57 protein-coding genes, 1 tRNA gene and 1 riboswitch are annotated in these 57,333 nt (G+C 54.2%); of the genes, 35 read left to right on the top strand and 23 right to left on the bottom strand.

Features of this window, described 5'->3' with window-relative positions:
• The first annotated feature begins 634 nt into the window (after positions 1–634).
• Positions 635–1,228, top strand: a complete 594-nt coding sequence (locus QQ91_RS05775; protein ID WP_166280986.1) for an NADPH-dependent FMN reductase — start codon at positions 635–637, stop codon at positions 1,226–1,228.
• 55 nt (positions 1,229–1,283) lie between these two features.
• Here the strand turns inward: QQ91_RS05775 and QQ91_RS05770 are convergent, their stop codons facing one another.
• The 4 genes from QQ91_RS05770 to sufB form a co-directional block, all read right to left on the bottom strand.
• The gene (locus tag QQ91_RS05770; protein WP_166280984.1) at positions 1,284–2,546 is read right to left on the bottom strand and encodes a SufS family cysteine desulfurase; all 1,263 of its coding nucleotides are present in this window, start codon (positions 2,544–2,546) and stop codon (positions 1,284–1,286) included.
• A 39-nt stretch (positions 2,547–2,585) separates the two neighbouring features.
• Positions 2,586–3,908, bottom strand: coding sequence for a Fe-S cluster assembly protein SufD (gene sufD / locus QQ91_RS05765; protein ID WP_166280982.1), 1,323 nt, complete (start codon positions 3,906–3,908; stop codon positions 2,586–2,588).
• Positions 3,905–4,699, bottom strand: a complete 795-nt coding sequence (sufC, locus tag QQ91_RS05760) for a Fe-S cluster assembly ATPase SufC (RefSeq protein ID WP_166280980.1) — start codon at positions 4,697–4,699, stop codon at positions 3,905–3,907. The genes sufD and sufC overlap by 4 nt, the downstream gene beginning before the upstream one ends.
• 88 nt (positions 4,700–4,787) lie before the next feature.
• A complete protein-coding gene (sufB, locus tag QQ91_RS05755) occupies positions 4,788–6,224 on the bottom strand; it encodes a Fe-S cluster assembly protein SufB (RefSeq protein WP_166280978.1) in 1,437 nt (478 codons plus the stop codon).
• 129 nt (positions 6,225–6,353) lie between these two features.
• On the opposite strand from sufB, the gene sufR reads away from it, so the two are divergent.
• Positions 6,354–7,022, top strand: a complete 669-nt coding sequence (gene sufR, locus QQ91_RS05750; protein WP_201277343.1) for an iron-sulfur cluster biosynthesis transcriptional regulator SufR — start codon at positions 6,354–6,356, stop codon at positions 7,020–7,022.
• A 115-nt stretch (positions 7,023–7,137) separates the two neighbouring features.
• Here sufR and QQ91_RS05745 read toward each other — a convergent pair whose 3' ends face one another.
• From QQ91_RS05745 to QQ91_RS05725, 5 genes are all read right to left on the bottom strand, one after another.
• Positions 7,138–7,806 carry a hypothetical protein gene (locus QQ91_RS05745; protein ID WP_166280974.1) on the bottom strand — a complete coding sequence of 223 codons (669 nt, stop codon included), beginning with the start codon at positions 7,804–7,806 and terminating at the stop codon, positions 7,138–7,140.
• Between the two features lie 56 nt (positions 7,807–7,862).
• Complete coding sequence (locus QQ91_RS05740; protein WP_201277342.1) at positions 7,863–8,210, bottom strand: hypothetical protein; 348 nt, start codon at positions 8,208–8,210, stop codon at positions 7,863–7,865.
• 9 nt (positions 8,211–8,219) lie between these two features.
• Positions 8,220–8,627 carry a hypothetical protein gene (locus QQ91_RS05735; protein ID WP_166280970.1) on the bottom strand — a complete coding sequence of 136 codons (408 nt, stop codon included), beginning with the start codon at positions 8,625–8,627 and terminating at the stop codon, positions 8,220–8,222.
• 91 nt (positions 8,628–8,718) lie between these two features.
• The gene (locus QQ91_RS05730) at positions 8,719–9,501 is read right to left on the bottom strand and encodes a hypothetical protein (RefSeq protein WP_201277341.1); all 783 of its coding nucleotides are present in this window, start codon (positions 9,499–9,501) and stop codon (positions 8,719–8,721) included.
• A gap of 314 nt (positions 9,502–9,815) precedes the next feature.
• Positions 9,816–10,241 carry a hypothetical protein gene (locus QQ91_RS05725; RefSeq protein WP_166280968.1) on the bottom strand — a complete coding sequence of 142 codons (426 nt, stop codon included), beginning with the start codon at positions 10,239–10,241 and terminating at the stop codon, positions 9,816–9,818.
• A gap of 455 nt (positions 10,242–10,696) precedes the next feature.
• Between QQ91_RS05725 and QQ91_RS05720 the strand changes: the two genes are divergently transcribed.
• The 5 genes from QQ91_RS05720 (at position 10,697) to QQ91_RS05700 (ending at position 14,958) form a co-directional block, all read left to right on the top strand.
• Positions 10,697–11,086 carry an NDH complex assembly factor CRR9 gene (locus QQ91_RS05720; protein ID WP_166280966.1) on the top strand — a complete coding sequence of 130 codons (390 nt, stop codon included), beginning with the start codon at positions 10,697–10,699 and terminating at the stop codon, positions 11,084–11,086.
• Between the two features lie 108 nt (positions 11,087–11,194).
• On the top strand, positions 11,195–12,376 hold the full coding sequence (locus tag QQ91_RS05715) for an RtcB family protein (protein ID WP_166280964.1): 1,182 nt from the start codon (positions 11,195–11,197) through the stop codon (positions 12,374–12,376).
• 96 nt (positions 12,377–12,472) lie between these two features.
• Entirely contained in the window at positions 12,473–12,796 is a 324-nt protein-coding gene (locus tag QQ91_RS05710; RefSeq protein WP_166280962.1) for a phasin family protein, read from the top strand.
• 132 nt (positions 12,797–12,928) lie between these two features.
• Complete coding sequence (locus tag QQ91_RS05705) at positions 12,929–13,462, top strand: FKBP-type peptidyl-prolyl cis-trans isomerase (RefSeq protein ID WP_166280960.1); 534 nt, start codon at positions 12,929–12,931, stop codon at positions 13,460–13,462.
• Positions 13,463–13,629: 167 nt separating this feature from the next.
• Positions 13,630–14,958 (top strand): PhoH family protein, encoded by a 1,329-nt coding sequence (locus tag QQ91_RS05700; protein WP_166280958.1) that lies wholly within the window; start codon positions 13,630–13,632, stop codon positions 14,956–14,958.
• A 23-nt stretch (positions 14,959–14,981) separates the two neighbouring features.
• Here QQ91_RS05700 and QQ91_RS05695 read toward each other — a convergent pair whose 3' ends face one another.
• The 3 genes from QQ91_RS05695 to QQ91_RS05685 form a co-directional block, all read right to left on the bottom strand.
• Complete coding sequence (locus tag QQ91_RS05695) at positions 14,982–16,739, bottom strand: ribonuclease J (RefSeq protein WP_166280956.1); 1,758 nt, start codon at positions 16,737–16,739, stop codon at positions 14,982–14,984.
• A gap of 160 nt (positions 16,740–16,899) precedes the next feature.
• Positions 16,900–17,754: a 4-hydroxy-tetrahydrodipicolinate synthase gene (dapA, locus tag QQ91_RS05690; protein ID WP_201277340.1), complete on the bottom strand. Its 855-nt coding sequence runs from the start codon at positions 17,752–17,754 to the stop codon at positions 16,900–16,902.
• Positions 17,755–17,926: 172 nt separating this feature from the next.
• Positions 17,927–18,967, bottom strand: coding sequence for an aspartate-semialdehyde dehydrogenase (locus tag QQ91_RS05685; protein ID WP_166280952.1), 1,041 nt, complete (start codon positions 18,965–18,967; stop codon positions 17,927–17,929).
• A 500-nt stretch (positions 18,968–19,467) separates the two neighbouring features.
• Here QQ91_RS05685 and tig point away from each other — a divergent pair, with 500 nt between their 5' ends.
• From tig to QQ91_RS05665, 4 genes are all read left to right on the top strand, one after another.
• A complete protein-coding gene (tig, locus tag QQ91_RS05680; protein WP_166280948.1) occupies positions 19,468–21,063 on the top strand; it encodes a trigger factor in 1,596 nt (531 codons plus the stop codon).
• Positions 21,064–21,436: 373 nt separating this feature from the next.
• Positions 21,437–22,069, top strand: a complete 633-nt coding sequence (gene clpP / locus QQ91_RS05675; RefSeq protein WP_349306856.1) for an ATP-dependent Clp endopeptidase proteolytic subunit ClpP — start codon at positions 21,437–21,439, stop codon at positions 22,067–22,069.
• Positions 22,070–22,078: 9 nt separating this feature from the next.
• Positions 22,079–23,422 carry an ATP-dependent protease ATP-binding subunit ClpX gene (gene clpX, locus QQ91_RS05670; RefSeq protein WP_166280944.1) on the top strand — a complete coding sequence of 448 codons (1,344 nt, stop codon included), beginning with the start codon at positions 22,079–22,081 and terminating at the stop codon, positions 23,420–23,422.
• Positions 23,423–23,549: 127 nt separating this feature from the next.
• Complete coding sequence (locus QQ91_RS05665; RefSeq protein ID WP_166280942.1) at positions 23,550–24,407, top strand: alpha/beta fold hydrolase; 858 nt, start codon at positions 23,550–23,552, stop codon at positions 24,405–24,407.
• Positions 24,408–24,475: 68 nt separating this feature from the next.
• Here QQ91_RS05665 and QQ91_RS05660 read toward each other — a convergent pair whose 3' ends face one another.
• The 5 genes from QQ91_RS05660 to QQ91_RS05640 form a co-directional block, all read right to left on the bottom strand.
• Positions 24,476–26,158, bottom strand: coding sequence for an ATP-binding protein (locus tag QQ91_RS05660; protein WP_166280940.1), 1,683 nt, complete (start codon positions 26,156–26,158; stop codon positions 24,476–24,478).
• 50 nt (positions 26,159–26,208) lie between these two features.
• Complete coding sequence (locus tag QQ91_RS05655) at positions 26,209–26,931, bottom strand: tetratricopeptide repeat protein (RefSeq protein ID WP_166280938.1); 723 nt, start codon at positions 26,929–26,931, stop codon at positions 26,209–26,211.
• Positions 26,932–27,088: 157 nt separating this feature from the next.
• Complete coding sequence (locus tag QQ91_RS05650) at positions 27,089–27,775, bottom strand: J domain-containing protein (RefSeq protein ID WP_166280936.1); 687 nt, start codon at positions 27,773–27,775, stop codon at positions 27,089–27,091.
• A 111-nt stretch (positions 27,776–27,886) separates the two neighbouring features.
• Positions 27,887–29,551: a phospholipase D-like domain-containing protein gene (locus QQ91_RS05645; RefSeq protein ID WP_250833268.1), complete on the bottom strand. Its 1,665-nt coding sequence runs from the start codon at positions 29,549–29,551 to the stop codon at positions 27,887–27,889.
• 192 nt (positions 29,552–29,743) lie between these two features.
• On the bottom strand, positions 29,744–30,691 hold the full coding sequence (locus tag QQ91_RS05640) for a lipid-binding SYLF domain-containing protein (RefSeq protein WP_166280932.1): 948 nt from the start codon (positions 30,689–30,691) through the stop codon (positions 29,744–29,746).
• 275 nt (positions 30,692–30,966) lie between these two features.
• Positions 30,967–31,134, top strand: a riboswitch (cobalamin riboswitch).
• A 31-nt stretch (positions 31,135–31,165) separates the two neighbouring features.
• Between QQ91_RS05640 and QQ91_RS05635 the strand changes: the two genes are divergently transcribed.
• From QQ91_RS05635 to rimM, 5 genes are all read left to right on the top strand, one after another.
• On the top strand, positions 31,166–31,858 hold the full coding sequence (locus QQ91_RS05635; protein ID WP_166280930.1) for a HupE/UreJ family protein: 693 nt from the start codon (positions 31,166–31,168) through the stop codon (positions 31,856–31,858).
• A gap of 175 nt (positions 31,859–32,033) precedes the next feature.
• Entirely contained in the window at positions 32,034–33,464 is a 1,431-nt protein-coding gene (locus QQ91_RS05630; protein ID WP_166280928.1) for a serine/threonine protein kinase, read from the top strand.
• Between the two features lie 244 nt (positions 33,465–33,708).
• Complete coding sequence (locus tag QQ91_RS05625; RefSeq protein WP_166280926.1) at positions 33,709–34,206, top strand: FHA domain-containing protein; 498 nt, start codon at positions 33,709–33,711, stop codon at positions 34,204–34,206.
• A 54-nt stretch (positions 34,207–34,260) separates the two neighbouring features.
• On the top strand, positions 34,261–35,556 hold the full coding sequence (locus QQ91_RS05620; protein WP_166280924.1) for a valine--pyruvate transaminase: 1,296 nt from the start codon (positions 34,261–34,263) through the stop codon (positions 35,554–35,556).
• A 185-nt stretch (positions 35,557–35,741) separates the two neighbouring features.
• On the top strand, positions 35,742–36,281 hold the full coding sequence (gene rimM, locus QQ91_RS05615; protein WP_166280922.1) for a ribosome maturation factor RimM: 540 nt from the start codon (positions 35,742–35,744) through the stop codon (positions 36,279–36,281).
• Positions 36,282–36,309: 28 nt separating this feature from the next.
• Here the strand turns inward: rimM and QQ91_RS05610 are convergent, their stop codons facing one another.
• Positions 36,310–36,681 (bottom strand): hypothetical protein, encoded by a 372-nt coding sequence (locus QQ91_RS05610; protein WP_166280920.1) that lies wholly within the window; start codon positions 36,679–36,681, stop codon positions 36,310–36,312.
• Positions 36,682–36,768: 87 nt separating this feature from the next.
• Positions 36,769–38,169 carry a recombinase family protein gene (locus QQ91_RS05605; protein WP_166280918.1) on the bottom strand — a complete coding sequence of 467 codons (1,401 nt, stop codon included), beginning with the start codon at positions 38,167–38,169 and terminating at the stop codon, positions 36,769–36,771.
• Between the two features lie 190 nt (positions 38,170–38,359).
• Here QQ91_RS05605 and QQ91_RS05600 point away from each other — a divergent pair.
• The 3 genes from QQ91_RS05600 (at position 38,360) to QQ91_RS05590 (ending at position 41,014) form a co-directional block, all read left to right on the top strand.
• Positions 38,360–38,431 (top strand) — tRNA-Lys (locus QQ91_RS05600).
• Between the two features lie 272 nt (positions 38,432–38,703).
• Positions 38,704–39,783 carry a class II fructose-bisphosphate aldolase gene (gene fba, locus QQ91_RS05595; RefSeq protein ID WP_166280916.1) on the top strand — a complete coding sequence of 360 codons (1,080 nt, stop codon included), beginning with the start codon at positions 38,704–38,706 and terminating at the stop codon, positions 39,781–39,783.
• Between the two features lie 280 nt (positions 39,784–40,063).
• On the top strand, positions 40,064–41,014 hold the full coding sequence (locus QQ91_RS05590) for a class I SAM-dependent methyltransferase (protein ID WP_166280914.1): 951 nt from the start codon (positions 40,064–40,066) through the stop codon (positions 41,012–41,014).
• 76 nt (positions 41,015–41,090) lie between these two features.
• Here the strand turns inward: QQ91_RS05590 and QQ91_RS05585 are convergent, their stop codons facing one another.
• From QQ91_RS05585 to QQ91_RS05575, 3 genes are all read right to left on the bottom strand, one after another.
• Complete coding sequence (locus QQ91_RS05585) at positions 41,091–41,672, bottom strand: hypothetical protein (protein WP_166280912.1); 582 nt, start codon at positions 41,670–41,672, stop codon at positions 41,091–41,093.
• Between the two features lie 179 nt (positions 41,673–41,851).
• Positions 41,852–42,328, bottom strand: coding sequence for a Tic20 family protein (locus QQ91_RS05580; protein ID WP_166280910.1), 477 nt, complete (start codon positions 42,326–42,328; stop codon positions 41,852–41,854).
• Positions 42,329–42,447: 119 nt separating this feature from the next.
• Positions 42,448–42,663: a hypothetical protein gene (locus QQ91_RS05575; protein WP_166280908.1), complete on the bottom strand. Its 216-nt coding sequence runs from the start codon at positions 42,661–42,663 to the stop codon at positions 42,448–42,450.
• 153 nt (positions 42,664–42,816) lie between these two features.
• Here QQ91_RS05575 and glyA point away from each other — a divergent pair, with 153 nt between their 5' ends.
• From glyA to aroQ, 5 genes are all read left to right on the top strand, one after another.
• Positions 42,817–44,100, top strand: coding sequence for a serine hydroxymethyltransferase (gene glyA, locus QQ91_RS05570; protein ID WP_250833267.1), 1,284 nt, complete (start codon positions 42,817–42,819; stop codon positions 44,098–44,100).
• 216 nt (positions 44,101–44,316) lie between these two features.
• Positions 44,317–45,399, top strand: coding sequence for a glycosyltransferase family 4 protein (locus QQ91_RS05565; protein WP_166280904.1), 1,083 nt, complete (start codon positions 44,317–44,319; stop codon positions 45,397–45,399).
• A 16-nt stretch (positions 45,400–45,415) separates the two neighbouring features.
• Complete coding sequence (locus tag QQ91_RS05560; RefSeq protein ID WP_166280902.1) at positions 45,416–46,732, top strand: competence/damage-inducible protein A; 1,317 nt, start codon at positions 45,416–45,418, stop codon at positions 46,730–46,732.
• Between the two features lie 171 nt (positions 46,733–46,903).
• Positions 46,904–47,038, top strand: coding sequence for a hypothetical protein (locus QQ91_RS21600; RefSeq protein ID WP_284707158.1), 135 nt, complete (start codon positions 46,904–46,906; stop codon positions 47,036–47,038).
• A gap of 29 nt (positions 47,039–47,067) precedes the next feature.
• Positions 47,068–47,526, top strand: coding sequence for a type II 3-dehydroquinate dehydratase (gene aroQ / locus QQ91_RS05555; protein WP_166280997.1), 459 nt, complete (start codon positions 47,068–47,070; stop codon positions 47,524–47,526).
• A 35-nt stretch (positions 47,527–47,561) separates the two neighbouring features.
• On the opposite strand, the gene QQ91_RS05550 is transcribed toward aroQ, so the two are convergent.
• On the bottom strand, positions 47,562–48,257 hold the full coding sequence (locus tag QQ91_RS05550; protein WP_166280900.1) for a ComF family protein: 696 nt from the start codon (positions 48,255–48,257) through the stop codon (positions 47,562–47,564).
• 124 nt (positions 48,258–48,381) lie between these two features.
• Here QQ91_RS05550 and QQ91_RS05545 point away from each other — a divergent pair, with 124 nt between their 5' ends.
• From QQ91_RS05545 to psb30, 11 genes are all read left to right on the top strand, one after another.
• Positions 48,382–48,708: an MgPME-cyclase complex family protein gene (locus tag QQ91_RS05545; protein ID WP_166280898.1), complete on the top strand. Its 327-nt coding sequence runs from the start codon at positions 48,382–48,384 to the stop codon at positions 48,706–48,708.
• A gap of 368 nt (positions 48,709–49,076) precedes the next feature.
• Complete coding sequence (locus tag QQ91_RS05540) at positions 49,077–50,894, top strand: iron uptake porin (protein WP_236096084.1); 1,818 nt, start codon at positions 49,077–49,079, stop codon at positions 50,892–50,894.
• A gap of 424 nt (positions 50,895–51,318) precedes the next feature.
• Complete coding sequence (locus QQ91_RS05535; RefSeq protein ID WP_166280885.1) at positions 51,319–52,299, top strand: LysR family transcriptional regulator; 981 nt, start codon at positions 51,319–51,321, stop codon at positions 52,297–52,299.
• Positions 52,296–53,369 carry an anthranilate phosphoribosyltransferase family protein gene (locus tag QQ91_RS05530; RefSeq protein WP_166280883.1) on the top strand — a complete coding sequence of 358 codons (1,074 nt, stop codon included), beginning with the start codon at positions 52,296–52,298 and terminating at the stop codon, positions 53,367–53,369. Before QQ91_RS05535 ends, QQ91_RS05530 begins: the two co-directional genes overlap by 4 nt.
• Positions 53,370–53,395: 26 nt before the next feature.
• Positions 53,396–54,049 (top strand): molybdenum cofactor guanylyltransferase, encoded by a 654-nt coding sequence (locus QQ91_RS05525; RefSeq protein WP_236096083.1) that lies wholly within the window; start codon positions 53,396–53,398, stop codon positions 54,047–54,049.
• Between the two features lie 69 nt (positions 54,050–54,118).
• The gene (locus tag QQ91_RS05520; protein ID WP_166280881.1) at positions 54,119–54,592 is read left to right on the top strand and encodes a nitrate reductase associated protein; all 474 of its coding nucleotides are present in this window, start codon (positions 54,119–54,121) and stop codon (positions 54,590–54,592) included.
• Positions 54,589–55,299 (top strand): DnaJ domain-containing protein, encoded by a 711-nt coding sequence (locus QQ91_RS05515; RefSeq protein WP_166280879.1) that lies wholly within the window; start codon positions 54,589–54,591, stop codon positions 55,297–55,299. The genes QQ91_RS05520 and QQ91_RS05515 overlap by 4 nt, the downstream gene beginning before the upstream one ends.
• A gap of 87 nt (positions 55,300–55,386) precedes the next feature.
• Entirely contained in the window at positions 55,387–55,614 is a 228-nt protein-coding gene (locus tag QQ91_RS05510; protein WP_166280877.1) for a DNA-directed RNA polymerase subunit omega, read from the top strand.
• A gap of 11 nt (positions 55,615–55,625) precedes the next feature.
• A complete protein-coding gene (locus tag QQ91_RS05505) occupies positions 55,626–56,279 on the top strand; it encodes a hypothetical protein (RefSeq protein WP_201277339.1) in 654 nt (217 codons plus the stop codon).
• A gap of 88 nt (positions 56,280–56,367) precedes the next feature.
• The gene (locus tag QQ91_RS05500) at positions 56,368–56,730 is read left to right on the top strand and encodes a DUF1818 family protein (protein WP_166280875.1); all 363 of its coding nucleotides are present in this window, start codon (positions 56,368–56,370) and stop codon (positions 56,728–56,730) included.
• Positions 56,731–56,885: 155 nt separating this feature from the next.
• Positions 56,886–57,026 (top strand): photosystem II reaction center protein Ycf12/Psb30, encoded by a 141-nt coding sequence (gene psb30 / locus QQ91_RS05495; protein WP_201277338.1) that lies wholly within the window; start codon positions 56,886–56,888, stop codon positions 57,024–57,026.
• Positions 57,027–57,333 lie beyond the last annotated feature (307 nt).

The following is a 57,333-nucleotide window of genomic DNA, read 5'->3' as shown; positions in this document are numbered from 1 at the left end:
TGTATTCCTCTTGGTTTACCATTTTTGACTGTGGAGAGAGCACGTAATTTGTATTTAAATAAGCAACTTGCATCTAACATCCCGATCAGGGACGTTTAGCAATCAAATACCGTTTAAAATCCCTAAATATGAGTGTTAGAGCTCATTCATAAATCTAGAACTCTTTTAATCAGCCTAGAAATAGTATAAATGCACTGTACCGAGGAGTATGGACCCCAAGCGGAGATAGGTTCCTAGAATCCTTTAGCACGCCTGCCGTTCTAGCCTCCTTCCCTTCCTCAAAAATTCCCAAATTTATTGACTAGAGTAAAATAACAGCTTTTCTCAAGCATTTTAGCGTCAAAAATCATCTTATAAACCTTAAAACTTGATTAGGTAAAATATCTCTCCCTTCCAGCATGCTTGCCAATGCTTTCTGGCTCGGCAAGAAAATCCTTTGAGCCTTCTCCCGATCCTCCCGACGGAAGGTCCCCTGAGCGATCGCATCCACCCTCCCCAAAAGGCAGCAAAATCAACGCAAGCCAGAGAAACTCCACAGGTTCCCCTCATTACCGCGCACCCAATCCCCCCTCTGCCCAACCCCCAAGTCAGCGCCTGCTAAGATAAGAGCCACAGGAACGTGGAGATCCCCCCAATGGAGCCTCAAACCCCCAAAATTCTGGCCTTTGCCGGAAGCACCCGCAGCGCCTCCTTCAACCAGCAGTTAGTCAAAGCGGCAGCTGAAGCCGCAAAAGCAGCCGGGGCAGCGGTCACCTACCTCGACTTTCTCGACTACGACATGCCTTTGTACAATCAAGACCTAGAAGCCAAGGCCGGTCTACCCGCCTCAGTGGTTCAGTTCAAAGCCCTGCTGAAAGAGCATCAGGGGTTCCTCATCGCTTGCCCGGAATACAACGGCTCCCTTACCCCCCTGCTCAAAAACGCCATTGACTGGGCCTCCCGGCCCGAACCCGGAGAGCCGCCCATGGCCCTATCCTGCTTTCGCCATAAAGTCGCAGCGCTGCTGTCTGCCTCACCGGGGCAACTGGGCGGCATGCGGGGCTTGATTCATGTGCGGGCCATTTTAGAAGGGATCGGCGTCCTAGTCATCCCCGATCAAAAATCTATTCCCACGGCCCACTCAGCCTTTGATGCCCAAGGCCAGTTGCAGGATGAAGCCCAACGACTCGCCGTTCATCAGGTTGCCCAAAAACTAGTGGAAGTCACCGCCAAACTCAACGCCGCTTAGCAGAAGCGACATCCCTAACTCAAAGATGGGTTAAATATGGCTAGACTGCTCTAGACTAGCCAAAAATACTCCCAAAAAACTCCACCGCTTCCTGAAGCGATTCAATAAATTTATCAATCTCCGCCGGGGTGTTGTAAAAATACAAACTCGCCCGAGCCGTCGACTGCGCCCCGATCGCCCGATGCAAGGGCTGCGTGCAGTGATGCCCCGCCCGGATCGCCACCCCCGCCTGATCCAAAATCGTGGATAAATCGTGGGGATGCACCTCTCCCGCCGTAAACGACGCCAGCGCCGTTCGCCCTTCGCCCCGCGCATCCGGCTGCGGCCCGTACACCGTCACCTCCGGAACTTCCGCCAAGCGCTTAAACAAATAGGCCGTCAGCTCCGCCTCGTAGGCATGAATGCGATCCATGCCAATCTCCATCAGATAATCCACCGCCGCCCCCAGCGCGATCGCCTCCCCAATCGCCGGCGTCCCCGCCTCAAACTTATGGGGAATATCCGCATAGGTGGCATGGTCTAAAAACACATCCGCGATCATTTCCCCGCCCCCTAAAAACGGCGGCATGGATCGCAAAATTTGCTGCTTGCCGTACAAAAATCCAATCCCAGTCGGCCCACACATCTTATGCCCCGAAGCCACCAGCCAATCGCAGTCCATCGCCTGCACATCCAACTTCAGGTGCGGCGCACTCTGACAGGCATCAATCAGCACCTTCGCCCCATGCCGATGGGCGATCGCAATGATCTCCTCCACCGGATTAATGCAGCCCAGAGTGTTGGAGGCATGAACCACAGCCACCAGCCGGGTGCGATCGCTCACCAGCGCCTTGTACTGTTCCAGGTCAAACTCCTGAGTCTCGGTCAGGCCCACAAACTTGAGCACCGCTCCAGTGCGCTGCGCCACCATCTGCCAGGGAATCAGATTGCTGTGGTGCTCCATCACCGTCAGAATAATTTCATCCCCCGCCTGGATCTGAGTTTGCCCCCAGGCGTAGGCCACCAGGTTAATCGCTTCGCTGGCATTGCGGGTAAAAATAATCTCCTCCCGATGGGCAGCGTTGACGAAGGCCGCCACCTTGTCCCTGGCCCCTTCGTAGGCATCCGTAGCCCGACCGCTGAGGGTATGCACCCCGCGATGCACATTGGAGTTATCCCGCCGGTAATAGTGGTTCAGCGCCTCCAGCACCGCCTGGGGCTTCTGCGAGGTGGCCGCATTATCCAGATAGACCAGCGGTTGGCCGTTCACCTCCTGGTGCAGAATCGGAAAGTCGGCACGAACCTGTTGGGCAAGGGATTTTTCCTGAATCGCGATCATAGACCTGTAGGGCGGTTAAGGGACAAGGGAGGAGATAGACTAGCGAACCTGCGCCAAAATCTGCCGCAGCAAACCCTGGCGAATCGAATCCACGGGGCACTTTTGCAAGATCTCTGCGGCAAAGGCTTTGACCAGCAGATCGCAAGCGTTCTCGCGATCAAGTCCCCGGCTTTGTAAGTAGAACACTTCATCTTCTTCCAGCTGGCTGACGGTGGCCCCGTGGGCACATTTCACATCATCCGCCACAATTTCCAGCTGGGGTTTGGTATCAACCCTGGCTTTTGGCGAAAGCAACAGGTTGCGGCTGAGCTGGGCCGCATCCGTTTGCTGGGCAACCTGCGGCACAAACACCTTGCCGTTAAACACCGCCCGCGCCGCATCATCCACAATGCACTTGTGTAACTGATTCGCGGTGCAGTGGGGGGCGCTAAAGGTGAGGGTGGAATGGGTATCGGCAAGCTGACTCGCCACCGCCAGCGTTAGCCCGTCCAGCACCGTTTCGGTCTGCCCATCTAGGGTCGTCACCTCCGGGGTGTGCCGGGAAATCTGGCCGCCCACACTCAAATTCACCGCCCGGTAGCGGCTATCGCGGGCCTGGGTGACTGTGGTTTTGCCCAAGTGAAAGGCCTCGGGACTTTCCCGTTGGATGCGCGTGTGACGCAGTTCCGCATTGGCGGCGATCGCCACCTCCGTCACCGCATTGGTAAAGGTCTGGCCAGTTCCCACGGTTACGTAATCTTCAATTAGCGTGGCCACCGCCCCGGTTTCTACCTGCACCAGCACGCGGGGTACGCTCATATGCGGCTGCGCCCCGGCTGTGGTCACAAACAGCAGATGAATCGGCTCCTCAGGCACCTGATTTCTAGCCACCTTGAGCACCGCTACATCTAAGAAGGTTGCCGCGTTCAGCGCCGTAAACACCTCCCCAGCCCCCGGATGTTGCCCGATCGCAGTCAGGGCCTCGGCACTGAGATCTGCGATGGACGCAAAGGAAACTCCTGCCGGTAGGGACTGCAGCTGAGAAAGCTGAGACTCAAAGCGGCCATTCACAAACACAATCCGGGGCTCTAAGCCAGACCAGGCGATCGCCTCCAGTTGATCGGGGGTCAGCGTTGCGGCGGGCGCGGCCTGAAATTCGATCGCATAGAGGGGCGACAGATCCGTAAACCGCCAGTCTTCCGCTTTGGGGCCAGGGAGTTCCTGCTCTTGAATCAGGGTCAGCGCGCGATCGCGGATGGCCTGGAGTTCCCCAGTAGCTGACGCTGGACGCTGGGCTAACAGCTGCGCCAGATAAGCCTGCCGCTTTTGGGCAGCGGAACCCGAGGCCGCACTCACCGAGGCAGAAGACACTTGTAGACTCATGATGCTGCCCCCGCTGCCAGTTTTTCGTCCTCCAGGATCCAGTCGTATCCCTTCGACTCCAGCTCCAGCGCTAGATCTTTTCCGCCGGTGGTCAAAATCTGGCCCCGCGCCATCACATGCACATAGTCCGGCACGATGTAGTCCAGCAAGCGCTGGTAGTGGGTAATCAACAGCACCGCATTGTCCGGCCTCGTGAGCTGGTTCACGCCGTTAGCCACAATCTTCAGGGCATCAATATCTAAACCAGAGTCGGTTTCATCCAAAATCGCCAGCGCAGGCTCCAGCAGCGCCATTTGCAGAATCTCGTTCCGCTTCTTCTCGCCGCCCGAAAAGCCCTCATTCACGCTGCGATCGAGAAAGGCCGGGTCCATCTTCACCACTTCCAGGCGATCGCGCACCAAATCGTCAAAATCAAAGGCGTCCAGTTCCTCCTTGCCCTCGTGCTTTTGCTTGGCATTGTAGGCGACACGTAAAAAGTCTAGGTTGCTCACCCCGGGGATTTCCAAGGGATATTGGAAGGCCAGGAACACGCCGGCGCGCGCCCGGTCTTCCGGCTCTAAATCAAACAGGTTCTGGCCTCGATAGGTGACATGGCCCCCGGTGACCTCGTAGGCGGGATGGCCAGCCAGCACCTTGGATAGGGTACTTTTCCCCGATCCATTGGGTCCCATGATCGCGTGAATCTCTCCAGCGCGAATCTCCAGGTTGACCCCCTTCAAAATCGGATTGTCATCCACGCTCGCCGTTAAATTTTGAATCGAGAGGATGACCTCACCCGTTTCGTTCTTCACGTTTTCTCCTTACTCCAACCGTTTACAACCGTCATCTTTTCAACAAACGGGGGAAGCGCTCTCCCCCAAGCCTGCCAGCGATCGCCCCCTAGCCCACGCTGCCCTCTAGCTTCAGGCTCAACAGGCGATCAGCTTCCACCGCAAACTCCATGGGCAGCTGATTAAACACATCCTTGCAGAAACCGCTAATCATCATCGAGATGGCGTCCTCAGCGGAAATACCCCGCTGCGAGAAGTAAAAGAGCTGATCTTCGCCAATTTTTGAAGTTGAAGCCTCATGCTCCACCTTGGCGGTGTGGTTCTGCACCTGAATATAGGGGAAGGTATTGGCCTCGGCGTTGCTGCCAATCAGCATTGAGTCGCACTGGGAGTAGTTGCGCGCCCCTTCCGCCTTCGGGCTCATCCGCACCAACCCCCGGTAGCTATTCTTAGAGCGCCCAGCGGAAATCCCCTTCGAGATAATCGTGCTGCGGGTGTTCTTGCCCACATGGATCATCTTGGTGCCGGTGTCGGCCTGCTGCCGGTTGTTGGTCAGGGCCACCGAGTAAAACTCGCCCACCGAGTTATCCCCGGCCAGCACGCAGCTGGGGTACTTCCAGGTGATCGCCGACCCGGTTTCCACCTGAGTCCAGGAAATCTTGGCGTTTGTCCCGGCGCACAGCCCGCGCTTGGTCACAAAGTTATAGATGCCACCCTTGCCGTTCTCATCCCCGGCATACCAGTTTTGCACCGTGGAATATTTAATTTCAGCATCATCCAGGGCCACCAATTCCACCACCGCTGCGTGCAGCTGATTGGTGTCAAACATGGGGGCCGTACAGCCCTCTAGGTAGCTCACATAGCTGCGATCTTCCGCAATAATCAGCGTCCGCTCAAACTGACCCGATCCTTCTGTGTTAATCCGGAAATAGGTGGACAGCTCCATCGGACAGGTGACACCCTTGGGAATATACACAAAGGATCCATCACTGAACACCGCTGAGTTCAGGGCGGCAAAAAAGTTATCCCCAATGGGAACCACGCTGCCCAGATACTTTTGCACCAGATCCGGGTATTCCTGCACGGCCTCCGAAATGGAGCAAAAAATCACGCCCTCTTCGGCCAGCTGCTCCCGGAAGGTGGTGGCCACGGAAACACTGTCAAAGACCGCATCCACCGCCACATTAGAGAGTCGCTTTTGCTCAGACAGCGGAATCCCCAGCTTTTCAAAGGTTTCCAGCAGGGTTGGATCCACTTCGTCCAGGCTCTTTTTCTTTTCCTGGACCTTAGGTGCCGAATAATAGGTAATGTCTTGATAGTCGATAGGGGGATAGGACACGTGCGGCCAGTCGGGTTCCGTCATCTTCAGCCACTGGCGATAGGCCTTCAGGCGGAAGTCCAGCATAAATTCCGGCTCGTTTTTCTTGGCCGAAATTAGGCGGACCACATCCTCGCTCAGGCCCCGCGGAATGGTTTCAGTTTCAATCTCTGTCTTGAACCCGTATTTGTAGGGCTGATTGACTAAGGTTTGAACGCTTGCACTCATGACGTTTACTCTCTAAACGGGGCGCTGCGCCCCCTCCATCGGACATGTATAATAAAGCAACAATCGGGTTGCTTTTGTCATTGTAAAATACTTTAGCAACATTGATGTTGTCAAAGTCTAGGAACTTCGATGGGCAGTCCTGAATCTATGGCTAGCGCGGGGCATTCCACCAAGCAAGATATCCTGAACTATCTTTTGCGTCAGGGGCGGGCCACGGCCAACGATCTGGCCACGGCGCTGGCGGTCAGTCCCCAGGCGATTCGACGACATCTCAAGGATCTTGAAGGCGAGGGGCTCTTAGAGTTTGAGCTGGTCCAGGAGGGAATGGGACGGCCCCAGCATACCTATCGCCTCAGTAAGGCCGGACGCGATCGCCTCCCCGATCGCCACGATGAATTTGCCCTCGACCTGCTCGATACCCTGGCCGAAACCGTTGGTCCGGATCAAATGCAAACCATTTTGCGCAAGCAGTGGGAGCGCAAGGCTCTGGAGTATCAGCAGAAACTTGGCAAAGGTCCCCTAGCCGAACGGGTGGCGGAACTGGTGCAGTTGCGCAAGAACGAAGGCTACATGGCCGAATATTACCCGCAGCCCCTGGATGCCGACCCCAGTCAGGCCAAAGAGTTTATCCTCACGGAATACAATTGCGCCATTGCCCATGTGGCCGAATCCTTCCCCAAGGTGTGCGATCACGAACTGGAAATGTTTGCCCTCGCCCTAGAAGATTGCGCGGTGGAGCGCACCCACTGGATTGTGAATGGGGAGCATCGCTGCGGCTATCTAATTCAGCTGCGCTAATCTTGACTTCCCGGAAATCAGCCAGTGCCGGCCTAGGTCGGCGGCATCCAATCTGGCGAAGGGGAGGAAGCCACTGTGCAATTCCCCGCCATTCCCCTGGTTTAATCGCTCTGATTTAATAGCTCTGAAGCGGGGCCGTTAGAACGCCCAAATTAATCGGCTGGGCTTCATGGGTCCCCGGAGAACAGATGACCTTCATTGAGGTTCCCTCAAACTCAACAACCTTCACCGCCTGTCCAGGAAGAAGCCGCAGGGAGGCAATTTTCTCACGGGGCAGTTTGGTCAGCTTGCGTTCTCCCACCGCTGACACCAGTCCCAGCACGTCCTCTTCCACCACAATCAACACCCCCTCAAAAACCTCCTTGACCACCGGAACCTGCAGATCCGAGATTTGATTGCCGGTCAGGTTGTAGGACACCAACATGCCGCGAGAGAGCTGAGGGATGGTGGCCAGCTTAGGAGAAAAGGTATGGGTGGTTCTTGCGCCTTCCTCCCCATGAATCGTGACGTAATCCCCACTAATGCTATCCACCAACCCAACGTGATGGAAGCGCTTTTCTGCCGTTAGAGCCTCCACATTACTGGCAGGGGGTTGGAGACGATTGTCGGAATATTGCCCTGGGCGGGTGCCCACAGTCTCCGCTGGATTGGGCACAGCCCTGGGAGCGGGTTCAGCCGGAACCGCTGGTGCAAGCGGGATTAGCAGATGTGCCTGGGCCTTGACTGCCTGCGGCAGGATCAAAATCCCCAGGAGGGCTGGAAGGATGGTGACAACGCTTTTCATGGCTCTATACCCAGTCAAAGATACCCAGTCAAAGATCTCACCCCGCAAAGTCCGCATTAAAATTCATAGTCCGTTCCATACTCGAATACCGCAAAGGTTTCGCCTTCATACTCAAAGGACTTGGTAGCAAAGTAGTAGTCCTGGGACTTGATCAGCAAAATCGGCTGATGATAATAACCTGGAACCCTGAAGTCGCTATCAGCTGAGTAGTAGGCAAACGGGGTAAAGAAGCGATCGCCCAGGGTAAATTCAAAGGGCTGAAAAAACAGCGGCACCGCCGTCGCCGCCCCTTGAAGCATCAACGGCATCCCAGCAACACTCAGTACGCCGGCAATCAACGTGGTCAGTGGGGTATGCTTCACGAGTTGAGGGTCCTTTTGCTGCACTGATCGGCTATCGAACATCTGGACGATTCAATAATCCACCGAGAACGACTGGTTCACAGAAAATTCAGAATAGCTGTAAGTATCATAGGTTCGCTGCACCTTCGTTTCAACTTGCTTTCCCTTCTCCTGGATAAAGCTGTAACTCTCGTAGCTAAAGTTAGACTCCTCCTGGATTTGCAGCCCATCTTCCTCCGCCCTGCGACGCTCTTGAATCTGCTGATTGTCCGTGGACAGCGAAAACGAAAAGGGCCGTTCCACACTCCTCTCCCGACGCACGCGCGAGGTTTCCGCAGTCCCATGCCCCCCCACCGTAAAGGTCACCACCTGGGAAGGAAAGATCTGGGCCATCGCCATCGGTCCGTGAATCAGCATCAGCCCCACAGAAACCCCGAGGGGAAGCGCAGGACACCTTAAACAAGTACTGACATTAAACATCGTGATTATCCTGGGAAGGACCTGAACCTGTATGGCAAACCTTAGCTAGCCAACCTGTATGGCAAGCAACCAAGGTGCTAACCCCATCAACTTACCGTTGAGATCGTGAATGATACACCGGATCAGACTGACGCTGTTGCTGAGCTTGGGGACCCCCACCGCTATAGCCCGTTGATTGGGGCTGCAGGGGAGGTTGGGGGGCATAACCGGGAGTAGCGGGTGGATAGGCAACGGGCAGTTGCGATTGAGGCGGGGCGCCATATTGGGGAGCGCCATATTGGGGAGCGCTGTAGGCAGCGGATCCGGCATTTGACGGCCCCGGAGGCGGATAGGCCGCCGGATCCTCGGGGCCAGGAGCGTAGGACTGGTTCTCTGGCAGGGAAGTTGCGGGCAGAACCACTCGGGGACAGTTGACCCCCGCGACGCGCTGCAGATCTTGATAACTAATTTGAATGCCTGCCTTAGAAATTTTGGAATAATTACTAATGATCATCAGACAAGTCTCTAAGTTTGACTTGGCCAGCTGAGACTTCGCATAGTTTTGACAGGTTTCCATTCCAAAGGACTGCGTGTAGGTAAACGCTCCCCCAATACTCCCGGTGTCAAAGGGACCCACCCCATTCCCGAAAACTGAGAGCGCAATCCCGGAGGAACTACAGTCAGCCACTCCGTTTCCGACAACGCTGCGCCCCAGAGGATTGTTATTGACTTGTGTATTCACCAGAGCGCCATTCTGATTGAGATCCACCACGGGATTCGCTGTGGATTGTGCATTATTAGGCGCACTGATATTGTTGGTCGTCTGAGCATTGGCTCCGTAGGCCACTAAGCTACAGATCCCCAGAGCAGTCGGGATGGCAATCCGAATATTCATGGTTTTCACGGGTGATTTGAGCGAACTGGAATCAACTGGAACTGTCACTGTCTCCCGCGACAAGACTTTCGTGAGAAAAAACTTTCCCTGGAGCGCAGCAGATTCCACAAGAGGCTGCAATGACAGCCCAATCTTCAAGTGAGGGATAGGGGGAGATAAAGAGAGGGGGGAGGAGGTTAGAGATTGAGCCACCTCCTTTCCGGCGCTATCAACGTACAAACGTCTTCTGCACAGACCAAGGATTCAGATAGAAACCTTATATGGAGACCTTAAAAGGGAGCGGTCGCCCCCTTTTAAGGCCACACAGTCACAATCTAGAAGTCAAATCCAGAAGTCACGCGGTGGGTCTTATCAATGCCGTTGTAGTTATAGGTATCGTGAACCCGGACTTTTTCCTTGGTGCTTCCCCAGCCCGTCTCTGTGGACTTGCTCGTTGCAGAGATCTCAAAATCATCCACTTCCCGGAAGGATTGCTCTTGCCATAGGCCGTCTACATGTCCACTAGACTTTTGCTTGGTTTCAGTCCAGGTGGTTCCGTCCTTCGTGGATTTGGATACCGCGTGGCGATCAAATTTATAGTTAGTATCAATATTCACATTGGTCGTGTTGCGACCTTTGTAGATATTCCGAATACTGTAGTCATTCTCAACATAGGTGCTCCCCGCCAGAGCAGGCAGGGTCAGAGCACCGGCAAACAACGTCGAGAGAGAGGCAATTTTAACTAAACGAGCGGTATTCATATCTCACCTTGAATGATCTTTGCTTGAGTCGGACAAAAATCTCGTGCGAAAACCAGACCTGGCTCTGTATGTGATGAACCAGTTCTGACAATCCAGCAGCATTCAATGATGCCGCTAGCCTCGCCGAAATCGCGCTGTCATTAATCTTGAAAGTTAGGCCAAGCGTCACCCCGTTTTTGTCCCTCAAGGGACAAATTAGGCGTGATTGTTTCCCCCGCTAGCCTGGCTGAATGCTGTTGCGTTGCGTATCAAAATAAATTGTACACGGAAATAAATTTAACGCAAGTTTGTCATTTTGGGTACAGCTTTGTCAAAAATTTAACGGAAATTTGTTTTTTTGAGACCTGATAGGATAATCGAGACGCTAGCCACGGGTTTGCCGCCGATAAGCCCCAGGCTGTCTGCCCGAAGTGTCGTGGGCTAGGATCAAGAAAGTTGTGCTAAACGGGGTGTCTATGTCGGAGTCCCTTCCTGAATCCTTGAGTGCTCTGCTCACTGAAGCAGAATGTGCCGAAATTGATCAGTCTCTCCTGCCCACGCGCGATCGCTTTTCAGTTCGCCTGAAGCTTTACGCGGCCAGATATCTCACCGCCCTGGCGCATCGGCTCAACACAACGGTGAAGAGTCTGAGTCCAGATCAGATTTTTTCAGCCCTGCGAGAAGATCCCCAGCTCTATCACAATGGAACCCTCGAAGAACCCTTTGTGGAGTGGTTTGGAAACTTGCTGGTCGCCTCTCAATCGCCCTTAGCGACAATTGCCAACCAGGCCGAGGTGTCCATCGAACAGTTAACCCTGGCCCAAGTGCTGAACTGGCATCGACAGCAGATCAACAAAACGCCCTAAACCCCTCGGCAATGAAGCGGGCTGATCTCAATCAACGCCCAGCGCCCTGCCACCGCGCTTGACCGCTGCTCTCAACGGCGATTGTTCGACCCTCAATGACCCCGTACCATGCCTTACCAGACCTTAAATCTCGCCACCGCCAAGCCGGTTCTGTCCTGGGCTAACCATGATCTGGGGACGCAGGAAATACGCATGGCGAAAAACGTTGCCTCCCTTCCCTTTGTATATAAGCACGTTGCCCTCATGCCCGATGTTCACCTTGGCAAAGGGGCCTTAGTCGGTTCTGTGATTGCGACCCAGGACGCAGTCATTCCGGCAGCTGTGGGGGTTGACATCGGCTGCGGAATGTGTGCGATCCAAACACCATTTACAGCTGCGCAGCTTGAGGGCAAACTCAAGCAAATTCGCCAAGCGGTGGAAGCAGCGATTCCCGTCGGATTTAGCCAGAACCAGTCCATCGACAAGCCCGTCTACAATTGGCAACGATGGAAAGACTTTAAAACCCTGCATCCAGGCGTTCAATCGTTGGATCAGAAAGCCTTGGCTCAAATGGGTTCCCTGGGCGGTGGCAATCATTTTATAGAGCTGTGTCTAGATGAGGCAGAACAGGTGTGGCTGATGCTGCATTCCGGGTCACGAAACATCGGCAACATGCTGGCCCAAAACCACATTCACACGGCTAAAGCACTGGCAAAACTTATGGAGGTCTCGTTGCCAGATCCCGATCTGGCCTATTTTGTCAAGGGAACTCCAGAGTTTGCCGCCTATTGGCGAGATCTACAGTGGGCACAAGAATATGCTCGCTATAATCGGGAAGTCATGATGGCCAGATTTAAGCGAATTGTGGAATTGCACCTAGGCGGGGGCAAGCCCACCCAGCCTCGCTTTCGGGTGAACTGTCACCATAACTATGCAGAGCAGGAGATCCACGACGGGACTTCGGTGGTCATTACTCGAAAAGGAGCGGTGCGAGCGCGTCAGGATGATTATGGAATTATTCCAGGGTCAATGGGCGCCAAGTCCTTTATTGTTCAGGGAAAAGGCAACCGTGAAAGCTACTGCTCCTGTAGCCATGGGGCGGGGCGGTCTATGTCTCGTGCCCAGGCAAAGCGGCAGTTTTCAGTGGCGGATTTAGTTCAACAGACCGCAGGCGTTGAATGTCGTAAGGATGCTGGCGTCATTGACGAAATTCCTGCAGCGTACAAACCCATTGAACAGGTCATGGCCAACCAGTCCGACTTGGTCAATATCGTGGCAACCTTACATCAGGTACTGTGCATTAAGGGTTAACACCTGCAAAATTCTTCCCAAACCTGACTCGATGAATCGGGTCAGCTCGCTTAGGATAGAGAAGAATGTGACCGCCCTTTAGCACCAGCCTCCACCATGGAATCGAATAATTTACTCAAGCAGCTACTTTTAATTGGCGTTGGCACCACCACCTTTGTGGCTGATAAGCTTCGAGATGTGACTGAACAGTGGGTGCGCGAAGGACGGCTGAATCCAGAACAGGCGACGGCCTTTGTGGAAGATCTCATGCAGCAGCTTCGATCGGACCCTAGTCAGTGGGAAACTCAGATGCAGCGTCAGCTCGGCAACATGATGTACGATTTGGGGCTACCTCGCCAAGCGGAAGTGGATGAATTGAGAGGGCGCATTGATCGATTGGAACGGCAAGTGAGAGACTTAGAGAATAAGCAGTGGCGTTAGGTTTTAAAGCCGCGATCGCCGGAATGACAATCAAGATCGCCCCCTGGACCATCTTGATTTCCTGCACCGGGCGCGAGCGCCAGAAATCAGCCACCCTTTGTTTTCAGAACGAGCATATCAAGGAGTTTTATTGTGCGCAGCATTCTCGTAAGCGCCGCGGCCATTGTTGTTTTTACGTTGGTGCTAGTCGTCGCGCAACTGGTCACAGCGCCTGCTTCGGCCACGGCGGATTCTGTCCCTGAACCTCAGGCGCAGCCAGTGATGGCCGCGATGCCCAAGCCCCGCGCATCGGATCTGGCTCCTGCGGAATCGGTCAGCGACGAGGCCTACACCATCACAGAGTCGGGCCTCAAGTATCGGGATTTGAAGGAGGGCAGCGGCGAGAGTCCCTCTCCCCGGCAGTTGGTCAGCGTTCACTACACTGGCATGCTCACCAATGGCAAAAAGTTTGATAGCTCCCTCGACCGGAACGAACCCTTTACCTTTCCCATCGGCGTCGGGCGGGTCATCAAAGGCTGGGATGAAGGGGTTGAAACCATGAAGGTGGGCGGGAAACGCGAGCTGGTCATTCCGCCAGATTTAGCCTACGGATCTCGTGGAGTCCCCGGCGTCATCCCACCCAACTCAACCCTGGTTTTTGAGGTGGAGCTGCTCGATATTCTCTAGTCTCCAGGCATTAAGTCAGAATCGATCCCCTCGTCCTCCGACAAAAGGATCCCAGTAACCCTGGAAAGCTTCCCTGGCAAGGGCGCTTCCCAGGGTTTGATGATCTTGAGATTTCGCAGCGAACCTCACCAACTGTTGTATGGTGGATGGAAGCTGAGCAAATTCCTATGAAGAAAGTCTACGTCTTAGATACCAATGTCTTACTCCACGACCCAGCAGCCATGCTGCGCTTTGAGGATAATGACGTAGTTTTGCCCATCACGATTATTGAAGAGCTGGATCGATTTAAAAAGCATCCCGAAGAAATGGGCCGCAATGCCCGCCAGGTGTCCAGAACACTGGACGACCTGCGCCAGAGGGCATCATTGACCCAGAAAATCCCCCTGGACAATGGCGGCACCTTACAAGTGGCCCTTTGTCATAAGGCAACCGTGGCCCAGCTTCCACCCGGACTGGAGGGAGACAGTGGCGATAACGCGATTCTGGCAACGGCGCTAGAGCTACAGCGCCAGTGCCAATGTCCGGTGGTGTTGGTCAGTAAGGATACCAATCTCAGAATTAAAGCCGATGCTCTGGGATTAGCCGCAGAGGATTATGAAACAGACAAAATAGACTTTGATGATCTCTACACCGGTGTTCAGGACCTACTGGTTGATGCAGACTATATTCAGGCTCTATTTAAAGATGGCTCGGTCGATCTACCCCAGGCCCAGCTTCCCAACCAGGCAATCACCCTTATTGACCAGGCAAATCCTCAACATACTGCCCTCGGAACTGTCTCTAGCTCCGGAACGACCCTGACGCCGATTCCGAAATTTCCCCACAACGGCATCTCTCGGATTCATCCCCGCAATAAGGAGCAAAAGTTTGCCTTAGCTCTCTTGCTGAACGATCAAGTGCCCCTGGTCACCTTAGTCGGTCGAGCGGGCACGGGTAAAACGCTCCTGGCAATCGCCGCCGGTCTTCAAAAGGTGGCGGATGAGAAGGTGTATCATCGGCTGCTGATTGCTCGCCCCATTATTCCCATGGGAAAAGATTTAGGGTACCTACCAGGGGACATCACCGAAAAAATGACCCCCTGGATGCAGCCCCTTTACGACAATCTAGATCTCATTTTAGGAACCCAGGCTCCGACAGCCCATAAGCCAGCCCATTGGCGACGCGGCCACGAAGAACTGATGGAGCAGGGACTCCTTCAGATCGAGGCCCTCACCTACATTCGCGGCCGAAGCATCCCCCAGCAGTTTTTAATCGTGGACGAAGCCCAAAACCTGACGCCCCACGAAGTTAAAACCATTCTCACCCGAGCTGGTGAAGGCACCAAGGTGGTGCTCACGGGAGACACCGATCAAATCGATAATCCCTACGTTGATGCCGCCAGTAATGGCTTGACCTACGCCGTGGAACGGTTTAAGGCCGAACCTCTGGCGGCGCATATTACCCTGCGGCAGGGTGAGCGATCGCAGTTAGCAGAACGGGCCGTCATGCTTCTGTAGCGACGCTCTCCCCTGTACCTTGACTAGGATGCAACCTGCGCTGTACTTCGAGTGCGACGTTGGCGCACCCGCGCCTTTTTCTGGGAGGCGTTGACCGATTCGCTAGACTGCATCATCAACACCAACGTTGCTCGAGACTTGAGCTCACGACGCAAAAGCCCCTGGATCTCTCGCTCCAGATAGTCTTGTAGACCCTCCCAATCAATGGCGGATCCAGAAGCATAATGGGACCAGCGGTTGTTCAAGGCCAGTTCCAAGGTGCTTTGCACCCAGAATTGCCACTTTTCCTCGGCTACCGGCGTCACTACACCTCGCAGATGCACCTGGGGCGGATACATCAGCTTACCCTCCCCATTGATGCCCACCGCAACGGTAACAATGCCATCCTCAGCCAGTCGCTGGCGCTCTTCCAGGACATGGGCCTTCAAGACGCCAGCATTATCCATCAGCTCAATTCCGGCCGAAACCTGGCCCGCAATTTGAATGGAAGACTCAGTCAGCTCGACAATGTCACCATTTTGAATCACCACCATATTCTCTGCAGGAATTCCCATACTCTGGGCCGTCTTTGCATGGCGGACCAGCATGCGATGCTCTCCATGGACGGGCAAGAAGAACTTGGGCCGGGTTAGGCCAATCATCATTTTTTGATCCTCTTGGGATCCATGCCCAGACACGTGCAGCCCCTGCTGTCGACCGTATACGACCCGTGCCCCCTTCATCATCAAGGCATCGATCAAATTCACCACGGCAATTGTATTGCCAGGAATCGGATTAGCCGAAAAGATAACCGTATCATTCTCCCGAATCCTCACCTGGCGGTGCTCACCTCGGGCAATGCGAGACATGGCCGCCATGGGTTCCCCTTGGGACCCTGTCGATAGGATCAAAATTTTGTGGTCGGGAAGATCTCGCAGGGCATGGAGCGGCTCAAAGAGGTTATCTGGACATTTGATATAGCCCAGTTCCCGAGCATGGGCAATGACGTTGAGCATGGATCGCCCCAGGACCGATACCTTGCGACCATGCTTTTGCGCCAACTCCAGGACCATATTGACCCGATGCACTGAGGAAGCAAAGGTGGTTAGAAAAACCCGCCCTGGGGCTTCCCCAATCACGCGGTCTAAATTGGGAAACACGGATCGCTCAGCGGGCGTAAACCCTGGAACTTCAGAGTTTGTCGAGTCGCTGATCAGACAAAGCACGCCCTGTTCCCCGTGCTCGGCTAGCTTTTGGAAGTCAAAGCGCTCCCCATCCACAGGGGTATGGTCAATCTTAAAGTCGCCCGTGTGGATGACCACCCCTAAGGGAGTATGCAAAGCCACAGAGAAGCTGTCGGAAATGGAGTGAGTATTGCGAATGTATTCCACAAAAAAGTTCTCGCCCAGCCGCACAATGTCACGCGGGGCAACGGTTCGCAACTCGGTTTTTCCAGCCACTCCTGCTTCCTCCAGCTTGCGCTGTAAAAGCGCCATGGCCAGGCGAGGCCCGTAAATTACGGGAATATCAAACTGCTTCAGGTGAAACGGAATGCCACCAATGTGATCTTCATGACCATGGGTAACAATCATGCCCTTAATCTTGTGACGATTCTCGCGCAGGTAGGTCATGTCTGGAAGCACGATGTTGACGCCATGCATCCCATCGGACGGGAAGGCAAGCCCTGCATCTAGCAAAATAATTTCGTCACCGTACTCAAAAACGCAGGTGTTTTTTCCAATTTCATGAAGGCCGCCCAGGGGGATGATCTTCAAAGCTTGACTAGCTTTTTTTCGAGACATAGGTTTTCGTTCCTTTAGTTCAATTCAGTAAATCAGTTGAGTTCCAGAAATCTTTCCAACAGAGCCATGGGAGGGATTCCATCGATCTAGATCACCCTTTGAGCCTTCCACCGGTTCCGAGAAACTCCCGAGTCTCCCCTAGCAGCGGCAGATCGTTAACTCAAAGAAGATGCATTTCCTGCAAAATACGGGCCAGGTCTTCTTTTAAGGAATCAGTGGGGTTCGAGAGGGGCAGGCGAGTTCCACCCACTGACCAGCCCATGAGATTCAGCGCAGTTTTCACTGGAATGGGATTGGTGGTGGCAAATAGCCCCTTAAACAAAGGCCATAGGTCAGTGTGGATTTGGCTGGCCTCGGCTACGTTTCCGGCAAAAAAGGCCTCCACCATCGCCTTCATTTTTAAGCCCACCACATGACTGGCAACACTGACAACGCCCGATCCCCCGACGGCCAGCAGGGGCAACGTGAGACCATCGTCACCCGAATAGATTAAAAAGCTGGGGTCGGTCAGACGGCGAATGTGGCTGGCCTGATCTAAGCTACCACTGGCCTCCTTAATGGCCACCACGCTGTCCAGTTCCGCTAGCCGCGCCACGGTTTCCGGGGACATGTTTTGACCCGTGCGACCGGGAATGTTGTACAGCATGATCGGCAGGCTGGGAACGGCCTGGGCGATCGCGGCAAAATGCTCGTACAGCCCCTCCTGGGGAGGCTTGTTATAGTAGGGCACCACCAGCAGCGCTCCATCCAGACCTAGGGCGGCGGCCTTTTCCGTGGCGGCGATGGCTTCTCGGGTCGAATTTGAGCCTGTGCCCGCGATAATCTGAGCCTTACCCCCCACAGCCTGCTTCACGGCTTGAAACAGATGATATTGCTCATCCCAGGTCAGCGTTGGCGACTCTCCGGTCGTTCCGCAAATCACCAACGAGTCTGAACCGTTGGCCACCAAATGTTGCGCCAAATGCGCCGCAAGCTCATAGTCCACCTGACCTTGAGGGTCAAACGGTGTGACCATTGCAGTGATAATCCTGCCAAACTGTGTCACAGGCACCCTACTCCAGCGCGCTAACAACGAATCGAATCACAATTGACTCCAGTGATTTCAAAACAGACAAATAGAGTTCAAACCGACCCTAGCAACCCAGCCAAGCAGCTTGGAGGCAAACAGGACCCAAAAATGAGCGAACTTAGGAAGATACTGCCATTGCGGACTGCACCAAGTTTCGGTTCACGAGCAATTCGGCAATTTGGATGGCGTTTAAGGCTGCGCCCTTGCGAATTTGGTCCCCACAAATCCATAGTTCTAAACCACAGGGATGGGAAAGATCCTGGCGAATGCGTCCCACCAACACCTCATCTTTTCCGCTGGCGTCCATCGGCATCGGGAAATAGTTCTTGTCCCAATCCTCTAGCAACTTCACCCCCGGAGCCTCAGCGAGAATTTGTCGGGCGCGATCTGCCGATAGCGGCTCTGCAAACTCAAGGTTAATGGCCTCTGAATGGGCCCGGAGTACAGGCACGCGAACGCAGGTTGCACTCACCCGCAAATCTGGGGCACCAAAGATCTTACGGGTCTCATGAATCATCTTCATTTCCTCCTCACAATATCCCTGGGCATTGAGGGGGGAATTGTGGGGAAAAAGGTTGAAGGCCAGGGGATAGGGGAAGATCTCGGCGGGGGGATCTTGCTGATTTAAAATGGCCTGGGTTTGCTGCTTGAGCTCTTCCATCGCCCTGGCCCCAGCCCCGCTCGCCGATTGATAGGTAGCTGCCAGCAGACGCTGAATGGGACAGGCCTGGTGCAACGGCCAAACCGCAAGGCTCATCAAAATCGTGGTGCAGTTGGGATTGGCAATTATTCCCCTATGATCTTCCACGGCATCAGGATTCACCTCTGGGACCACAAGCGGCACGGAAGGATCCATGCGAAAGGCGCTTGAGTTGTCAATCATCACCGCGCCAGATTGCACAATTGCCTCTGCCCAAGCCTTGGAGGTGGAACCGCCCGCGGAGGCCAGCACGATATCCATGCCCTGAAAGGATTTCTCGCTCACAGCCTCAAGGGTGAAGCACTCTCCCTTGAATTCAAGCACCTGCCCCGCAGAACGAGGGGACGCAAGCAGCTTGAGATTTGAAATTGGAAAGTTACGCTCCTCTAGCAGTTGAAGCAGCTCTGCCCCCACCGCTCCGGTTGCCCCCAAGATGGCGACGCTATACGACTCTGTCAATCAACCTCCTCCTTGTCTTCAACATTTGGAATAAAACATCTGGAATAAAACAACATCTATGACAAAACAAAAACCTGAAATTTCTTTTTTTTTCAAAAGCTGGGCCAAGCCCGAAGCGACAGCTCAATATTTTTTTGAAGTGGGAGCGCCCTGGAATACCCTGAGTATAGATTGTTTCTTGAAAACATCAAGTCTTGACTCGCTAACTTTTCTCAAGTATCGGGCTCCAGGTTCCCTCAGCTCTCGTCTAGAGTAATCCCATTTTGACCGCTGTTTTGATCCTGGCGAGGCCAGGATTCAATTGAAATGGCCCTCTGAGCTTGATAAATCCTGGGCAACCGTTAGCTGACGCGCCAGTTGTCGCGCCACCGAGGGTCCGTCGAACCCAAAGGCATTCTGGAAAAAATAATTGACGCCACATTGATCAGTTATCATAGCTTATTGCGCAGTTTTAATTGCCCTCCTGACAAAAACTCACAGCAGAAATTGAGAGGAAGACATTGTCTGAGACACAAACCCTAACCGTAACCCAGAAAAAGCTCCCGGCCAGTCAACTGGGGCTTGAGATTGAGATTCCGGGAGAGCGATCGCAAAAAGCCTACGAGTCTGTGATCACCAAGCTCATGAGAACCGCACAAATTCCGGGGTTTCGGCGCGGGAAAGTCCCCCGGCAAGTAATCTTGCAACGCTTCGGGAGTGGTTATCTGAAGGCCGCCACCCTGGAAGACTTGGTTCAAAATGCGCTCCAAGAGGCCATCAAACAGGAAGACCTCACCATTCTCGGAAATCTGGAGCTGCAGTCCTCCTTTGAAGAGCTAGTCGACCAGTTTAAGCCCGGCGATAGCATTACCTTTTCCGCCAGCGCAGATATCCATCCCGAGATTTCCCTGAAGCGCCACAGTGGCTTTGAATTGAGCGTTGAGGAATCCCTGTACAATCCAGAGCGCATTAACGAAACACTGCAACAGCAGCAGTCTGCCCATGCCACCCTGGTGCCGGTAGACGATCGGCCAGCCCAAATGGATGATGTGGTCATGGTGGACTTTATCAGCGAGTTCCCAGACGATTCAGAGGCAGGGGAAGACTCGGGATCTGAAATGACGGATTTTCAGGTTGAACTCTCTGAAAGTCGTTTCTTACCGGGCTTTGTGCAGGGCGTCATTGGCATGAAAATTGATGAGCACAAAGAATTCGAGGTGGAGTTTCCCGAGGATTACTTTGAGCAAAGCCTGGCAGGACGCACCGCCACCTTCAAGGTAACGCTCAAGGATATTAAATCTAAGGAGCTCCCTGAGCTAACGGATGATTTTGCCCAGGAAATTAGCGAGTTTGAGACTCTGGATGGCCTGAAAACCTTCCTGGAGGAACAATATCAAAAAGAGGCGCAAACGGAGACGGAAAACCGTACCCACGAAGCCATCATGGATGCCCTGGTGGAAGAGCTAGAGGTGGATCTGCCTCAAACCTTGATTGAACAGGAAGTCAACGCCATGCTCAACGAAATGGCGGCCCGTTTTCAGTCCCAGGGCATGGACATCAACAAGCTATTCACCAAGGAGTCCATTCCGGGCTTTAAAGAGCGCCTTAAACCCGAGGCCGAAAAGCGAGTGAAGCGCACGCTGGCTTTGGCAGAGGTGGCCAAGCAAGAAAAACTAGAGGTGGACCTCGAAGCTCTGGAGGAAAAATTCACCGCCACCCTGAAGCAGCTAGATGAGCGCAAAATTGATCGCGATCGCCTGAGGCAGGTGTTGGCAGATGAACTGCTTGAGACCCAGGTTTTAGACTGGGTCAAGGAGCACTCCACCATTACCTGCCATCCTCCCCAGGAGTCTGCCCCAGCCGAGGCCACACCATCGGAAGCAGCCTCAGAGGAAGCAGCCTCAGAGGAACCTGCCGCACAGGAAAAATCCCCCCCCGCCAAGAAGCCCCCAAGCAAAGCGCCGAAGGCAAAGGCCGCCACCCAAGCAAAGAGTCCTAAGGCAAAGAGCGCTGAGGTAAAAAGCACCCAGGCCGAGGATTCAGAGCAGCCTGCTGCGGACGATGATCAGCCCAAAGCTTCTCCCAAAGCCTCGGCTAAGGCCAAGAAAGAATCGTAACTCCGCCGACCGGAGGGACTCGGCCGGCGGGGCTTGGGGAAGCCCCAGGGCATTCCTCAATAAAACTTTGTAAGTTCTTGGCTGTAGTCCTATCCCCCTGTTTTTAGAAACACTCCAGCCCCTCAGGGTTATAGGAATTTTGAGTGGATCAACGGTCCTTAACCGTTTTAAATCTCATGAGGCATAATGAATCAATGAGGCACTCAATCCGGGTTCTTGCGGTGAGCAATCAGGGTTCGATTCCATGCCATATGCTTTTTTAGACAACAGTCCGAGATCGACCTCTATGTTTTTTTCCCAATCTTCATTTCACCCCATATCCGCGCAGATAGCGGGTGCTACCTCCTATCCCACTGCCGAGATTCCGCGCAATATCGTGCCGATGGTTGTTGAACAATCTGGACGAGGTGAGCGTGCGTTTGACATCTACTCGCGTCTGCTGCGGGAGAGAATTGTGTTCCTGGGCGGCAGCGGATCCTCCAGTGGCGGGATTGACGATGTCATGGCCGATTCTATTGTGGCTCAAATGCTGTTTCTAGAATCCGAGGACCCTGACCAAGACATTTACCTGTATATCAATTCACCGGGCGGATCCATCACCGCAGGCTTGGCCATCTATGACACCATGCAACATATCCGTCCGGATGTGTGTACGATTTGTTTTGGGCTTGCGGCCAGTATGGGCGCATTTTTGCTCACCGCGGGAGCTAAGGGGAAGCGGATGGCCCTCCCCCATTCTCGGATCATGATCCACCAGCCCTTGGGAGGGGCTCAGGGGCAAGCGGTTGACATTGAGATTCGGGCTAAGGAAATCCTCTATCTCAAAAATCAGCTCAACCACTTAATGGCGGACCATACCGGTCAGCCCTTTGAGCGCATTGAATCGGATACAGACCGGGACTTTTTCATGTCTGCTGAAGAGGCAAAAGACTACGGTTTGATTGATCAAGTCCTTTCCCGCGAAAATCTGCCGAGCCGATCTCAGTCTATCTCTGCCGTTCAATAACCATTCGTTATGTCCAAATATGACTCCCATCTTAAGTGTTCCTTCTGCGGCAAATCCCAGGAACAGGTTCGAAAATTAATTGCCGGGCCGGGGGTCTATATTTGCGATGAATGTGTTGACCTGTGCAACGAGATTTTAGACGAGGAGCTGTTTGAAGCAGGCACTAACGTTCCCGCTCCGCAAGCGGCCCCCCGTCGAGAACCCAGCCCGGAAAAAAGACGCGCACGCAGTTCCCAGATGCATCTGAGCCAGATTCCAAAACCACGGGAAATTAAAAGCCACCTTGATGAGCATGTAATTGGCCAAGACGAGGCCAAAAAAGTCCTGTCAGTGGCGGTTTATAACCATTACAAGCGTCTGAGCCTGCTGCAATCTGGGTCCAGTGCGGAGGACGAGGAGACGATTGAGCTCCAAAAATCCAATATCCTGCTCATTGGACCCACGGGCTGCGGCAAAACCCTGTTGGCCCAGACCCTAGCTCGCATTTTAGAAGTCCCCTTTGCGGTGGCCGATGCCACCACCTTAACGGAGGCTGGCTATGTGGGTGAGGATGTTGAAAATATTCTGCTTCGACTCTTACAGGTGGCCGATTTAGATGTGGAAGAGGCGCAGCGTGGCATTATCTATATTGATGAAATTGATAAGGTGGCGCGCAAGAGCGAGAATCCATCCATTACCCGCGATGTTTCTGGCGAAGGGGTCCAGCAAGCGCTGTTGAAAATGCTGGAGGGAACCGTGGCCAATGTTCCTCCTCAAGGCGGACGCAAGCATCCCTACCAGGATTGTATCCAGATTGACACCACCAATATCCTGTTCATTTGTGGCGGCGCCTTTGTGGGATTGGATAAAACCATTGAACAGCGCACGGGGAAAAAGTCAATGGGATTTATTCACTCCGGCGACCCAAAGGCCAAGGAAAAGCAGACGGCTAACCTTTTAAAGGCGCTGGAGCCGGAGGACTTGGTCAAGTTCGGCATGATTCCAGAGTTTACGGGCCGAATCCCGGTCATGACCGTTTTAAATCCCCTGGATGAGCCGGCCCTGTGTAAAATTCTGACTGAGCCCCGTAATGCGTTGCTCAAGCAGTATCAGAAGCTGCTGCATATGGATAATGTGCAGCTAGAGTTTCATCCGGAAGCCGTTAGAGCCATTGCGCGGGAAGCCTACCGGCGCAAGACTGGAGCCAGGGCGTTACGGGCAATTGTGGAAGAAATCATGCTGGATGTGATGTATGAACTGCCATCCCGGAAGGACATGACCACCTGTGAAATCACGGCTAAAATGGTCGAGCAACGCTCAAGCGCAGACTTGCTGCTCCATCCCTCTTCCATTCCCACCCCTGAGTCTGCCTAGGGCGCACCCACAGGTTCCCACTCACGAGGAGGGTGAGCTTAACAGATTTGTCAAAGGCTGGTTTTTTTATCAGCGGATTCAAGAGATCAAGCATAACGGTGATGTTTCCCATGGGAGAGAGTTCACGATGAGCTACACCCAGGTTCGAGGGGTCAAGCACTATTACGAGTGGATCACCTCAGCCCCCAGTCCATCAGGGACGCCCAAGGAAATTATGGTGTTTCTGCATGGTTGGGGGGGCTCGGCTCGATACTGGGAGTCCGTGGCCCACCGTCTCAGTGAACGCTTTGATTGTTTGCTGTACGATCTGCGCGGGTTTGGTCGTTCCCAGGCCAGTCCGGACGTCAGCCGTCAAGCCGTCAAGCAAATTTATGATTTAGAAACCTATGCCCTGGATCTGGCTGCGTTTCTGGAGTCTCTGGGGCTAGAAAAAATTCATCTCCAGGCCCATTCCACCGGGTCCTCCATTGCGGCCCTGTTCATGAATCGCTACCCTGAGCAGGTGGAGCGAGCCATCTTAGCCTGTAACGGCATCTTTGAGTTTGAGGCCAAGGCCTTTGAACAATTTCACCGATTTGGCGAGCTTGTCATTAAATTTCGTCCGAAATGGATGCTGGCGATTCCCGGTCTTGAGCATCTATTCATGGCACGCTTTTTAGACCAGTCCATTCCGCGACCGCTCAAGGTGCAGTTCCTCGCAGATTTTGTGGATGCAGATCAGCAGGCTGCACTAGGCACAATGCTCACAGCAGTGAGTCAACAGTCGGCCCAGGCTATGCCGGCTGAGTTTGCACGCATTCATTGCCCGACCCTTTTGATTTCTGGTCAGAGCGATCGCATTATTCCTGCGCAGATGGGAGCCAGGGCAGCGGATTTAAATGAACACATTGTGCATCGGATTATTCCCAATACAGGGCATTTTCCGATGTTGGAAGCTCCAGAAGCCTATCTTCAGGAGGTCCAAGAGTTTTTGGCCCTAGCCTAAGCCAGCACTAATCCTCAGAATAATCCCCACAAGGGCGACTCATCAATCGACGACTCATCAGAGGACGATTAATCAATCGAGACCCCACGAACCTTGGCGGGCTGCTTTTTTCCTTCTAAAGGAGCCTGCTGCACCATTCTCTCGCGCTGACGGTGAACTTTAAAGTAATCTTGCCAAAGTCCTGGGGCATTGAGGGTATCCCCGCCGTGCTGGGTGACGCGCTCACGCACCTGGCACAGCACGGGTGTATTGACACACATCCCGGAAATAATAACCTGGCCCTTAGTCAAGGCGGGTAGTTCCTTGAGCAGATCGCGTCCTGCGGCCTCTACGCCGTATTTTAAGCTCTCCTGGTCCACGGGATTGACAATGCGCATGAGAAACTGGCTCATGCATTGGGAAAGCACATCTGAGTCCAATTTGCCGGGACGCTGGGTAATCAACCCTACCCCTAAGCCAAACTTCCGGCCCTCACTTAAAATGGTGCGGATTACCGCCTTACATCGGGACGGTTCATGGGCTGGGGCAAACCGATGAGCCTCTTCGAGGAGAATAAACACCGGATAGGGTAAATAGGATTCATCCTGAGGGTCAACGCGCTCCTTTTGCGTGGCCATGCGGGCAAAATTTGCCTGCCGCAGCACTGCCGCACAGATGACCTGCTGCTCCTCTTGATCAATTTCATTCATTTGCAGAACGGTGACCTGTCCGGGGGCAAACAAATCTCGGGGGGCAAGGTGCTCAAAGGGGTCAAAGTAGCTGGAATTAGCCAAGCGCTCAAGTTTCCATTCCAACGCCGCGACCGAACTGCCCTGGCGTTCATTGCCATCCTCATCCTGAACTCGATCAACTTCTTGAATGGCAAACACTAAATCATCCACGGTCCAGCGGGTATCCCCCGAAAATCGCTTTTGAAGCTGACGAAAGGCCCGACTGAGGATCGACTGCTGGCGATCGCTCATTTCCGGAAGCAGCGAGAGTACATCGTAGTAGTTTAAGGAGGAGATGCGAATCTTGACCTCATGGGGCTGCAATATCTTGACCTGGGGTTGATAGCCGTCTTCGCCCCGAAAGGCCGGATGACCGCGCAGGGCGTCCAGGGTGCCATACTCCCCGTGGGGGTCGAAAATCAGCACAGCAGCTCGGTTATAGGGGCGCAGCAATTCCTCCACCAGCACCCCTGCCGTATAGGACTTTCCGGATCCCGTACCGGCCAGAATGGCCATGTGGGTGCTGACCAGTTCCTTCACATCCAGATGAATGGGCACTGCGTTGCGATCGCGCAGCAGCAAATGGCCAACCGAAGCAGAGCCAACCTCCGTCGCCTGCTTTTTATTCAGTACTCGACCCAGCATGGCGTCCGAAGCCAGGTAAACCTTCATACCCGGTTCAGGAGGCTGGCGGGGGTTCATAAAGCCCAACACCGGATGAAAATAGCCCACCACCTCCACCGCCACTTCATAAATTTCGGGGCTGTCATACTTAAACCCCACCAAAGCAGCGATCGCGCTGGGATTAATTTCCGTATCTGCAAAAATGCGATCCGGTAGGTGGTCCACGAGTGTGCACCCGCTCACCTTGCCGAGAATTTTCAGAAGAAGGCCGGACTCCTCTGGGTTGGGAATCTGAAAGTAAACAAACTCGCCAATTTTAATGTGTTGGGTATCCGCCGTAATGAAGACATACTGATTGCCGGTATCGCCCGGCCCTTTGACCGTACCAATCACCTGAGAGACTGAGTTGTCTGCCATAGTCCGTGTTTACCCCTTTGCCCCCAAAAGTGAACGCCGATTTCCTAGCGCTAGTTTAGCGACTCTATCAGAGTTTGATAAGCCGTCATGTAGATAGGGTCAATGAGCATGGACTCTTTGAAGGCTGCTACGGCTTCGTGAACCTGGCCCTGGTAGTACTGAACCAGGCCCAGACCGTAGTAGCTAGGGGCATGATCTGGCATCAGCACCAGCGCCTTTTGAAAGGCCAAAAAAGCCTCTCCATAGCTTCTATGCTGGGCAAAGGCCACCCCTAGGCCATAGAAGGCGGTACCTAAGCGAGGCGACAGTTGGATGGCCCTCTGGTAGGATTCAATGGCGCCGGCCAGATCTCCAAGCTGATGCTGGTTGCTGGCGTAATTACAATATAAAATTGCCTGCTTGGGCGCTAGCTTTATGGCTTGAGCGTAAAACCTCTGAGCAACCGAAAACTCCCGTAGCTTGTAGTGGGCACTCCCCAGGCCATTGTAGGCGGCTAACAAGCGGGGGGACTTCTCCAGCGCCAGCTGAAAGTTTTGGATTGCCCCGGGGTAATTGCCCTGGTAATACTTACTCAGGCCACGCTTTAGCCAAACCTTCGCCCAGGCTGGATCGCCGGAAAAGAGAGGGTCAGGGAGGATCAAACTCGTAGCGACCCGAACCGCTTGCAGCCTAGCGTCTAAGGTATTCGCCAGGGACAATCCCCGCTTGATCAAATCAGCCTTGATCAGATCAGGGGCTAGGTCAGCCTGGGGACGATATTGAAGGTCGGCCATGCGTTAAGGGAGAGAGGGAGTCAGCCAGGACACAAACTTCAGAAAATGCTGGAATCATGAAAGGCTGGAATTATCATAGGACAAAGCCCTGGTTTTTTCTACGAAGGAAGGGCTCGAAGGAAGGGCTGTAACCTCAGGGTGCCGTCCGGGTGCAAACCTACCGGATCTGCTGTTTTAGACGATTCAAGCGTTGTTGAGCCTGCTGGATTTGACGATCCAGTTGTCGGGACATCTCATCTAAAAGATGACGCCCCTGCTGTTCAGCCCGCTGGATTTTGATCCAGAGGCGATACAGATCGCTGCCTTCGATGGCGTGGATCTTCTCTTCAATGGCCTGAAGACGGCTCTGACTTTGGGCAATTTGGCGCAGGGTGCGCATCAGTTCCGCAGCGGTATCATCTCCTTGAATAGACTCTGGAGACTGGTTCCAGGTTTCAAACAGGTGCTGCAGCCGCGCCAGATCACCTGCAGCGTAGGCCCGATTGACCTCCGCCATCAAGTCTTCGCGGCGAGCGCGCTCGTCGGGGTCCGTCGCCAGGTCAGGATGGATTTGCTTCGCCAGTTCCCGATACAGCTGCTTGAGTTCACCGGTGGGACGAAAGTTTTGTTCGGCCAGTAGACTGGCCTCATAGTCTAGAATTTGGGCCTCAATGCGATCAAGTTCCTGCTGGCGCATGCCCACCACTTGCAGATAATGACGTTCAAAGGCATCCAGTTCCGCTTGAAAGGTGGCTAGATCCAGCTCGCGCTCTGCCAATCTAGCCTCAAAATCTATCAGTTCAAGGCGCTTTTGCTCTAGCGCTTTCGCAGTCTCAGAAAGGTGACGAACCAGTCCTCCATCCATCGGCAGCCTCAAATTTTAGACTCTGTCTAGGATAACGAACGCCACCTGGAACTGGCTTTTTCCAAGCAAGGGTTCTGGGGCTCTGCGTCCGCAGGACAAAGCAATCTAGATCTACCAACGGACGCGATCGCGGATCTGCTGCAGGGTCTTCGGTCCAATACCGGGGACCCGGTCTAGATCTGCCAGATCGCGAAAGGGTTGAACCTGGCGGGCTGTCATAATGGCTTGGGCAGTTTTAGGACCGATGCCGGGAAGCTGCTCTAGCTCCTGCTGGGAGGCCTGGTTCAGGTTAATGAGGGTTACAGAGGGCTGGGATCTGGAAAATTGCTGATGTTCTGGCGATGCATTGGTTGGCTTGCCAGGGCTAAATCCGCATTGCTGACGGAACGCCTGCCACTGCGATTGAATCGAGGGGGGTAAGCCCAGACGAGCATTGGTGTAAAGTCGTTCAAATTCCTGCTGGTAGTGGGCTGCAACCGTGGGATGGACAATGGCAACCAGCGTCTCATCGTTGAGGCGATTGGCTGCATCGGACCAGTTATGCGATCCCATCACAACTCGGGTTTGGTCCACAACGGCAAATTTATGGTGCAGTAAATCTCCGGTCTGAAGCTTCGGGGTTCCCACCGTAGCAATGGGACGGGGCCAGGGTCGATTATCTACTTCCACCTGACAAGGGGAAGCCTGCGGAGTCCGTTGGGGCAGCGCAACACCGAGTAAATCTAGTCCTTCACTATAGGGACGAAAGGCAAAGCTGCGATCGATCAGCGCTCGCACCTTCACCCCTTGCTGATGAACGGTGGCTAGGGTGTTGGCCAGGGACTGTTCCGAAAATACAAACAGGGCCAAGTCGATGCGGGATTTTCCCTGGGTCAACTGCTGGTGAATCAAGCCATTGCTCGTCTGTTCCCAGGGTACAGTGGCCGAATCTGGAGAAAACTTCACCCAGACCTGGGCGTTTCCCACCCAGAATTGCTGCGCCGCTCGATGGGGTTTAGAGACACCAAAGCGGCTCTTTTGGGTCGGGTTGCCCCAGAGCAGTTCAAACTCGGCTTGAAAGGCTTGGGCTACCGCTGGACTTTGAATCACCAGCAGGGAATTGGCATTGCCCTGGCTGCGGGCTTGATGGAGATCACCATGGAGATCGGAGAGGGTGAAATTTGCTGAAGTCACCACCACCCGCTGGCCGTCAATCACCACAAACTTATGATGCACCAGGCCGCTGCCCTTGGACCCATCGGCAGTATCGTCCAGCCAGGGCACCTTCGCCTGCTGCAGTATGGCGAGTGCATCCCATTGATGGGCCTCGGCAGCGCTGATGCGCCGATCCTGATTGCGATCTAGCAACGCCAGGTTTTCGACATAGCGCGATCGCAGATGCTCATCCAGGGCAGCCACTTCAGCCTCAGAATAGCGGCTGTAGGGGCGGGAGTAGGTGTTTTCAAGAACCAGACGGACCTTGACTCCATGTTGGTGCCGTTCGCGGAGCGCTTGAGCAATTAAGGGCGATCGCAACTCCTGCACCGCAACCTCTACCTGGGATTGGGCCGATTGAATCTGATCTACGAGAATTTGCTCCAGGTTATCTCCCCGTCGCTGATGGTGGCGATAGGGATCACGATAACTGGCGTGGGGATTCTGGTTAAAGTACGCCTGAATCAACTGGTGCTGGGGGACAGAGGCACCGCGCTCAAACAACACAGGTTCGGCCTGCCAGCGAATCCATCCCCAAAGTCCAAGACCCAAGAGCAGGCAGGGCAGGCCAGCATAGGACACTATGCGATAAATCCAGGAGAAATCAGTGCTCCCAGACTTCCATGGGCGCAGAGTTGCCATCTTTCCCCATCAATCTTGGATATCTCTATCCTAGAGATCCTGGCTTGAACCCAGCCGGTCCTTAAGGTTTATATAAAAAAGGGGTTGGATGAGGCGATCAACCAGTCCTGTTTCCTGTTACCGGCAGGAATCTCAGAACAGCCGGAAGTTGCCATTCTCAGACTGGCTTAGCAGCTCCTTAAGATCGTTGGCCACCTTAGGAGCAGGCGCATAGGAGTCGGCAAATATTTCTCGAGGCGTCACCGCCGAACCATAGAACTGACGGTTGTGTTTTTCCACAAAGCTCAGTTCGGCTCCTTCCAGAGACACGCCGCCGTAGAGTCCGCTGCTGCGAGAGTAGACATAGATTTCGCTCTTGCTCTGCTCATGGGTCGGATCAACGGGCGATCGCTCAATAGGCCCGGCGGTCCCAGACACATTCCCGCCCAACTTAAACGATCCGGTAAAGGCCTCATAGACCATGGATCGCTTGGGAAATAGCAACACCAAATCACTGGATTTTGCCCCAAACTGTAGGCCCAAGCTGCCCGCCGTAATCTTGACAAAGGCAGGATTACTCCAGGAACCATCCTCATTTCGCAGCGACATAATGCCAGACCCACCGCGAGCACCGAAGAAAAATCCCGCTTGGACAATGTTGGGAATAATCACAATTCCTTCACTCTGCCGCAGAATCTCTGGTGGAATTTGGGTTTTGGGATCGCTCATGAACTCGGCAAAGGTGCGCATGGAGGTGGAAACCTTCTGCGCGGATTTCCGAAATCCCTTCGAGCTTGGCTTATCGACGGTTTGATACTCCTGGTTGGCCTCTGGGGGCGGATCGGCGAAGGGATCTGAATTGATCTCTAGTTCACTCTCCGCAGCTTCGAAATCATTAGATTCAAAACCATTAGATTCAAAACCATTAGTCTCAAAACCATCAAATTCGGGTGCTGGCTCAATTTCAGGAATTCCTTCATAGGTTTCCCCTGGCGCTGTGGATTCAATATCCGCTTGAGCGCGACTGATGCCGGGAACCCCTGCAATCAGCCCTGGGGTGCTACAGAGAAAAACCAGCCATACCAGTGTACGTTTCATCATTGAACCTACCTCACATCACTCACAAATTACTGCAACGGTGCACCATAGCGCTGAAGCAGCACAGAGCCGAATACACTCGGACAGCACCATCACACTCGCCCACTATTCGCCCATCTTGCCCGCTCTATCCATTGCGCGCATATCCCTGACGGCCACTCGTCAGCGGATGCAGGCACACTATACCCCAATCCCATTGGAAACGACTCCCCGACTCTAAAAAAAATTCAGATTGTCCATAGAATGCGCTCCTGATTCTGTAATAGAGTAGAAAACGCTGTTGAGATTCCGTCGGTTCCTGGGGGACAGCAGTCCCAGGACGCAAGGGGGAAAGTCCGGTGTGAGTCCGGCACTGACCCGCAACTGTGATGGGGAAGGGGAAAGAGGGGACGTCTATCACCTCCCTTACCCTGAGTCAGAATGCCCGCCGAAACGAGAAAACCAGTTTGTCATTGACGTTTACGTGCGAGGTTCACAATGTCATTTGTTATCGGATTGACGCAATGGACGGTGCAGCGCCTGCCGGGCCGCCCATCCGGCAAGCGTCCCTGGTTAACCCGGGCAGGCCTTGGACTTGGGCTGCTGAGTCTGGGGATAGGGGCACCGGCTTGGGCGCACCATCCCCTCGGAGGTCGGCTCCCGAGCACCTTCCTCGAAGGATTCCTGTCAGGCCTTGGCCATCCGGTCTTAGGACTAGATCACCTAGCCTTCGTGCTGGCCCTAGGCGTGATCGCCGCCCAATTGCAGCGGGCCATCTGGATTCCCGTGGGCTTTGCCATCGCCACCTTGATGGGAGTGGGGGGCCATCTGCTGACGCTGGATGTGCCGGGTGCTGAGTCTATTGTGGCTGGCACCCTGATTGTGCTGGGTCTGCTGTTTATTCTCAGCGATCGCCTCCAAACTCCGGGCCTGCTGGCCATTGGATCCCTGGCAGGATTATTCCATGGCTATGCTTACGGAGAGGCCATTATTGGGTCGGAAATGTCTCCTTTGCTTGCCTATTTGCTGGGCCTAACGGTAATCCAGATCGGCATGGCGCTTTTTAGCTTCGGCATTGCCAAGGTCGTCACAGCCTACGCTCAATCCCATCGACTGAAGCTGCTGCGCGGGGCTGGACTCCTCGTGGGAACCCTGGGAATTATCCTGCTGCGCCGCACCTTGATGGCTTAACAGGCAGGGCCCGAGAGTGGCTAATCCCAGCGGGGTACCGCCCTTTTGAGAGGTGCCAGAACCACCCAGAATCCGGCAATGGGGAAAATCATTGCTAGTCGATGCGACCCGCCCCTGAGATCCACCCCAAAGCTCAGTAGGATAGATAGGGGTGGTTTAAGGAAGGGAGAAGGGCTTGACCTGGACGGCCGGACAACAGATTCATCACCGTTATGAGCTGCGGCGACGCCTGGGCGATCGTCCCGGTCATCAGGTGTGGTTAGCCACGGATCAACAGCAGCAGCGCGCCGTTGTCATCAAGATCCTTGCCTTTGCGGGGCAAATCCAGTGGGACGATGTCAAACTGTTTGAGCGGGAAATTGATATTCTCAAGCAACTCAACCATCCCCAGATTCCTGCCTTCCTGGATACCTTCACCCTGGAAGCCCCTGTTTTTCAATGGTGCCTGGTTGAGGGCTATATCCATGCGCCCTCGCTGCAGGCTTTTCTGAATCGCCACAAACAGTTTGCAGACCATCAAATCTGGGAAATTGCGATTCAAATCCTGCAAATTCTTGAGATCATTCACGCCTCCAGCCCACCCATCCTGCATCGAGATATTAAACCCAGCAATATTCTCATTGATGCCCAAAAGAAAGTTTATTTAATTGACTTCGGCTCGGCCCAGCGGGGAAGGCAAGGGGGCTCCGGCGATCCGCCCACCCAGGTCGGCAGCTATGGCTACACGCCCCTGGAGCAATTTAGCGGTCAGTCCTGTCCCGCTTCGGACCTCTACGGCCTTGGGACAACGCTCATTCATCTCCTGTCTGGTCAACCTCCCACGGCCTGGATGGGAGCCGATTTTCGGATTCAGGTCCCGGCTGCACTCCCCTTGTCTGCGCCACTGCTGCGCTGGCTGCGAGGCATGACCGCGATCCAGGTCAGCGATCGCTACCCAACGGCTCATCAAGCCCACATGGCCCTCCAGCAAGCCCTGAGCAATTCTGTCCCGGCGTCTTCATCCTCTTGGTCCGCTGCGCCGGACGCCTCGACTTTGTCTTCCCCGGGTTCCCCCCGATCCGCCAACGCAGATCTCGACCGTCAACCCGAGCTTCAAATTATTGCCACAGATCTAGATCTGAAGGTGGAAGTGCCTAGTCGCTGGAGTGCTCAATCGGTATCCCGCCATGATCTGGGACTGCTGACCCTGCTGGCTCTGCTGCCAGTGGTGGGACTCCCCCTGAGCTTAATCGGTTTGCAAGCAGGGCCAGGCGCAGGGATTCTGGGCTCACTGGGGCTGAATCTGCTGGTTCTCTTGGGCAGTTGCGTCCCAGGCCTACTGCTCGGCAACAGTATGGTGCAGAACCTGATCCGAACCTCCCTCCGGGGAACGCTGGAGGGTCTTGGGGTGGAGTGGCACTTGGGCCCCTGGCTAATTCGACGCTGGCAATGGCCCTGGTCAACAATAAAGGCGGTGCAAGCAGTGCCCCAAACCCGCCATCGAGTTCAGCTCATGGCCATTGATGTAAATTTACAATCGACGCCTCTGGCACCCACGCTGTCGGCCAAGGATGGAGATTCAATTTGTCAGGCTATCGAACAGTGGCGTCTGCGCCAGGGGCGATGACGGTCCAAAGGCCGCACAGCCCGCGCCTGCGGTTCCCAGCATTTGGCTAGCGGGTGATGTATTTCTCTACCAGGGGTGCATACTAAGCTCAGATGGAGAATAGACTCGCGGTCTTTAATCTGCCATCTCCCCGACCAAGACGGTCCATGGAGCTTCTGACGACGGTCCCCTATCAATGAGCTAGGGCATGCTCTCGTCCTACGCCATGCTGAGAACATTCTGATTACCCAATCAACTTGTGTCCATGAAAGCCGCCGAACAAGAATTTCATTTCCTCATCATGCATGAGAATAATGGATATCGACCGATTCATCTGGTTTCTCCCACCTATTCCCTTGGCCGAAGCTCAAAAAACTCCATCGTTCTTCCCTCCCCTTCTATCTCCCGCCACCACGCTCTGCTCCTCCGGATGCCCAGCACAACCCAGGGTAAGTATCAGTATCGGCTGTTGGATGGCGATGCTAGCGGCAAGCTCAGCATGAACGGACTGACGGTCAATGGCCAAAAGTGCTCCATGCGTGATTTAATCTCGGGCGATCGCATTGTGTTTGGCGGAATATTTGAGGTCACCTACCAAGTAACGGTGTCCGCGGGGCTGCAGCAGTCTGGAAAAGTTCATCCCGCCGCCTATGCGGAGGATCTCTCCGAAGAAGATATGTATACAATGCTGACAGCCAACCTAGATCTCAAACAAGCTCAAAAGTTAAGGTCGCGCACTCCTGTCAACGCCGAAAATCTTTGACGATAATGCCCAGGTCTGGAGCTGGCACCTCCCGTTGTCCCTTGAGCCAAAATAATGCCCCCTAGCCTCTCTGCCTGCGGTCTCCAGATGTCAAAGCTGACTGGAGTGCGGGCCATTATGCAAGACATCATCGAAACCTTGCGCAGGCACCAAGACCGAACCTTTATTAATTTGAGTGTCGGCAATCCCGTGATTTTGCCTGAGGTGGAACAGCTATGGCGAAACAGCACCCAAACTCTCTTATCAAGTGCCGAATATGGTCAGGTGGTCTGCCGCTATGGCGCCTCCCAGGGCTATGAACCCCTGATTAGGGCGGTGCAATCAGAATTTAAACGCCTGTACAATCTTGAGCTGAGCGATCGCCAGATTTTAATTACCCCCGGCAGTCAGGCCCTGTTCTTTTTAGCCGCCAATGCCTTTGGGGGCGATACACCCACGGGTGAACTCCGGAAGATCGTTCTGCCCCTAAGCCCGGACTATACCGGGTACGGCGGGGTGAGTTTTTGTCCCGAGGCGCTGGTGGCCTACCGTCCTGCCCTGGAAACCGACCCATCCCAGCATCGATTCAAATATCGTCCTGACTTCCGGCAGCTGCAGATTGATGCCAGCACAGGCTGTGTCATTTTCTCGCGCCCCTGCAACCCCACCGGCAACGTGATCTCTAATGGAGAGACGCAAAGCATTGCGGCCCTTGCCAGGGATTACGATGTTCCTGTTTTTATTGATTCGGCCTATGGTCAGCCCTTCCCAGGGCTTCACTATACCGCCATGCAGCCTCTTTTCTTTGACCAGGCCCCCAATGTCGTGCACTGCATGAGTCTTTCAAAGGCGGGTCTGCCGGGGGAAAGACTTGGCATTGCCATTGGTGATGAACGCATTCTTCGAGTCCTGGAAGCCTTTCAAACGAACCTGTGCATCCATTCCAGTCGCTACGGCCAAGCCATTGCTGCCCAGGCCATCGCCAGCGGGGCCCTCACCACCTTGGCCGATCAGGTAATTCGACCCTACTATCAGCAAAAGATGCAGAGGTTAGAAGCGGCCCTCGATCAGCAGATGCCTCACCACATCCCCTGGTACCTGCATCGAGGCGAAGGCGCAATTTTTGGCTGGCTCTGGTTTCAAGATTTACCCCTCAGCGATGGCGATCTATACGATCAGCTTAAGCAGCACAACGTGATTGTTGTTCCAGGTCACCCCTTCTTTCCAGGCTTAACCGAACCCTGGCCCCATACACACCAATGCATTCGCCTCAGCCTCACCGCCTCCGACACAGACATCGAAACTGGGGTTGCTGCCATTGCCAAGGTGGTGACTCAAGCGTACCGTTCTCCCACGCAGATCTATACTTAAAGATCAGAACTAAAGATCAGATTTAACTCAAGCGCAGACTTAAATCACCCAAAGCAGATCAATCCGCTAGCCAGACCAACCGGCAAGCCTTGGAAGGCCCAGCGTGCAGGCACCCCGTCCTAAACACTGGCTCCCGGTTCCCCGCTGGCGGCAAAGTCTTCGGATCACTAGGAGCACAATAGGGTTTGGATAGCTGGATCGAAATTGGCAAAATTGTTGCCCCCCAAGGGCTCAGGGGAGAAGTGCGGGTCTATCCAGACTCTGACTTTCCCGAACGCTTTCTATCGCCGGGGAAACGCTGGATCCGATCTGCCGCCGCGGAGTCTCCCCGTCCCCTGAACTTAACCCAGGGGCGCCGCCTGGAATCGAAGAACTTATACGTGCTGAAATTTGCCGAAATCAACACGCGAACCGAGGCAGAGGCCCTGCGGGGCCTGCAAATTCTAGTAGAGGCGGGCGATCGCCTTCCCCTGGGGCCTGGGGAGTTTTACCTCATGGATTTAATTGGTCTGGCGGTCTTTGACCATCAGTCTCAGCAAGAAATTGGTCTCGTCACCAGTTTGATCAATGCCGGGAACGACCTGCTCGAGATTCAGCTGTGCACCCCAACCTCACCCAAGGTGCTAGTCCCCTTCGTCACCGAGTTCTTTCCAGTGATCAACCTGCCGGAGGGACGCCTGGAGATTGATCCTGTCCCCGGTCTTTTGCCCGAGGGTATTGGATGAAATGGCGCAGCGAACATGGCGCCGGCCCCTAGGAGTAGCCGAGATAGGTTTTACTTAAAAATTTAGCAATGCGCCGGAGGGGCGATGGATTTTGGTCCGGCATCGGAGCCCCCATCTGCTTCTCGAAGGCTTGAGGGGTCATGGCGCCCGATTGCACCTTTTCAAAGGCTTCAATCACCTGAGTTAGCTCCGCAATTGAAAAGGTAAAGCCCTGCGTAGCGGCAAATTCAGTCACGAGCGCCCCTCGCTCTCCTTTGAGGGCCGCCGATTCCTCTGCATCCAGGGCAGCCACACTGCTAATGTCTCCATCTCCAACCCCAAGCAGAGTTTCAAGCTGGAGACGAATTTTTTCATTCGCCGCCGTTACGCGCATAAATTCCACGACTGATTGAGTTGCCATAGTTGCTCTGATTCACCACTTAAGCGAATTCTATCGCCAATGTCTCAAAACGCACTGCAATTTCAAACACAGTTTAGGTTTCCGGGCCTACGGTTCTGGACGCTGGGCCGGTTGAAACACAAACTCTAGCTGCACCTCCCAGGACGCAGACCTGCGGTGGATGTAGATTGCCCGCAAAAACTCACGCAAATAAAAGCGGCGCTCGGATTCAGAGAGGTCTAACCAAAATTCCGGCAGCGCGATCGCCTGGGAGGTTTCCAATAAATTCACAGGCGGCAGTGCCGCGATCTGCTGCTCAAGCTCAGCCATTTCAGTTTTGAGGGTCAAGGTACGCTGTTGGGCTGTGGCCTCATCCAAAATATCCGTGGTTTCCAGCTCAGCCACCTGTCCAAGAAGCCAACGCTTCCTCTCCATATCCTGCTGAAGCTGCGCCTTGCGATCATCCAGGGCGGGAATTTGCAGGGTTTGCACAGCCTCCGGGAGCTGCTGACAAATTTGGGCAATGGTGTGCTCGAGAACTTGCCCATAGCTGAGGGCTGAGCATTTGGGTTGGCGCTCACAGCCCTGGGGCTGCAGGTAGAGATAGGTCTTGGCTTTTCTGGGCTGGGTCACCCGTGACACCGTTAACCGTGAGCCACATTCGGCGCAGTAAACTAGCCCCGCCAGCGATCGCGGCGCGCTGGCCGAGCGGGCTGGAAGAAAATGATTACGACGCAAAATTCGATCCACCTGGGCCGCTTGTAATCCACTAAGCAGGGGCGGATGAGTATTGGCCAGAATCTGTCCGGTCCGATATTGCAAATGTCCTCGATACACCGGATGGGTGAGCCAGCGCTGCCCCGTGGAGGCAGAAATCCGTTTGCCCCAGGACTGGCACAGGAATCGGACTGCTCCGCGCAACGATCCGTAGAGCAGAAAATGCTCGTAAAACGCCTTCACAATCGGCGCAGTCCGGCGATCAATCAGATAGCGCTGCTTTCCGCGCCGATAGCCAAAGGGAGGCTTACCGGGAGGCGGCCGCCCTTGAAGTCGATTACGATGGTGACCCAACTGCAGCTTTTTCTGGTGCTCTCCCTGCCGACAGTGCATCCCCAGGCAAAAATAGTCTGAGGACGAGAGGGGCACCAGGCTCAGCGGATCAGGCCCCTGATTTAAAGAGGCCATCTGGGGGGCATAAAGCTGAAGGTCCTTGACAGGCTCGGGGGTTTTAGGCAGCACCAAAGGCTTGACCTGAAGCGCTTGCAGGCGATCCAAAACCTGAAGCACCTCCACCTCCGTTTTGGCCAGATCGCCTAAATCCGCCAGCAAAAGATAGTCGGGGGGGTGCCCTTGGCAACGCTGAAATAGCGCCCCCAAGGCAGGGCGATGGGGCTCATTGTCGGCATACTGGTCCTGAATCAGGGGCAAAAAGGGCAACGCCACCGGAGGCCATGGATATTCAGGGTCAGTCCCAGAATTGTCGGCATAGCGATAAGACCAAATTTGCATGGACAGTTCATGGACTATGGTCACTGACAGGAGTCAATTACAGGGACAGTCATCAATCAATCCCTGTCCTAGACCATAGCAAGGGAAACCACCAAGCGGGCAAGGACTCGATGAAAACTTTCTCGATCTCCTAGGCGCAGCGCCCCCGCCATGCTATAGTTGTAAACCGTGCTGGTCAAAGCACTTTAGTGGGTCGCTAACTCAACGGTAGAGTACTCGGCTTTTAACCGATTAGTTCTGGGTTCGAATCCCAGGCGACCCATAAATTCAGGAAAAATCTAGACCGTCTTCTCAGCGCATGGGGCTCACTTCATGGCGCTCACGGGGGGTGGGGCTTCCAGCTTTCCCCTGTAGGTCCCCTGAGGAGGGTCGGGCATAGGCAAAACAAATCAACCCACGGGGTTAAGATTTGGATTTTCTCCCCAGAGCGATCGTGTGGGACCGACTGAACGGGGTAAGATGTCTTAAGATTGGCGTAACAATTTACGAACCTAAACAGTACTTTTACGGAACGAAACATCCTAGGAGGATTATATGGCGCTCGTCCCAATGCGTTTGTTGCTTGATCACGCAGCAGAAAACGGCTATGGAATTCCCGCATATAACGTCAACAACATGGAGCAGATCCAGGCAATCATGCGGGCTGCCGAAGAGACAGATAGTCCAGTGATTCTGCAAGCCTCCCGCGGTGCTCGTAACTATGCAGGGGAAAACTTCCTCCGACACCTCGTATTGGCAGCGGTTGAAACCTATCCTCATATTCCCATCGTGATGCACCAAGATCACGGGAACTCCCCAGCCACCTGCTACTCTGCCATCAAAAATGGGTTCACCAGCGTGATGATGGATGGCTCTTTAGAAGCAGATGCCAAAACCCCTGCCAGCTTTGAATACAACGTATCTGTTACGGCTGAGGTGGTCAAAGTTGCCCATGCCATTGGCGCCAGCGTTGAAGGCGAACTAGGGTGCTTGGGATCTTTAGAAACGGGTCAAGGAGAAGCTGAGGACGGTCACGGGTTTGAAGGTAAGCTCGATAAGGATATGCTCCTGACCGATCCGGAAGAGGCAGCCCAGTTTGTGGAAGCCACTCAAGTGGATGCTCTGGCCGTTGCCATTGGCACCAGCCACGGTGCCTATAAGTTCACCCGCAAGCCCACGGGAGAAATCTTGGCCATTAGTCGAATTGAGGAAATCCACCGTCGTCTCCCTAACACCCACCTGGTGATGCACGGATCGTCCTCTGTGCCCCAGGACTTGATTGAGCTTATTAACGAGTATGGGGGAGCCATTCCCGAAACCTACGGGGTTCCCATCGAAGAAATTCAGAAGGGGATTAAGAGTGGCGTTCGAAAGGTCAACATCGACACGGACAACCGTCTTGCCATTACAGCGGCGGTTCGGGAAGCGCTCCAAAAAGCGCCTAAGGAATTTGACCCCCGTCATTTCCTGAAGCCTTCCATTACCTATATGCAAAAGGTTTGCGCCGAGCGCTATGACGCCTTTGGCACGGCTGGAAATGCCAGCAAGATTAAGCAAATGTCTCTGGAAGACTATGCGGCCAAGTATGCGAAGGGCGAATTAAACGCAGTGGCAAAAGCCGCAGCCACAGTCTAACTCGCCGCTGGAGGCCCACCCGAGGGGTTACCCTCGGCCTCCTCTGCGGTTGAAATGCGTTCGCAGTCATGCTAATCGGCAGGGTGAAACATTGGAAACACCCTGCTTTTTGTTGGGGACCGTTCAGCATAAAATATGGGCTAAGTGTCCTGCCAGAATTGGAGGTAAGATGCTGGATGCTTGTGGATCACCGCTCCGGAGGTGTAAGGAGGCACCCAGACGCACCTAGCCCCCCCGGTGGGACCCAAACTTTACGCCATTGACCAAGGTTAACCTTTCCATGGAAACATCCCTAAAACCTAAATGGGCCGGAGAGGACTGGCTATCGCAATGGGTGAACCGCTTAATTGCTACCCAGCCCCTCTACGCTTTAATGAAACAGCAGGCCAGGCAGGTGCTCATCAAAACCGCAGAGAAAAAGGGGGTTCCCTGGCGTCAGTCCTATGAACAGCTATCGCAATCAACGGTTCGTACCCTGCTGCCTCATCTCGAAAATTCTCAAATTGACTACCCAGACTATTACCTGAAGCCCTTTCATGCCTACGACGCGGGCAATCTCTGCTGGCAAGCGGCCTTTGAAGCAGAATCGGCAACCTATGCCATGGCCTTAAGAATATGGCCCCAGGAAGATTTAACCTGGCAGGCGGCACAACAGCGCCTGCGAGACAGTTTTCATCAGTGTTTGCATAAGTTCGGCCCTAGTCAGGTGGAACAGATCTTGGACCTGGGCTGCTCTGTGGGGCTTTCGACGCGATCGCTCCACCAATTTTATCAGCAGCGCCAGGGCGGAGGCGTTACCACGCGCGGTCTGGATCTTTCCCCCTACATGCTGGCGGTCGCCCAGCACCAAGATCAGCACCATGAGATTGCAGATTGGATCCATGCCCAAGCCGAACAGAGCGGACTGGCCGATCAATCTATTGACGTGGTGACGCTCCAGTTTGTGCTTCACGAGCTGCCTCAACAAGCGGCCCGCGATATCTTTCAGGAGGCCTATCGCATCTTAAGACCAGGGGGATGCCTGGCGATTGTCGATAACGACCCGCAGTCTCCCGTGATTCAAGGCCTGCCGCCGGTCCTGTTTACACTCATGAAAAGTACCGAGCCCTGGAGCGATGAATACTACACCTTTGAGGTGGAAGCAGCGCTGGCAGCGGCAGGATTTGAACAAATTTCCAAGACCGCTAGCGATCCGCGCCATCGCACCCTCATCGGCCTGCGAGGCTCATAAAAAAACAAGTAAAAAAGCAGGATGATGCTTCCATCCTGCCTCAACTCCGTCGTGAAGCTTGATGCGCGGTTCGGCTCTACCAGAGACCTGGCACCGTTGGCGCCGGGATCGGCGGTTCTGGTGCCACCACCGGTGGCGGCGCCACTGGCGGCGGCGATGGCACCACTGGCGCAACGGTCACCTGAGGTTCATACACCACAACCTTTAAAATCTCGCCGGGTCGAAGTTTATAGGTTTCTAGTCGATACAGACGCTGACAGCGGGAGGGGTAATCCTTGGGGGTGATGGCCACGCGATCGCCAAAGCCAAAGGTCTTCCGACCCTCTCGATCCAGGATAAAGCTGCGAGTTTCTCCGTTGTCTAGCTCAATCTTTACAGTGTAGCTATCAATCCCGCGAATCGTACCAGTTTCAAGACGAGTCGTATCCACAAGAACGGCATCGCCGGGCTGAAGCTGTAGTGAGGAGAGCCAATCTGGCTCAACAGAATAGGTCTGCGAACCTTCGGTCGGGGTGTTTACCACAACGCTAGATTCCGACACAGCGCTCACGGTCCCCTCAATCTTTTTGCCTCCTTCTAAATTGTCGCTGGCCCAACTGGGCAGGATAAAGACTGTGCTCATGCACAGCCCAGCCAAGACCATCAGTGAATGTCGCATGGAACTATGAACCTCCAATTGCGTGGCTGGATGGATTGATGCGGATTGCTTCACCAATGAGGAGAGTGTCACCCGCAGGGGTGACCGAAGCATTATGACTTAAAAAACAAAAATCCCCGATTTTTTTGGAGTTTTTTAAGAACCAGGGTTCGCCATTGTCCTGGTTTATCGCTCCTGGTTTATCGCACCTGGGAATAGACCGCCTCTGAAATGGTTGGCAGCTCGGTATAGAGGCCGCGCATAGACTGCACCACGGCATAGACAAAAATTCCCAGGACACCCAAGAAAATCGTGCTGTTGAAAACCCGCACCATGAGTCCGAATACCTCCACGTTCGGCAGCAGCCCTAAAATCAGCTGGGCCAGGAACAGCACAATGGTCAACAGCAATGCCTGCATGGTGTTAAAGCGCACAAAATGAGAAATCCGCTCGTTACGCACCACCAGCAAAAACAGGCCCAGAAAAATCACCAAGCCCGCAAAGGGAATCGTGTAGATCAGCAGCAGCGGCAGCAGCAGCGGCTCCAGCACAACCGAGAGGGCGGGGAAGACGGTGAGAACCGAAGCCCTAAAGGGCAGGGCATGAAAGAGAACCAGCAGGTAGGGCAAAGAGGCAAAAATGCGATCGCTCGGGGTTGTGGTGCCGCGCCAAGTCATGAAACACTCCAGAGATTATGGTTGGGGTCAGGGGGGAAGAGAGAAAATCGGGGGATCAATGGGGATCAATACAGCTCAGGAACCATCCAGCATCGGTCAAAACCGCCCAGGGAAAACGCCTAGGAAATCTGAGCAACGCGAAATCCCATCTGGCATCGATACTGAAGACAAGAATCTGTACGCTTCTTGGCGTCGGAGGCCTCCCTGGGCACCTGCTGTCCACAGCAAAGATGGCCATTTTGCCATCGCGGATGCCCTCGCTGATCGGCCAACAGACAGCCTTGACAGACGGTGTCTGTGGACAAGACCTGGTTCTTTGTAAGAATAACGAGCACTAGACCCCCCTTAAGGCTGATACAGGGATCACGACAATTCTATCAAGGTCCCAGGGGGAGTGGCCCTTTCCTTGAGTTTTTTATCCATCAGCAGAGATTGCTATAATGATTTGTCTGCTTTGTTACCCGCTTGTTACCAGAAAGGACAGCCCCGTGTCACGAAATAGCCTAGAACTTCTGGCCGCTACGGATTCGGCCATCGCGATCGCCCTCCAAAAGGAGCTATTGCGTCAGCGCCAGCATTTAGAACTGATTGCCAGTGAAAATTTTGCCTCCCCTGCGGTCATGGCGGCCCAGGGATCCGTACTAACCAACAAATATGCGGAGGGACTCCCCGGAAAGCGGTATTACGGTGGCTGCGAGTTCATCGATGAAGTAGAGCAGCTGGCCATTGATCGGGCCAAGGCGTTATTTGGAGCCGCTCACGCCAATGTCCAGCCCCATTCCGGTGCCCAGGCAAATTTTGCAGTTTTTCTGACCCTCCTCCAGCCTGGGGACACCATTATGGGCATGGACCTGTCCCACGGGGGACATCTGACCCACGGATCACCGGTGAATGTTTCTGGCAAGTGGTTCAAAGTCGTGCAGTATGGGGTAGACCCGCAGACCGAGCAGCTCAACTTTGAGTCTATTCGCACTCTGGCCTTGGAGCACAAGCCCAAGTTAATCATTTGCGGCTACTCCGCCTATCCGCGAACCATTGACTTTGAAAAATTCCGGGCAATTGCCGATGAGGTCGGCGCCTACCTGATGGCAGATATTGCCCACATTGCCGGGCTCGTGGCAGCCGGACTGCATCCAAATCCGGTCCCCCTGTGTGACGTTGTCACCACCACCACCCACAAAACCCTGCGCGGTCCTCGGGGTGGATTGATTCTAACCAGGGACCCCGATCTGGGCAAGAAGCTGGATAAATCCGTCTTCCCTGGCAGTCAGGGGGGTCCCCTTGAGCATGTGATTGCCGCCAAGGCAGTGGCCTTTGGCGAGGCGCTCCAGGATAGTTTCAAAGACTACAGCGCCAGCGTCATTGCCAACGCCCAAGCCATGGCAGCCCAGCTGCAAAAGCGAGGCTTTAAGATTGTCTCGGGCGGCACAGATAACCATCTGCTGCTGGTGGATCTGCGCTCAATTGGGATGACCGGGAAAAAGGCAGACCAGCTGCTGAGTCAGGTGAACATCACCGCCAATAAAAATACCGTTCCCTTTGATCCGGAATCTCCCTTTGTGACCAGTGGGCTACGCCTAGGGTCTCCGGCTCTGACCACCCGGGGCATGAGAACCGCAGAATTTACGGAAATCGCCGACATTATTGCGGACTGTCTCCTCAATCCCGACGACGAGGCCCAGCTTGACCAGTGTCGAACCCGCGTGGCAGCACTCTGCAATCGATTTCCACTCTATTCCCATTTGCCGCAGCTTGAACCAGCGATTGCCTAGCCTGGGCTCCATTGCAGCAGGCCGCTGGCGGTCTTGGGTCGACGAGGGGCAGAGAATACCCAGAACCCTCCTGGGAAAAAATTCCGCAGCCCCCAGGAGTCCGGCATTTTTTCTGGTAACAATGACTTGGCCAACGCATCTGGACAAACCCCAGCACACAATTGGCTATAGTAAACTTGCCTAGATCCATGCCTTCCTCGTTCACCCGCATTGTCTATGCCTTATCATCTGGTTGCCTTTTTGATCGCAGTTTTGGTTGTTCTCTGGACAACTCCGCTGGTTAACAAAGCGGGCTTAAGGGTGGGATTGGTTGATCTGCCCAATGCGCGAAAAGTGCACCAGCGTCCCATGGTGCGTCTGGGAGGCATTGCAATTTTCACAGGCTATATCTGTGCCTTGACCATTGTTGGGGTATCAGGAGCCTTTGATTCTCTACCCGTTTCCGCTCAATATGAGCTGTGGGGCGTGGTGTTTGGCGGGGTCGGTTTCTTCATTATTGGCTTGCTGGACGACGTCTTTACCCTCTCGCCATTTCTGCGACTGGCCCTCCAAGCGATAGTGGCGTCCCTGGCCTGGGGGGCTGGGGTACGCATTGACTTTTTTACGCTCCCTTATCTGGGCGTTATTCAGTTGGGCTGGCTGAGCCTTCCCGTGACGATGCTGTGGCTGGTGGGTATGACCAACGCCATTAACTTTATGGATGGCCTCGATGGATTAGCCGCCGGAATTTCCGGAATTGCCGCCGTGGTCCTTTTAATCGTCAGTCTGTGGATTTATCAGCCCATTTCAGCGCTCCTGGCAGCAGCGCTGGCTGGTGCTTCTCTGGGTTTTTTGCGCTACAACTTCAATCCGGCCCAGATCTTTATGGGAGATGGCGGGGCCTATTTTATGGGGTTCACCCTTGCGGGCATCAGTATTGTGGGACTGGTCAAAACCGTCACCACAGTGGCCGTCATTCTGCCCTTTATTATTCTGGCCATTCCGATCCTGGACACCTCCACGGTGATCGTAGACCGGATATTACGGGGAAAGTCACCCTTTGTCGCCGATAAACGGCATTTACACCATCGCTTACTCAGTGCTGGACTGTCTCAGCGGCTGAGCGTCCTATTTATTTATGCCCTTGCCCTTTGGGTGGGCAGCGTTGCCCTCGTCCTTGCTAAGATTCCAGCGGGGAAGGCCTACGTGTTGGGGGCCACATTGCTACTGGGGTTTGCCATTGTCAGTTTAGTCCAGCAAGCTTGGAAAACCAGGTCTGATCCTCAGCAATCGCAACAGCCAGCGAACTCGAAGGACTAAGGGCAGGAAACGAACCATGGGGATCGGTCAAAGTGCAGAAATTATTGCCGTTGGGTCAGAACTCCTCCTCGGTGAGATCCTAAACTCCAACGCCCAGTTTTTAGCTCATGAGCTGGCAGCCCTGGGCATTCCCCACCACTTTCAAAGCGTTGTGGGAGATAACCAGAGCCGCATTCACTCGGTCCTAGAAACGGCGATCGCCCGCGCTAACCTGCTGATTTTTACCGGCGGGCTGGGTCCAACCCCCGATGATCTGACCCTGGCGGCGATCGCAGAGTTCTTCAACGTGCCGCTGGTGGAACACCCCGATATCTGGGCCGATATCCAGGCTAAGTTCGCCCAGCGCCAGATCATTCCAAGTGAGAACAACCGCAAGCAGGCCTTTTTGCCCGAAGGTGCCCAGCCGCTGCCCAACCCCATTGGCAGCGCGCCTGGCATCCTCTGGGCTGTGTCGGACTCGATAACCGTGATTACCTTTCCGGGCGTGCCCCGTGAGCTGCGGCGGATGTGGGAAGAAACAGCAGTGCCTTACCTGCGACAGCAGGGATGGTGCCAAGGGCCGCTCTACCGCCGAATTCTCCGATTTTGGGGAATTACAGAATCGGCCCTAGCGGAAAAAGTTCAGGATTTACTTTACCTTTCAAACCCAACCGTTGCTCCCTACGCCAGTCGCGGCGTGATCCGCCTACGCCTAGCGGCTCAGGCCAACAGCCCCGCGGAAGCCGAGGCCATCATCGGTCCGGTGGAGCAGGAGATTCGACAACGCTGCGGTTTAGATTACTTTGGGCGCGATGATCAAACCTTGGCTACCGTGGTGGGAGACTTGCTGCGATCCCAAGGGCAAACGCTTTCGGTGGCGGAATCCTGTAGCGGCGGGGGCATCGGGTACCGCCTCACCTCAACCTCCGGCAGTTCTGATTATTTTCTGGGAGGTGTCATCGCCTACCACAACGCCATTAAGATTCATCAATTGGGAGTCAGTCCCGTCACCTTAGCCCAGGAGGGGGCCGTTAGCGCTGAGGTTGCCAAGCAGATGGCGCAGGGAATCCAACAGCGCTTTCAGACAGACTGGGGCGTCAGCATGACCGGGATCGCCGGTCCCACGGGCGGAACAGCAACTAAACCCGTGGGGTTAATCTACATTGGCATCGCGGCCCCTTCAGGACAGGTGAGCACCTATGAATTTCGGGGATCAGCACAGCGGGGACGAGAATGGATTAGAGATATCAGCATCTCTAGCGCCCTGGATTATTTACGGCGGACCATGATGATTCAGTCCCCAGAATTGATCCAACGGGAGATCCTTCCAGGGGGCAGGAACAATGGCAATTAGGAACAATGGTAATTGGGACCTCTCCTTCGCCGTCGGAAGTCAACGCAGGGTTCCCCTTTTCTAGAAAACTGTGCTAGTTTGAAGTTAAGTATTCTTAACTTCTAAGATTGCTTGTAGACAACGTGCAGCGGTTGCTGCTGTACGGAGAAGCGATAAGGAGCAACTCACCGAATGGATTACCTCGAAAAAGCACTGGAAGCTTTAGAAGATTTAGTCCGCAGGCTGATTGATTGGCTCTCCGAGCCTGAGGGTGAGCCTGAACTGGAGCCTATCCCCATTCCCGTTCGCGATCGGCAGTATCGATAAGTCGGCAGAGCACCAAGGTGGAACAGCCCATCTTGAGGATATTAGCGCTCCATGGTCCAAATCTAAACCTTCTGGGAACGCGTGAGCCAAACATCTATGGCTCGTTGACCTTAGACGCTGTTAACCAACGCCTAGTGGAGTTGGGTCATCGTTTGAATGCAATCGTAGAGGCCCAGCAATTTAATGGCGAAGGAGAACTGGTAGCGGCGATTCACCAGGCAGATCAAACCCAAGATGGGGTCGTTTTAAACGCAGCCGCCTACACCCACACCAGCATCGCGCTGAGGGACGCCATTGCCGCAGTCCGGATTCCAGTGGTGGAGGTGCACCTGAGCAACGTGCATCAGCGTGAATCCTTTCGTCATCATTCCTACATTGCTCCTGTGGTGATGGGTCAAATTTGTGGCTTTGGTGCTGCCAGCTACGAACTAGGGTTACGGGCTCTAGTGGATCATTTACGCCATCCACCTCCAAGCCGTCAGGGCTAGGGCAGGCGGCCTGGATGCCTTCAGGAGATGGGCTTTTATTCAGGAGCCAGAGAACCCGCTTCTACGACTTTTGCCACCACCAGTCGTCCTGCAACGTGGAACCCTTTTTGGCTCAGCGCTATCGTCGCAGACTTCATTGTGGCTCCGGTGGTGTAGATATCATCCACCAGCAAAATGGGAAGAGCACGATGGGTCGTGGCGAGGGAAGAACCCAGGGCAAAAGCATAGCGAAGATTTTCAAAGCGATCTGAGGGAGATAAGGAAAATTGTGGCTGGGTGGCCTTGACTCGCTGCAGACCCGCAGGATTAAAGCGCAGGCCGGTATTACGGCAGAACCGATCTGCGATGAGAGCAGCCTGGTTATACCCCCGGTCTTGGAGCCGCTGAGGATGTAGTGGGATGGGAATGACTTGATAGCCATGCCGCTGGGGCTGAATCTGCAGCCATTGATCGCCAAGCCAGTCCCCAAAGGTTTGGGCAATGACTTGCTGATTTTGATACTTTAACTGGGCGATCGCTCGCCGCAGCGTGCCGTGATAGTGGCCCCAGGCCATCAGGCGAGACTGGGGATCCCAGAAATTGCTGTGGCACTCAAGAAGCTGTCGGTAGCAGTCAGGACAGAAGCTACCGTGAGCTTTGCGGGTGCAAAGGGAACAAGTCTGCCAGAGCAGTGGCCGCGTCAGGGTGCGCAGCAAAGAAGCAACCCCTGGCCAGCTAAATCGATCGCGCATGGCAGCAGACTTCCAAGATCAGACCTATCCTATCAGATTCAAGCTGGGTCAGATTCAAGCTGGGGGAGTTGGAAGCCATTCCCCCCCTTGATAAGATTAGGTAAGCCTGTGAATATTGTCTCCCATGCAAACCTACCACTACGTTTTAGCCAGCTCAAAATTTTTGCTTGAAGAAGAGCCACTTCATGAAGTCATTGAAGAGCGCCATCGCTACTACCAAGAAAAAAATAAAGACATAGACTTTTGGCTCGTTGAGCAGCCAGCCTTTGTGGAAATCCCTGAATTGGCAGGGGTTAAAAAGCAATGTCCCCAACCCTGCACCGCCGTCATCTCGACCAATCAGCAATTCATTCAATGGCTCAAGTTACGCCTGGAATACGTTTATGTCGGTCAGTTTGAGGCACCCAGCGACACCGTGCCCGACCCCATTGCCTCACTCACCTCAGCCTAGGAAAATCCCTGCCCTAGGCCAAGGGCCTCGATGAGGCCCAGGTCCAATTGTTGACGATAACAGCAAACTCGGGCATTCTCTCTTGGATCACCGGGGAGCCTCAGGGAACTGGACTGGGCTTGAGGACAGCGTAGTATTGAACCCTGGATCGCCCCCGCGATCCCCCCAACCCTAACAGTTCACAGGGGTCTGGACTCAAATGCAACTCTCTCATGCAGATGATTGACATTTTGCATAGGGGGATTTTTTTTGTCTTAATGACTACAGTCCCGAGCCATTGAGACCGATAGGTTTGTAACCGTTCATAAAGCTGGTTTATTCGCAACGGTGCTGACCAGTGTGAGTCCCTTGTGTGAGGAGTTTGATCCATGAATTTTTTGCCGCTCCGTGTAGCGCTTGGCTCCACGGCCGTGCTTGCCAGTTTCATTGCGCACCGAGCCGTGGCCTACGAGCCGCTGTCTCCGGCCCCTGAGCAGTCTCCCCCGGAAATATCTGCTCCCCTTGAAGCGAACCCAAGCAAACGCCTTGATGCTTCAGTGTCTGCACAGTTCCAGGGTAAAGGCCCCCAGCCTAGACAAGCGACGTTCCCCGTTGACCTGGCCGAAGGTTCTGATTCTCTGGACATGCAGCCCCTACGCACCAGTTCGCAGGAATCCTATCATTTAACGCCCCTTCTGCCCTCGGAACAGGACCACAGCGCGGCTCAGGTCACCTCAGTGTCCCAACTTTCTGATGTCCAGCCCACCGATTGGGCATTTCAGGCCGTTCAGTCCCTGGTGGAACGCTACGGCTGCGTCGCCGGGTATCCCGATGGCACTTTTCGGGGCAATCGTGCAGCGACGCGCTATGAATTAGCGGCTCTGGTCAATGCTTGTTTAGATAACATTAGCGATCAGTTTGCCACCAAAGAAGATTTGGAGCAGTTGCGGGCCCTTCAGGAAGAGTTTGCGGCAGAGTTGGCAACACTGCGGGGCCGCGTAGATGGGTTAGAAGCACGCACGGCCACCTTAGAAGCCCAGCAGTTTTCCACCACCACCAAACTCAACGGGGAAGCCATTATGGCCCTCAGTGGTTTTTTGGAGAGTTTCAATGGCCAAGATGAGCGCATCCGGTTTACCGGCAGGGCCAGGCTGAATTTTCTCACGAGCTTTACCGGAAAAGATCTTCTTTATACCCGTTTTCAGGCCTCCAACCAACCGATTAACTTTAGCAACACGAACGCTGCGCCATTTACGGACACCACCGGCACTGCCATGACCCGCTTATCCTGGGACACCGGCAACACCAATCAAGAGGTTATTTTGGATCGCCTCAGCTACAAATTTCCGGTGGGCGACAAGCTAACGGTTACCGCCTTTGGAAATAATGCGTTCCACCATTACTATGCCACGACCACGAACCCTTACTATGAAGGCGGGGGCGGCGGAAAAGGCGCTGTGTCCTTCTTTGCTGAGCGCAACCCTATCTTTCGCAATGGGACAGTCGGCGTTGGCAATGTAACCGGGATTGGCACCCAATACGACATCAGTGATGACCTGCGCTTGGACATCGGATATCTGGCAGGCCGCACTCAGTTTGCCACCGCCACCACCTTAGCCAACGGCGAAGACCAAAACGGTCTGTTTGGGGGAACCTGGGGACTGTTGGGCCAACTCAGCTACAAGCCCTTTACTGGAAGCCAGATTGCGCTGACCTATCTGCGCAATCACGCCCCGGATGGGAATATTCGTTCTGGGGTGGGCAGCACCTTTGCGCAAATTCCCTTTGTAGACGGCAATGGAATAGCCCAAGCCTTCAGCGCCGACTCCTTTGGGTTAGAAGCCACCTTTCGAGTTGCCAAAGGTTTTGCCATTGGCGGCTGGGCCGGCTACACCAGGGCAAACCAGGCCAACTCGACTAATGATGCCGAGATCCTGAATGCAGCGATCAACTTAACCGCCTTTGATATCGGCAAAGAGGGGTCACAGCTTGGCTTGATTGTGGGTATGCCGCCTAAAAACATCAACAACGACATTCTGATCCGAGAAGATCCTGACACCTCCATTCACCTGGAGGGTCTATATCAGTTCCCGGTGAACAACAATATTACAATCACGCCAGGGGTAATTTACGTGATTAACCCTGAGCATAATGAGGCAAGGCGTGATATCTTCGTGGGCGTTCTGCGCACGACCTTTAGTTTCTAGGAATTCCACCGATTTCCTCACCACACGTACTTTTCAGCGATGGTCCACTCTCTAGACATCCGTCCTAGAAAGTGGACTTTTCTTTCCAGGTCCGAGTTTAAAGAGTCGTAGACGGCACTCATGGATCAACCGACAGGGATCAACCGATCTTAAAGATGATCCCGGACACGATATGATACCTTCTTAGTTAACGCTAGGTTAAGAACTTTTCCTGGTTTCTAGATTAAGTTCCATAGGTGTTGCATTAGACGCGGGCCCCGGAGAAGACGAACGGGTTTACTGGCGGCTTATTACTCCGGTTAAGTTGAATGATTGGTGGCACAGAAAATTTTTTGCTCTTTTCGTCGCCAAAGTTACGATCTAGATGGCATGGCTTTTATAAGCTAGCTTATTGAACCACTAAACTTGAATGGTCTGAGACTGAATGCGGATTGAGCAAATCGAGGCGTTTTTAACGGTTGCTCGTACGGGGAGTTTTCAAAAGGCTGCATCGAGTTGTGGGGTTACGCAATCTACCATCAGTCGACAGATCCAATCCTTAGAGAAACATCTAGGACTGCCCCTTTTTCACCGAGGTGCCAATAATAAGCTAACCTTTGCAGGGGATCAGCTCTTACCCCATGCCAAGCGGATTCTGGCGGAATGGCAAAATGCCCAAACTGAGATTGGTCAGCTTCTGGAAGGGAAGCAGTCCGAGCTGTGCGTGGCGGCGATTCACTCGGTCTGCGCACACTACCTGCCGCCGGTCCTTCAACAGTTCTGTGAACTTTACCCCCAGGTGCAGTTACGCGTGACCTCCCTGGGCAGCGATCGCTCCTTAAAGGTGCTGCGCGATGGGTTAGTGGACCTAGCCATTGTTATGGACAATCCCCGACTCACGCAACAGCCCGAGCTGGTGGTGGATGCCCTGTACCAGGAGAAAATTCAGGTGCTCATGGCGGCCAATCATCCCCTCACCCAGTATGACCTGGTGCCCTGGGCGGCCCTGGCGGAATATCCCCAGGCCATGTTTAAAGATGGGTACGGTATGCAGCGCCTGGTGCAGGAAAAGTTTCAGGTCCAAAATCTAGAGTTAAAGGCAGTGCTTGAACTCAATACGCTGGATGCCTTTCGAGGCGTCATCCGACAGGGAAAAATTGTTTCATTGCTGCCTCAAGGCGCTCTGGTGGAGGCTCAAGAGGATGCCAGTCTGGCCATCCGTGACCTTGCTGATTTGCAGCTTTGCGATCGCAATTCCGTGGTCCTCTCACGCCAGGTGGTCATGGTTACCGCTCAGGACCGTCTTTTAATTCCACCGATTGCAAATTTTCGACGTCTCGTGCGCGATTACTTTCGTGATTACTTTAGCGAGCGTTGTCCAGTGGAGCCTGCCTTAGTTGCTAAAAGTGGAGTGTCGTCGTTTTGAGTGATGCGTTTCGAGAGCTGCTTAAAAAAGTCGGTAGCGGTCCCCATACCAGTAAAAATTTGACCCGGTACGAGGCTGAACAGGCCCTAACGATGATTCTCAATCAGGGGGCGACCCCTGCCCAGATCGGAGCCTTTTTCATTGCCCATCGGATTAAACGACCCACCGGAGAAGAGCTGGCGGGGTTTTTAGATGCCCTGGATGCCCTGGGACCCAGGGTCGAACCGATCTCTGGCCATAAACCAGTCGTGGTTCTAAATCACCCCTACGATGGGCGATCGCGCACGGCTCCCCTGGCCCCCTTAGTGAGCCTTATTCTGGCGGCGGCTGATCAACCGGTTCTCATGCATGGGAGCGAGCGAATGCCCACTAAATACGGAATTCCCCTGGTGGAGGTTTGGCGCCTGCTCGGGGTGGAATGGCAAGGACAATCCCTGGGGCAGATCAGACAGATACTGGGCGAAGGGGGAGTAGGATTTGTGTATCTCCCCGATCATTTCCCCCAGGCGACAGCCCTTAATCCCTACCGAGATCAACTTGGAAAGCGTCCTCCTCTGGCCACCGCCGAACTGCTCTGGTGTCCCTATGGAGGGGAAGCCCGCCTCTTTTGTGGCTATGTGCATCCCCCCACCGAAGGCATGATGAAAAGTGCCTTTCAACTCAGGGCCCAGCATCACTTCACCTCGGTTAAGGGATTGGAGGGCAGCTGTGATCTGCCCCGCGATCGCACTGCGATTATTGGCGTTCATCATCCCCATCATCCAGAGCTAGATCGGCTACTCCTCCATGCCTCCGACTACAATCTGGGCGGATCCGAAATTCCCTTGAGCTCTCCGCCCCTCCTGCAAACCCAGATGCAGGATTTATTGGTTGGGAAACCATCGGCGCTGGCGCCTGCGGTGATCTGGAATGGCGGGTTTTACCTCTGGCAATCCGGCTGCTGTCAATCTCTGGAACAGGGCGTGCAGAAGGCCAGGGAAATCATTGAGACGGGGGCCGCACAAGCATCGCTCCAGCGTTTGGTTCAGGCTTTTGCAACCCAAAACGTGGCGCTAAGGCCCAATTATTAAGGCCCAATTTTAACGATGGTCCAATCATGATGGTCCAATCTCTACAAACTGTCCTCTCCATGCCAGATACTGCGTCATTGCCCATTGCCACCGCCGTCATTCTAGCGGGAGGCAACAGCTCTCGTATGGGAACCGATAAAGCCCTACTGCCCTGGCAGGGGGTTCCCTTACTGCGCCGGGTTTATGAGGTAGCGCAACGGTCCTGTCATCAGGTCAAGATCATCACCCCCTGGCCAGATCGCTATCGTCCCGTGGTACCCATTACCGCTCAGTTCATTCCAGACCAATATCCGGGTCAAGGCCCTCTATGGGCGCTTTATCAGGCGCTTTCGAGTCTGAGGACAGAATGGCTACTTCTGCTCGCCTGCGACTTGCCCAATTTAGAGGCAGCTGTTCTAGAGCGCTGGGTCTGCGCCCTTTCCCATCTCCCTGCGGACTGCTTGGCCTATGTGCCTCGCCATCCCTCGCTGCAGGTCTGGGAGGCGCTCTGTGCTTGCTATCGACGCAGTGCCCTTCCCAGTTTGGAAGCGTTTTTAGGGGAAGGGGGCACCTCGTTCCAAGCCTGGCTTCGCACCATTCAGGTTTCGGAAATTCTCCTGCCTCCCTCACAGTCCGATCTGCTCCGTAACCTGAATCAGCCCTCGGACCTGGAAGATCTCGATTCAAACCTCATCCGTTGAACGTCCCCTCGTGCTTGAACGGACGAAACACGCTAGTCTCAAAGAAACGTTATTGAGGATGATCTTGCCTTGTCGGATTCAACCTACTTTCAATTTGAAGAAGATTTTGTTGCATCCCTGCGCTGCATTCCCATGGCAGTGCGATACAAGCTCGATACCTGCGGCATTAAGCTGAAGCTGGACCAGTGGCATCACTTCACCCGCCAAGAGCGCCAAGCACTGGTAGACCGTCCCTGCCAGGACGCCACGGAGGCCGCTGACTATCGTCAGTTTTTAACGACCCTCATCCAGGCGCGATCGCAATCGCAGGCCAAAACCTTGCCCGTGGAGGCCAACCCGCCCTGGCTAAACGAGGCTCAAATTCCAGAGTCGCTTCAGCAAAAGGCCCGTCGAGAAGGGGCCCATCTGGATATCCATCAGTGGCAAGTCCTGACGCCTCTCCAGCGATTTGCCCTGATTAAGCTCAGCCAGCCGAGCCACGAGAGTCATAACTTTATCCCCGCCCTCCAAGAATTTGGCTTACTGGAGGCGAAGCTGCCATGAGTCAGGACTTCTATCAAATCTTGGGAGTCTCAAACTGCGCCTCTCAGGCCGACATCAAGCGGGCCTACCGAAATCTGGCCAAGCAGGTGCATCCAGACAGTCAAACGGCTCAGTCAGATCACCATCGGATTGCCAGTATCAATGCAGCCTATGCCGTTCTCAAGGATCCAGCGGCCCGTCGATCCTACGACACCCAGCGCCAAAATCTAGAATCGCTGGTGCAGGAAGACAATTGGACCCGAACCGCCCAGCGCACCAAGGCCAGCCAAGATCACTATCGACAGCAGTCCCATGGGCGTGAGACGGAGCAACATCTGCAAGAGTGGCTCAAGCGCGTCTATCGACCGGTTAACTACCAACTCACCAAAATCTTTAAAAGCTGGCAGGCCGAGATGCGCGCCCTTGCAGCCGATCCCTACGACGACGAACTCATGGATAATTTTCAGACTTATCTAGAAGAATGCCGGGGGGGAATGGAAAAAGCCCAGAGGGCATTTCGGTGCTACCCGAATCCTGCAACAGTGGCCAGCGTTGCGGCCACCCTTTACTATTGCATCAATCACATTGAAGACGGCATTGATGAACTTGAACGCTTTACCTGCTGCTACGACGATCATTATTTAGCCACCGGCCGTGAGCTGTTTCGCATCAGTACCAAGCTGCGGAAAGAAGCCCAGCAGTCCATGAAGCATCTGCAGACCTCCTGATAGGGGGGATCTCCTGCTTTGATCTGACTGGAGAGGGAAGTCCCGCGCTACACTAGTGAGGCTATATTCTGAGGGCAACATTCCCCCATGAAACGACCCACCATCGAGACGAAGCAGATCATGCGCCGGGCAGAGGAGCTCATTGAAGCTTCTTCCAATCGCTATCGGATCACGGTACAGGTGGCTAATCGCGCCAAAAAACGCCGTCACCGCGACAACTTAGAGGATGTGGACGATCATGGCATCAAGCCTGTGATGCAGGCCATCATTGAAATGTCCGATGAGTTGATGCAGCCGGAAATTATCGGAGAATAGGCTTCGCCAACATGCGACACCCTTTTTCACTGTTTCTGATAGCCCTGATCTCTGCGGTCAATGTGGTTGTAGGGGCTATTATTTTTTCAGAGATGCCCGCGACATCGGCCCAAGCGCCCTCGCCTGAGCAAAGAGCGCTTCAAGTCTATGAGCAAATTCCTCAGCTACCGCGCGTGAATCAATACCAGCATCGGGAGAGCCGAGAAGTCGCTCAAGACAATACTCTAGTAAGCCGGTTCATCCGCTATCATCTCTACAACAAGGGGCGATCGCCAAACTACCGACTGGACTGGAAAATCACCCTGGCTGACTACCTGGGCGCGAACGACTATATGGATCAAGCGAATTATCCAGGGGCGGCCTACCTGAAACCCAACCCCATGGAAGCCGACCTTGCCGCCATTCGTAATCTCAGCCGAAGCGATCGCGATCAGCTTGTGCAGACGCTGGTCAATGTGTTTGCCCCGCCAACCTCACCAGACAGGTCGCCATCCCTCGTGCCCCCAACACCCCAAACCCGCGAAGGGTCTGATCTGCCCGTTTACGGACAGGAAGTGCCGCCCCTGCGTCAGGCGGGTTCCGCCTCTGGCCTGTTTAAGGCGCCCACGGCACCTGCAGATCCAGCCGATCTCCCCCAGGGAGATGCACGCTTTCTGTGGCCCTGATCTGCGACCCAACGGAGCGCCCTCGGGCCAGCGCCTTTAAATTTTAAAATCAAACTAAACCTCCCTCACCGCACCCCTAACCCTCAGGATGAAAAAATTCCGCACGGGAGAACATTGGCGAGTGGGCTGGAACCCCAATGCCGCCACCTTTAAAGCCTTGGTGGGCGCGGAGGACTGGTCCGTAGAGCTAACCCAGGCCGAGTTTAACGACTTTGTCCGAATGCTGCGACAGCTTACCGAAGCTCTTGAGGTGGCGTCCACAGAGCTGATGGACGAAGAAGCGATCGCAATTGATCAAGAAACAGAATTGATCTGGATGCAACTCAATGGATTTCCCCATGAGTTTAGCTTAAGCTTCATGCTCTTGACCGGACGACGCGCCGAGGGACATTGGAACACATCGGCCACTCAGAAGTTCATTCAAGCCATTCAAACTATCCAGCTGTTTTAGCGCGGCCTGCTTTGAACGCCTGTTTACGTTTCGCCTGCGGTGGAACCGTGACCGGGTCGCAAGAAATTTGTAACGGGGTTTTGGAGTTGTGAAGAACAAACGGTAAAATATAGGACGCTATTTACTCATAATGCTGGGTCAAGTTGGGAGGAAGAATGAGTCTACTTGGATTATCAATAACTACATTGGCTGCATTAAACTTTGAGGTTATTTTTCAGCTCACCATGCTCGCCATGATTATTCTGGCTGGGCCAATTATTGTGGGTCTACTCGTATTACGCGGAGGCGACCTCTAAAAGCCCCCCCCTTTAAAAACTCATAACACTCTTAACCCGAGGCATTAGAGTCGTATAAATCCCTCTAGCGCTGACCGTTAAGAGTTTTTTTATGTCTTGCCTTGCCAATCTCGAACCCGATGATTTCTGGAGGCAAGCCAGGCAGGAGGGGAACGCCATGAAAAAAGGACTGCTCCTACTTTAGGGCAGTCCTTTTTTCTCAACTCAATTCAGCCGAACTGAACGGTATTTCTCGATTAACCGTTGATGGCAGGAGCAGTCAGTGCAACCGGTGCAGACTCGCCAGCCGCCAAGTCAAGCGGGAAGT

This window comes from Lyngbya confervoides BDU141951 (genome assembly GCF_000817775.3).
GTDB classification, from domain to species: domain Bacteria; phylum Cyanobacteriota; class Cyanobacteriia; order Thermosynechococcales; family Thermosynechococcaceae; genus Lyngbya; species Lyngbya confervoides.
The sequence above is the reverse complement of the archived record's forward strand: the minus strand, read 5'-3'. Positions and strand labels throughout refer to the sequence as shown.

Bases quoted from the DNA above. Each gene is read 5' to 3' on its own strand.
- QQ91_RS05735 (WP_166280970.1), bottom strand. From the start codon at position 8,627: ATGTTTAATGTCAGTACTTGTTTAAGGTGTCCTGCGCTTCCCCTCGGG.
- QQ91_RS05500 (WP_166280875.1), top strand. From the start codon at position 56,368: ATGAAAAAATTCCGCACGGGAGAACATTGGCGAGTGGGCTGGAACCCC.
- QQ91_RS05505 (WP_201277339.1), top strand. From the start codon at position 55,626: ATGCGACACCCTTTTTCACTGTTTCTGATAGCCCTGATCTCTGCGGTC.
- QQ91_RS05610 (WP_166280920.1), bottom strand. From the start codon at position 36,681: ATGGCAACTCAATCAGTCGTGGAATTTATGCGCGTAACGGCGGCGAAT.
- QQ91_RS05640 (WP_166280932.1), bottom strand. From the start codon at position 30,691: ATGATGAAACGTACACTGGTATGGCTGGTTTTTCTCTGTAGCACCCCA.
- sufB (WP_166280978.1), bottom strand. From the start codon at position 6,224: ATGAGTGCAAGCGTTCAAACCTTAGTCAATCAGCCCTACAAATACGGG.
- QQ91_RS05695 (WP_166280956.1), bottom strand. From the start codon at position 16,739: ATGTCTCGAAAAAAAGCTAGTCAAGCTTTGAAGATCATCCCCCTGGGC.
- QQ91_RS05770 (WP_166280984.1), bottom strand. From the start codon at position 2,546: ATGATCGCGATTCAGGAAAAATCCCTTGCCCAACAGGTTCGTGCCGAC.
- QQ91_RS05590 (WP_166280914.1), top strand. From the start codon at position 40,064: ATGGAAACATCCCTAAAACCTAAATGGGCCGGAGAGGACTGGCTATCG.
- QQ91_RS05730 (WP_201277341.1), bottom strand. From the start codon at position 9,501: ATGAATATTCGGATTGCCATCCCGACTGCTCTGGGGATCTGTAGCTTA.
- clpX (WP_166280944.1), top strand. From the start codon at position 22,079: ATGTCCAAATATGACTCCCATCTTAAGTGTTCCTTCTGCGGCAAATCC.
- QQ91_RS05745 (WP_166280974.1), bottom strand. From the start codon at position 7,806: ATGAAAAGCGTTGTCACCATCCTTCCAGCCCTCCTGGGGATTTTGATC.
- QQ91_RS05665 (WP_166280942.1), top strand. From the start codon at position 23,550: ATGAGCTACACCCAGGTTCGAGGGGTCAAGCACTATTACGAGTGGATC.
- QQ91_RS05580 (WP_166280910.1), bottom strand. From the start codon at position 42,328: ATGACTTGGCGCGGCACCACAACCCCGAGCGATCGCATTTTTGCCTCT.
- QQ91_RS05635 (WP_166280930.1), top strand. From the start codon at position 31,166: ATGTCATTTGTTATCGGATTGACGCAATGGACGGTGCAGCGCCTGCCG.
- QQ91_RS05650 (WP_166280936.1), bottom strand. From the start codon at position 27,775: ATGGATGGAGGACTGGTTCGTCACCTTTCTGAGACTGCGAAAGCGCTA.
- QQ91_RS05725 (WP_166280968.1), bottom strand. From the start codon at position 10,241: ATGAATACCGCTCGTTTAGTTAAAATTGCCTCTCTCTCGACGTTGTTT.
- sufD (WP_166280982.1), bottom strand. From the start codon at position 3,908: ATGAGTCTACAAGTGTCTTCTGCCTCGGTGAGTGCGGCCTCGGGTTCC.
- QQ91_RS05535 (WP_166280885.1), top strand. From the start codon at position 51,319: ATGCGGATTGAGCAAATCGAGGCGTTTTTAACGGTTGCTCGTACGGGG.
- QQ91_RS05515 (WP_166280879.1), top strand. From the start codon at position 54,589: ATGAGTCAGGACTTCTATCAAATCTTGGGAGTCTCAAACTGCGCCTCT.
- dapA (WP_201277340.1), bottom strand. From the start codon at position 17,754: ATGGTCACACCGTTTGACCCTCAAGGTCAGGTGGACTATGAGCTTGCG.
- QQ91_RS05655 (WP_166280938.1), bottom strand. From the start codon at position 26,931: ATGGCCGACCTTCAATATCGTCCCCAGGCTGACCTAGCCCCTGATCTG.
- QQ91_RS05560 (WP_166280902.1), top strand. From the start codon at position 45,416: ATGGGGATCGGTCAAAGTGCAGAAATTATTGCCGTTGGGTCAGAACTC.
- QQ91_RS05525 (WP_236096083.1), top strand. From the start codon at position 53,396: ATGATGGTCCAATCTCTACAAACTGTCCTCTCCATGCCAGATACTGCG.
- psb30 (WP_201277338.1), top strand. From the start codon at position 56,886: ATGAGTCTACTTGGATTATCAATAACTACATTGGCTGCATTAAACTTT.
- QQ91_RS05700 (WP_166280958.1), top strand. From the start codon at position 13,630: ATGAAGAAAGTCTACGTCTTAGATACCAATGTCTTACTCCACGACCCA.
- QQ91_RS05625 (WP_166280926.1), top strand. From the start codon at position 33,709: ATGAAAGCCGCCGAACAAGAATTTCATTTCCTCATCATGCATGAGAAT.
- QQ91_RS05720 (WP_166280966.1), top strand. From the start codon at position 10,697: ATGTCGGAGTCCCTTCCTGAATCCTTGAGTGCTCTGCTCACTGAAGCA.
- QQ91_RS05540 (WP_236096084.1), top strand. From the start codon at position 49,077: ATGAATTTTTTGCCGCTCCGTGTAGCGCTTGGCTCCACGGCCGTGCTT.
- QQ91_RS05550 (WP_166280900.1), bottom strand. From the start codon at position 48,257: ATGCGCGATCGATTTAGCTGGCCAGGGGTTGCTTCTTTGCTGCGCACC.
- QQ91_RS05775 (WP_166280986.1), top strand. From the start codon at position 635: ATGGAGCCTCAAACCCCCAAAATTCTGGCCTTTGCCGGAAGCACCCGC.
- QQ91_RS05510 (WP_166280877.1), top strand. From the start codon at position 55,387: ATGAAACGACCCACCATCGAGACGAAGCAGATCATGCGCCGGGCAGAG.
- QQ91_RS05545 (WP_166280898.1), top strand. From the start codon at position 48,382: ATGCAAACCTACCACTACGTTTTAGCCAGCTCAAAATTTTTGCTTGAA.
- QQ91_RS05565 (WP_166280904.1), top strand. From the start codon at position 44,317: ATGCCTTATCATCTGGTTGCCTTTTTGATCGCAGTTTTGGTTGTTCTC.
- QQ91_RS05715 (WP_166280964.1), top strand. From the start codon at position 11,195: ATGCCTTACCAGACCTTAAATCTCGCCACCGCCAAGCCGGTTCTGTCC.
- QQ91_RS21600 (WP_284707158.1), top strand. From the start codon at position 46,904: ATGGATTACCTCGAAAAAGCACTGGAAGCTTTAGAAGATTTAGTCCGC.
- sufR (WP_201277343.1), top strand. From the start codon at position 6,354: ATGGGCAGTCCTGAATCTATGGCTAGCGCGGGGCATTCCACCAAGCAA.
- QQ91_RS05620 (WP_166280924.1), top strand. From the start codon at position 34,261: ATGCCCCCTAGCCTCTCTGCCTGCGGTCTCCAGATGTCAAAGCTGACT.
- QQ91_RS05585 (WP_166280912.1), bottom strand. From the start codon at position 41,672: ATGCGACATTCACTGATGGTCTTGGCTGGGCTGTGCATGAGCACAGTC.
- QQ91_RS05660 (WP_166280940.1), bottom strand. From the start codon at position 26,158: ATGGCAGACAACTCAGTCTCTCAGGTGATTGGTACGGTCAAAGGGCCG.
- QQ91_RS05710 (WP_166280962.1), top strand. From the start codon at position 12,473: ATGGAATCGAATAATTTACTCAAGCAGCTACTTTTAATTGGCGTTGGC.
- QQ91_RS05605 (WP_166280918.1), bottom strand. From the start codon at position 38,169: ATGCAAATTTGGTCTTATCGCTATGCCGACAATTCTGGGACTGACCCT.
- fba (WP_166280916.1), top strand. From the start codon at position 38,704: ATGGCGCTCGTCCCAATGCGTTTGTTGCTTGATCACGCAGCAGAAAAC.
- QQ91_RS05740 (WP_201277342.1), bottom strand. From the start codon at position 8,210: ATGTTCGATAGCCGATCAGTGCAGCAAAAGGACCCTCAACTCGTGAAG.